General features: G+C 57.0%; 54 protein-coding genes (2 of these 54 cut by a window edge). 38 read left to right on the top strand and 16 right to left on the bottom strand.

Features of this window, described 5'->3' with window-relative positions:
• The 17 genes from HS103_03645 to HS103_03565 all read left to right on the top strand — a co-directional run.
• On the top strand, nucleotides 1–1,103 hold the 3' portion of the coding sequence (locus HS103_03645; protein MBE7511896.1) for a hypothetical protein. Its footprint begins 181 nt before the window's first position; the window shows 1,103 of its 1,284 coding nt (coding positions 182–1,284); the start codon falls outside the window, past its left edge; it ends in the stop codon at nucleotides 1,101–1,103.
• A 254-nt stretch (nucleotides 1,104–1,357) separates the two neighbouring features.
• Nucleotides 1,358–1,987: a hypothetical protein gene (locus HS103_03640; GenBank protein MBE7511895.1), complete on the top strand. Its 630-nt coding sequence runs from the start codon at nucleotides 1,358–1,360 to the stop codon at nucleotides 1,985–1,987.
• Nucleotides 1,988–2,111: 124 nt separating this feature from the next.
• A complete protein-coding gene (locus tag HS103_03635) occupies nucleotides 2,112–2,732 on the top strand; it encodes a heme-copper oxidase subunit III (GenBank protein ID MBE7511894.1) in 621 nt (206 codons plus the stop codon).
• Nucleotides 2,733–2,752: 20 nt separating this feature from the next.
• Complete coding sequence (locus tag HS103_03630; protein MBE7511893.1) at nucleotides 2,753–3,061, top strand: cytochrome C oxidase subunit IV family protein; 309 nt, start codon at nucleotides 2,753–2,755, stop codon at nucleotides 3,059–3,061.
• A gap of 3 nt (nucleotides 3,062–3,064) precedes the next feature.
• Nucleotides 3,065–3,946, top strand: a complete 882-nt coding sequence (locus HS103_03625; GenBank protein ID MBE7511892.1) for a metallophosphoesterase — start codon at nucleotides 3,065–3,067, stop codon at nucleotides 3,944–3,946.
• A 19-nt stretch (nucleotides 3,947–3,965) separates the two neighbouring features.
• Nucleotides 3,966–4,457 carry a ClbS/DfsB family four-helix bundle protein gene (locus HS103_03620; GenBank protein ID MBE7511891.1) on the top strand — a complete coding sequence of 164 codons (492 nt, stop codon included), beginning with the start codon at nucleotides 3,966–3,968 and terminating at the stop codon, nucleotides 4,455–4,457.
• Between the two features lie 287 nt (nucleotides 4,458–4,744).
• Nucleotides 4,745–6,115 (top strand): cell division protein FtsZ, encoded by a 1,371-nt coding sequence (ftsZ, locus tag HS103_03615; protein ID MBE7511890.1) that lies wholly within the window; start codon nucleotides 4,745–4,747, stop codon nucleotides 6,113–6,115.
• A 20-nt stretch (nucleotides 6,116–6,135) separates the two neighbouring features.
• Nucleotides 6,136–6,843, top strand: a complete 708-nt coding sequence (gene pgl, locus HS103_03610; GenBank protein MBE7511889.1) for a 6-phosphogluconolactonase — start codon at nucleotides 6,136–6,138, stop codon at nucleotides 6,841–6,843.
• Nucleotides 6,844–6,886: 43 nt separating this feature from the next.
• Nucleotides 6,887–7,240 (top strand): histidine triad nucleotide-binding protein, encoded by a 354-nt coding sequence (locus tag HS103_03605; GenBank protein ID MBE7511888.1) that lies wholly within the window; start codon nucleotides 6,887–6,889, stop codon nucleotides 7,238–7,240.
• A 135-nt stretch (nucleotides 7,241–7,375) separates the two neighbouring features.
• Complete coding sequence (locus tag HS103_03600; protein ID MBE7511887.1) at nucleotides 7,376–7,822, top strand: GatB/YqeY domain-containing protein; 447 nt, start codon at nucleotides 7,376–7,378, stop codon at nucleotides 7,820–7,822.
• 38 nt (nucleotides 7,823–7,860) lie between these two features.
• Complete coding sequence (locus HS103_03595) at nucleotides 7,861–9,996, top strand: HDIG domain-containing protein (GenBank protein MBE7511886.1); 2,136 nt, start codon at nucleotides 7,861–7,863, stop codon at nucleotides 9,994–9,996.
• On the top strand, nucleotides 9,993–10,529 hold the full coding sequence (gene ybeY / locus HS103_03590) for an rRNA maturation RNase YbeY (GenBank protein ID MBE7511885.1): 537 nt from the start codon (nucleotides 9,993–9,995) through the stop codon (nucleotides 10,527–10,529). The genes HS103_03595 and ybeY overlap by 4 nt, the downstream gene beginning before the upstream one ends.
• Nucleotides 10,530–10,593: 64 nt before the next feature.
• The gene (locus HS103_03585) at nucleotides 10,594–11,403 is read left to right on the top strand and encodes a DUF1295 domain-containing protein (protein ID MBE7511884.1); all 810 of its coding nucleotides are present in this window, start codon (nucleotides 10,594–10,596) and stop codon (nucleotides 11,401–11,403) included.
• 162 nt (nucleotides 11,404–11,565) lie between these two features.
• Nucleotides 11,566–13,140: a Ppx/GppA family phosphatase gene (locus HS103_03580; GenBank protein MBE7511883.1), complete on the top strand. Its 1,575-nt coding sequence runs from the start codon at nucleotides 11,566–11,568 to the stop codon at nucleotides 13,138–13,140.
• 5 nt (nucleotides 13,141–13,145) lie between these two features.
• Nucleotides 13,146–13,760, top strand: coding sequence for a class IV adenylate cyclase (locus tag HS103_03575; protein ID MBE7511882.1), 615 nt, complete (start codon nucleotides 13,146–13,148; stop codon nucleotides 13,758–13,760).
• A 20-nt stretch (nucleotides 13,761–13,780) separates the two neighbouring features.
• Nucleotides 13,781–15,457 carry a methylmalonyl-CoA mutase family protein gene (locus HS103_03570; GenBank protein ID MBE7511881.1) on the top strand — a complete coding sequence of 559 codons (1,677 nt, stop codon included), beginning with the start codon at nucleotides 13,781–13,783 and terminating at the stop codon, nucleotides 15,455–15,457.
• Nucleotides 15,444–15,914, top strand: a complete 471-nt coding sequence (locus HS103_03565; protein ID MBE7511880.1) for a class I SAM-dependent methyltransferase — start codon at nucleotides 15,444–15,446, stop codon at nucleotides 15,912–15,914. Before HS103_03570 ends, HS103_03565 begins: the two co-directional genes overlap by 14 nt.
• Before the next feature lie 49 nt (nucleotides 15,915–15,963).
• Here HS103_03565 and HS103_03560 read toward each other — a convergent pair whose 3' ends face one another.
• On the bottom strand, nucleotides 15,964–16,248 hold the full coding sequence (locus tag HS103_03560; protein MBE7511879.1) for a hypothetical protein: 285 nt from the start codon (nucleotides 16,246–16,248) through the stop codon (nucleotides 15,964–15,966).
• A gap of 504 nt (nucleotides 16,249–16,752) precedes the next feature.
• On the opposite strand from HS103_03560, the gene HS103_03555 reads away from it, so the two are divergent.
• From HS103_03555 to HS103_03545, 3 genes are all read left to right on the top strand, one after another.
• Nucleotides 16,753–17,733, top strand: coding sequence for a hypothetical protein (locus HS103_03555; GenBank protein ID MBE7511878.1), 981 nt, complete (start codon nucleotides 16,753–16,755; stop codon nucleotides 17,731–17,733).
• 117 nt (nucleotides 17,734–17,850) lie between these two features.
• Entirely contained in the window at nucleotides 17,851–19,368 is a 1,518-nt protein-coding gene (locus tag HS103_03550; protein ID MBE7511877.1) for an AAA family ATPase, read from the top strand.
• A 42-nt stretch (nucleotides 19,369–19,410) separates the two neighbouring features.
• Nucleotides 19,411–20,607, top strand: coding sequence for an SUMF1/EgtB/PvdO family nonheme iron enzyme (locus tag HS103_03545; GenBank protein MBE7511876.1), 1,197 nt, complete (start codon nucleotides 19,411–19,413; stop codon nucleotides 20,605–20,607).
• Between the two features lie 223 nt (nucleotides 20,608–20,830).
• Here the strand turns inward: HS103_03545 and HS103_03540 are convergent, their stop codons facing one another.
• Genes HS103_03540 through HS103_03530 form a run of 3 tightly spaced genes read right to left on the bottom strand, consistent with a single transcriptional unit; the run spans nucleotide 20,831 to nucleotide 22,043 of the window.
• Nucleotides 20,831–21,475, bottom strand: a complete 645-nt coding sequence (locus HS103_03540; protein MBE7511875.1) for a TetR family transcriptional regulator — start codon at nucleotides 21,473–21,475, stop codon at nucleotides 20,831–20,833.
• Complete coding sequence (locus tag HS103_03535; protein ID MBE7511874.1) at nucleotides 21,472–21,693, bottom strand: hypothetical protein; 222 nt, start codon at nucleotides 21,691–21,693, stop codon at nucleotides 21,472–21,474. Before HS103_03535 ends, HS103_03540 begins: the two co-directional genes overlap by 4 nt.
• Entirely contained in the window at nucleotides 21,690–22,043 is a 354-nt protein-coding gene (locus tag HS103_03530) for a hypothetical protein (protein MBE7511873.1), read from the bottom strand. Before HS103_03530 ends, HS103_03535 begins: the two co-directional genes overlap by 4 nt.
• A 430-nt stretch (nucleotides 22,044–22,473) precedes the next feature.
• Between HS103_03530 and HS103_03525 the strand changes: the two genes are divergently transcribed.
• The gene (locus HS103_03525) at nucleotides 22,474–23,652 is read left to right on the top strand and encodes a hypothetical protein (protein MBE7511872.1); all 1,179 of its coding nucleotides are present in this window, start codon (nucleotides 22,474–22,476) and stop codon (nucleotides 23,650–23,652) included.
• A 231-nt stretch (nucleotides 23,653–23,883) separates the two neighbouring features.
• Here the strand turns inward: HS103_03525 and HS103_03520 are convergent, their stop codons facing one another.
• The gene (locus HS103_03520; protein ID MBE7511871.1) at nucleotides 23,884–25,083 is read right to left on the bottom strand and encodes an amidohydrolase; all 1,200 of its coding nucleotides are present in this window, start codon (nucleotides 25,081–25,083) and stop codon (nucleotides 23,884–23,886) included.
• Between the two features lie 198 nt (nucleotides 25,084–25,281).
• Between HS103_03520 and HS103_03515 the strand changes: the two genes are divergently transcribed.
• Complete coding sequence (locus HS103_03515) at nucleotides 25,282–25,686, top strand: globin (GenBank protein MBE7511870.1); 405 nt, start codon at nucleotides 25,282–25,284, stop codon at nucleotides 25,684–25,686.
• Nucleotides 25,687–25,689: 3 nt separating this feature from the next.
• Complete coding sequence (locus HS103_03510) at nucleotides 25,690–26,157, top strand: hypothetical protein (protein ID MBE7511869.1); 468 nt, start codon at nucleotides 25,690–25,692, stop codon at nucleotides 26,155–26,157.
• 95 nt (nucleotides 26,158–26,252) lie between these two features.
• On the opposite strand, the gene HS103_03505 is transcribed toward HS103_03510, so the two are convergent.
• Genes HS103_03505 through HS103_03495 form a run of 3 tightly spaced genes read right to left on the bottom strand, consistent with a single transcriptional unit; the run spans nucleotide 26,253 to nucleotide 27,810 of the window.
• Nucleotides 26,253–26,525: a cyclic-di-AMP receptor gene (locus HS103_03505; protein MBE7511868.1), complete on the bottom strand. Its 273-nt coding sequence runs from the start codon at nucleotides 26,523–26,525 to the stop codon at nucleotides 26,253–26,255.
• Nucleotides 26,526–26,541: 16 nt separating this feature from the next.
• Complete coding sequence (locus HS103_03500; GenBank protein ID MBE7511867.1) at nucleotides 26,542–26,901, bottom strand: cyclic-di-AMP receptor; 360 nt, start codon at nucleotides 26,899–26,901, stop codon at nucleotides 26,542–26,544.
• A gap of 15 nt (nucleotides 26,902–26,916) precedes the next feature.
• A complete protein-coding gene (locus tag HS103_03495; GenBank protein MBE7511866.1) occupies nucleotides 26,917–27,810 on the bottom strand; it encodes a hypothetical protein in 894 nt (297 codons plus the stop codon).
• Nucleotides 27,811–27,924: 114 nt separating this feature from the next.
• Here HS103_03495 and HS103_03490 point away from each other — a divergent pair, with 114 nt between their 5' ends.
• Nucleotides 27,925–28,797, top strand: coding sequence for a 3-hydroxybutyryl-CoA dehydrogenase (locus tag HS103_03490; GenBank protein ID MBE7511865.1), 873 nt, complete (start codon nucleotides 27,925–27,927; stop codon nucleotides 28,795–28,797).
• A 20-nt stretch (nucleotides 28,798–28,817) separates the two neighbouring features.
• Here HS103_03490 and HS103_03485 read toward each other — a convergent pair whose 3' ends face one another.
• Both HS103_03485 and HS103_03480 read right to left on the bottom strand, forming a co-directional pair.
• A complete protein-coding gene (locus HS103_03485) occupies nucleotides 28,818–31,985 on the bottom strand; it encodes a tetratricopeptide repeat protein (GenBank protein MBE7511864.1) in 3,168 nt (1,055 codons plus the stop codon).
• Entirely contained in the window at nucleotides 31,982–34,468 is a 2,487-nt protein-coding gene (locus HS103_03480) for an ATP-dependent Clp protease ATP-binding subunit (protein ID MBE7511863.1), read from the bottom strand. Before HS103_03480 ends, HS103_03485 begins: the two co-directional genes overlap by 4 nt.
• 211 nt (nucleotides 34,469–34,679) lie before the next feature.
• Between HS103_03480 and HS103_03475 the strand changes: the two genes are divergently transcribed.
• Nucleotides 34,680–35,741 (top strand): hypothetical protein, encoded by a 1,062-nt coding sequence (locus HS103_03475; GenBank protein ID MBE7511862.1) that lies wholly within the window; start codon nucleotides 34,680–34,682, stop codon nucleotides 35,739–35,741.
• Here HS103_03475 and HS103_03470 read toward each other — a convergent pair.
• From HS103_03470 to HS103_03460, 3 genes are read right to left on the bottom strand one after another with little or no spacing between them, the layout of a single operon-like run.
• Nucleotides 35,738–36,979: a glycosyltransferase family 1 protein gene (locus HS103_03470; GenBank protein MBE7511861.1), complete on the bottom strand. Its 1,242-nt coding sequence runs from the start codon at nucleotides 36,977–36,979 to the stop codon at nucleotides 35,738–35,740. The two genes, HS103_03475 and HS103_03470, sit on opposite strands and share 4 nt — an antisense overlap.
• Nucleotides 36,976–37,578, bottom strand: a complete 603-nt coding sequence (locus HS103_03465) for a hypothetical protein (protein ID MBE7511860.1) — start codon at nucleotides 37,576–37,578, stop codon at nucleotides 36,976–36,978. The genes HS103_03470 and HS103_03465 overlap by 4 nt, the downstream gene beginning before the upstream one ends.
• Nucleotides 37,565–38,188, bottom strand: coding sequence for a hypothetical protein (locus tag HS103_03460; protein ID MBE7511859.1), 624 nt, complete (start codon nucleotides 38,186–38,188; stop codon nucleotides 37,565–37,567). The genes HS103_03465 and HS103_03460 overlap by 14 nt, the downstream gene beginning before the upstream one ends.
• Before the next feature lie 159 nt (nucleotides 38,189–38,347).
• Between HS103_03460 and HS103_03455 the strand changes: the two genes are divergently transcribed.
• On the top strand, nucleotides 38,348–40,561 hold the full coding sequence (locus tag HS103_03455; protein ID MBE7511858.1) for a GAF domain-containing protein: 2,214 nt from the start codon (nucleotides 38,348–38,350) through the stop codon (nucleotides 40,559–40,561).
• A gap of 19 nt (nucleotides 40,562–40,580) precedes the next feature.
• On the opposite strand, the gene HS103_03450 is transcribed toward HS103_03455, so the two are convergent.
• Nucleotides 40,581–40,925 (bottom strand): isochorismatase family protein, encoded by a 345-nt coding sequence (locus HS103_03450; GenBank protein MBE7511857.1) that lies wholly within the window; start codon nucleotides 40,923–40,925, stop codon nucleotides 40,581–40,583.
• A 240-nt stretch (nucleotides 40,926–41,165) separates the two neighbouring features.
• Between HS103_03450 and HS103_03445 the strand changes: the two genes are divergently transcribed.
• The 11 genes from HS103_03445 (at nucleotide 41,166) to HS103_03395 (ending at nucleotide 55,039) form a co-directional block, all read left to right on the top strand.
• Nucleotides 41,166–41,531 (top strand): NADH-quinone oxidoreductase subunit A, encoded by a 366-nt coding sequence (locus HS103_03445; protein MBE7511856.1) that lies wholly within the window; start codon nucleotides 41,166–41,168, stop codon nucleotides 41,529–41,531.
• A 51-nt stretch (nucleotides 41,532–41,582) separates the two neighbouring features.
• Nucleotides 41,583–42,851, top strand: coding sequence for an NADH-quinone oxidoreductase subunit NuoH (gene nuoH / locus HS103_03440; GenBank protein MBE7511855.1), 1,269 nt, complete (start codon nucleotides 41,583–41,585; stop codon nucleotides 42,849–42,851).
• A gap of 87 nt (nucleotides 42,852–42,938) precedes the next feature.
• A complete protein-coding gene (locus tag HS103_03435) occupies nucleotides 42,939–43,460 on the top strand; it encodes an NADH-quinone oxidoreductase subunit J (protein ID MBE7511854.1) in 522 nt (173 codons plus the stop codon).
• Between the two features lie 33 nt (nucleotides 43,461–43,493).
• Nucleotides 43,494–43,832: an NADH-quinone oxidoreductase subunit NuoK gene (gene nuoK, locus HS103_03430; GenBank protein MBE7511853.1), complete on the top strand. Its 339-nt coding sequence runs from the start codon at nucleotides 43,494–43,496 to the stop codon at nucleotides 43,830–43,832.
• A 39-nt stretch (nucleotides 43,833–43,871) separates the two neighbouring features.
• Complete coding sequence (locus HS103_03425) at nucleotides 43,872–46,328, top strand: NADH-quinone oxidoreductase subunit L (protein ID MBE7511852.1); 2,457 nt, start codon at nucleotides 43,872–43,874, stop codon at nucleotides 46,326–46,328.
• 8 nt (nucleotides 46,329–46,336) lie between these two features.
• Nucleotides 46,337–47,959, top strand: a complete 1,623-nt coding sequence (locus HS103_03420) for an NADH-quinone oxidoreductase subunit M (GenBank protein MBE7511851.1) — start codon at nucleotides 46,337–46,339, stop codon at nucleotides 47,957–47,959.
• Nucleotides 47,960–47,970: 11 nt separating this feature from the next.
• The gene (locus HS103_03415) at nucleotides 47,971–49,665 is read left to right on the top strand and encodes an NADH-quinone oxidoreductase subunit M (protein MBE7511850.1); all 1,695 of its coding nucleotides are present in this window, start codon (nucleotides 47,971–47,973) and stop codon (nucleotides 49,663–49,665) included.
• Nucleotides 49,666–49,671: 6 nt separating this feature from the next.
• Nucleotides 49,672–51,186: an NADH-quinone oxidoreductase subunit N gene (locus HS103_03410; GenBank protein ID MBE7511849.1), complete on the top strand. Its 1,515-nt coding sequence runs from the start codon at nucleotides 49,672–49,674 to the stop codon at nucleotides 51,184–51,186.
• A gap of 54 nt (nucleotides 51,187–51,240) precedes the next feature.
• Nucleotides 51,241–52,044 carry a hypothetical protein gene (locus tag HS103_03405; GenBank protein ID MBE7511848.1) on the top strand — a complete coding sequence of 268 codons (804 nt, stop codon included), beginning with the start codon at nucleotides 51,241–51,243 and terminating at the stop codon, nucleotides 52,042–52,044.
• Nucleotides 51,978–53,162: a glycosyltransferase family 4 protein gene (locus HS103_03400; protein MBE7511847.1), complete on the top strand. Its 1,185-nt coding sequence runs from the start codon at nucleotides 51,978–51,980 to the stop codon at nucleotides 53,160–53,162. The genes HS103_03405 and HS103_03400 overlap by 67 nt, the downstream gene beginning before the upstream one ends.
• A complete protein-coding gene (locus tag HS103_03395; protein MBE7511846.1) occupies nucleotides 53,159–55,039 on the top strand; it encodes a WecB/TagA/CpsF family glycosyltransferase in 1,881 nt (626 codons plus the stop codon). The genes HS103_03400 and HS103_03395 overlap by 4 nt, the downstream gene beginning before the upstream one ends.
• 3 nt (nucleotides 55,040–55,042) lie before the next feature.
• Here the strand turns inward: HS103_03395 and HS103_03390 are convergent, their stop codons facing one another.
• Nucleotides 55,043–56,068 carry an LLM class F420-dependent oxidoreductase gene (locus HS103_03390; GenBank protein ID MBE7511845.1) on the bottom strand — a complete coding sequence of 342 codons (1,026 nt, stop codon included), beginning with the start codon at nucleotides 56,066–56,068 and terminating at the stop codon, nucleotides 55,043–55,045.
• 176 nt (nucleotides 56,069–56,244) lie between these two features.
• Between HS103_03390 and HS103_03385 the strand changes: the two genes are divergently transcribed.
• The gene (locus HS103_03385; protein ID MBE7511844.1) at nucleotides 56,245–57,192 is read left to right on the top strand and encodes a hypothetical protein; all 948 of its coding nucleotides are present in this window, start codon (nucleotides 56,245–56,247) and stop codon (nucleotides 57,190–57,192) included.
• A 425-nt stretch (nucleotides 57,193–57,617) separates the two neighbouring features.
• Here the strand turns inward: HS103_03385 and HS103_03380 are convergent, their stop codons facing one another.
• Nucleotides 57,618–57,671 carry the final stretch of a (Fe-S)-binding protein gene (locus tag HS103_03380; GenBank protein MBE7511843.1) on the bottom strand. The gene runs 1,983 nt beyond the window's last position, so the window shows 54 of its 2,037 coding nt (coding positions 1,984–2,037); its start codon lies beyond the right edge, outside the window; it ends in the stop codon at nucleotides 57,618–57,620.

Below are 57,671 nucleotides of genomic sequence, written 5' to 3'. Positions count from 1 at the left end.
TCCTCACCGTGAACCCGGGTAACCAAAAAGCACGCAAAGGGATTGAGACACTCCAAGCCCAAAAAGCAGCAAAGAACCCCCCGCCAAAATCCCCCTCTGCCACCCCAACCAGTATGGATTGGGGCGGTGGCGGTATTCCAGCAGCGGGCAGCGGAAAGCACGTTCAGCAGCCGACGGATGCCGAATATGACGATTGGTTGGCAAGTTTGCCGATTGGCAGTGGGTCAGGCGGCGGGAACGTTTTTGCCAGCGATTACAGCAGCACAGCCGGACCATTTTCGGCAGCGCCCGCCGCTGAACCAAACGATCCCTACGGCGGCTATCAAGACTATGGGGCGACCACATCCCCAACGACAAGCAGCACAGGCAGCTACGATCCCTATAATTACGATTCCTACGATTACAGTCAATCGCCAACCCCTAGCAGCGACTATTCTCCCTATGGCGCAGGGACGGTAGAAACCTATGACTATAGTGCCAGCACGGGGTATGATGAGAGCTATCAGTCTGGAATTGGCAGCAATGCGCCCGCCGGATCGTCAGGGTATGCCTCGCCGCCGCCCTCTGCTGCACCAAACCCCTTTGATTCGTTTTCGATGAGTGGAAATTTCGATAGTGCGGCTGCACCGCCGCCAGCCGCCCCCTACGACGCTGGCTACCTAAGCAGCTACGAAACGCCAGTCCAGAGCTATGATTCCTCTGGAGGATACGATAGCGCCGGGAGCTATGCCACCTATGAAACCGAGGGCTACGATCAACCTGCCGCTGACCCTGAACCTGCTTATGGGATAGGGAATACGAACAATTTTGATTTCTCTGGGGGGTTGACCATGTTCGACCCTGATGATTTGGGCGATATTGCCCCTAGTTATGATCCTGTTCGCGCCGGCATTGTCAGTGGTGGGGCAACGATTACCAGCGGGGGAAACCCAAGTGCAGCGGCAAGCCTCTCCGCAACAACAGATCGGCGGTTTGCCATGATCCCTGAGGAAATCACTTTTGGGGGCGGAAAAACGGACATAAAGACACTGGGCATCGTTGGCGTCCTTGCCCTTCTAAATGTCATATCCCTACTTGTATTGCTCTCGAATGTGGGAAGCTAGGGTGTCTTGACCTTTGGGGGTTCAGAACCCCTGTCCCCGTAGGCAGGGAAAGGGGGAGAGAGTCTCTCTCCTTGTTTACGGGGTGGGGATTAGGGGTTCCAAGCCTCGCAGGGGTGACTACTCCTAGCCCGCTGCTTTAGCGGCGGGCGCTCACGGCGGCGATGGGCGCAGTGCCTTGCGCCCCTACGGGAATTATACTGTCAACACAACCTAGAAATCGCTTATCGCTTTAGTGTTTTAACAGGGGGCATACCGTGTTCTCAGGGGCATCAGCGAACAAATCTGTCACAGAAGCGAAATCCCTGATCGACCAAATTCAGGCGAAAATGCGCCGTATTGCCGATGAATTTGCGGCAGGCGACATCAACCGCGAACAGTTTTACAGCATTTATGAGCATTACCAAATGCAACTGAACCTTGCCAGCGCCATGTTGGAGGAGGTTGAAGCTGGCGGGTTGCCGAATGCCTCTAGTATGGAGACCATCGCCCTCCGCAAAAAATTGACGGGGATTGCCCAAGCCGCAGCGGTGTACCTCTACAACGATCCGCAGCCGTTGGAAACACTAGGCGAATACATCCTCAACCCGGAGTCTGTCCTCCCTGCCATTCGGGTTATGTTTGCTGCCTTAGAGAAGGGCGATTCGCCCGATTTTCAGATCAGACAAATGCCGACGGCGTGGGCGCTTATTGTGCCGGGGCGGTTGAGCGTTGTCGTTATGCTTTTCAGCCATGAGCCTGTTGTCAGGCAAATTGCCTTTGTTCAACATATGCACCGCGATTTTGAGACGGCAAACGAAGCAGCCTTGCGCAGTGGCGATGTAAAAGCAGCAAAACTTGTCTTTCCTTTTGCCAGTTTTGTCAAAAAAAGCGTCTCCCGCCGCTAGGCAAAGGAGGGCTGAGCGGGGCGCTCTTTCCTTGACAACAAGACTGTTTATGATTACTATCGCCTCAGTTTTTGACGTGTAAAATCTGTAAAATAACATAACGCGCAGCACACGAAGGATTACCATGCAGCAAGAGACGGCTCTCCCAGCAGCGGCGGCACACGCCGAGGCACACGCCCACGCCGATCATCATGAGGTTGCACCCTTTAGCAAAGATAACAGCAAGTTAGCCATGTGGCTGTTTCTTGCCTCAGAGGTCATGTTTTTCACCGTCTTGATCGCCACCTACGTTTGGGCGCGGGGGACACATCCCGAAGAACACGCGCTGTTGAATATCCCCCTAACCAGCCTGAACAGTTTTGTCCTCTTGGCTAGCAGCTATTTTGTGGCGCGGGCGCAAGGGGCGCTTCACAATGGGAACATTGTCAAGTTTCAGCGCAGCCTTGTCCTCAATTTGCTAGCGGGCATCGCCTTTTTCCTGATCATGATGGTCGAATATTCTCATCTGACCCATGAGGGCGTGACGCTCAACAGCGGACCGTTCGGCTTTGCCTTCTTCACCCTCACCGGCTTCCACGCCACCCACGTCTTGATCGGCTTGGGGTGGCTGTTCATCGTCTTGAACAAAGGGCTGAACGGCGTTTACACGAAGGATAACAGCTTCGGCGTCGAATACTACGGGCTGTACTGGCACTTTGTCGATGTCGTCTGGATTTTCATTTTCACCATAGTTTACTTGCTCTGAGGATCAGAGGATCACGCCACATGGAACACACCACGCAGTCTGATCACGCCGATCACACCCATAACGAACGGCACGCCAGCGAAGGGACGTATTTCGTCATCTTTGGGGCGTTGGCGGCGCTTACCATTGCCGAACTGCTCGTCATTTACCTGCCCGGTCTGCGCTATCCGCTCCTTATTGGGCTGATGTTCACAAAGGCATGGTTGGTCGTTGAATACTTCATGCACTTGCGTTACGACAACAAATTGTTTCGGATTGCCTTTCTCCTTCCCATTGTGGCGGGAGCGCTGATGACCATCCTCCTCACCCCACTGAGTATCCATCCCTAGCCAATGCGTAAACGATGCACCCTCACCCTCTTGTTGATCGTTGTTGCCTTTGCCCATCTCGGCACGGCATATCCGGCGCACGCTCAAGACGCTGTTCTTCTTGTGGCGGGCGATATTGCCGCCTGTGTCTATGAATCGGACGAAGCAACAGCAAAACTCATTGATAAGTCTGAGGGGTTGATCCTCACCCTCGGTGATAATGTCCAAACACGCGGCGCGATGACGGAATATATCAACTGCTTTGAGCCAACATGGGGACGCCACAAAGATCGTATTCGCCCTGTGCCGGGGAATCATGATTGGGTGCCTGATGGGGGCGCTGCCTATTTTGAATACTTTGGCGCCGCGGCGGGGGAAGCGGAGAAGGGCTGGTACAGTTTCAATTATGGGGCGTGGCACATCGTCGCCCTGAACAGCATGGTCGATGCCAGCAGCCGCTCGGAGCAGATGGAATGGCTGCGCAACGATCTTGCCGCCAACCCTGCGGAGTGCATCCTCGCCTACTTTCACCACCCTGTTTTCAGCAGCGGGGCGGGCGGTTTAACCTCACGGATGAAAACTGCCTTTCGCATCCTCTATACGGCAGGGGTGGATGTGATCCTGAGTGGGGATGCCCACCATTACGAACGCTTTGCCCCCATGGACTCGGCAAAGAACCTTGATCCCAAGCACGGGATACGCCAATTTGTGGTGGGGACAGGCGGCGGCTATCTAACACGCCTGAACACGAAATGGCGGGCGACAGAAGCACGCAGCAACGAAAATCACGGTATTCTGCGCCTCGTCCTCTCCCCGGGCAGCTATTCGTGGGAGTTTATCCCAGTGGAAGGCGGCAGTTTTACCGATTCCGGCAGCGCCTCGTGTGTTAGCCCCTATTCTGGGTGATGGAGAAAGCCATACGGCAATGAGTGACCTAGCCGACCACGAACACCTGATTCAGGGCTTAACGCACGCGCACCAAACGATCAAAATGCTTGTCGATGCCATTGCCCCCAAAGCGTCTATCCTTTACCCAGGGAGGTCGATCAAGGAATTTCTTGCCCATCTCACCGGATGGGATGAAGCAGGGATCGCCTGTATCCGCGCTTACCTCGATAAGCGTGTGGCAGGCGTCCCCGCCTACCGGGGCTTGAATTTCTACAATGCCCAATCCGTCACCGAACGGGAGGCGCTCTCTTATGAGCAGGTCTATCGGGAATGGGAATTGGCGCGGGAGCAGTTGAAAGCCACCCTTCAGACTGTCTCGAGCGAGAACCTGCACACCGCAATCCTTTCACCATGGGGATCGCAAACGACGATAGCCGCGATGATCCAAATCCTGATCGATCATGCCGATGAACATGAGGGCGATCTGAAGAAGATGATCTCGCCAACGTCTGACACCTCTACCTCCTAACGCACCTCTTGACGCCCTTCAGTGACGGCAGGGTTGCCAATCTCCCCTGATAACGCCCCTTTCTATCAAGAGGACATGCCCTCTTTGTTGGGTTGTATCTTGTTTGAATTCGGTAGGACTTTCGTACTAGTGTTGCAGAAATCGTTTCACTTTTCATTTTTCCGGCGTACAATACAAACCAACTCATGGGACTATTCGTCAAAGTCCTTATCTCGGACTGCGCCCTGCGGTGACGCGCCTAGAAAACACCACATCGGGGGGCGATGGCGTTGAAGGAGAACTCTCTTATGGACGGTCTGCCGCTGGAAAACAATTTTGCTGTGATTAAGGTCGTTGGGGTCGGTGGGGGGGGTAGTAACGCCGTAAATCGGATGATTGAAGAAGGCTTGGGCGGCGTCGATTTTATCGCCGTGAACACCGATAGCCAAGCGCTCAACCTTGCCCAAGCCCGCACGCGCATTCGTATTGGCGAAAAACTGACACGCGGTCTTGGCGCGGGTGGCAATCCAGAGATCGGGCGAAAAGCGGCGGAAGAATCCGCTGACGAACTCTACGAGGCGCTGCGTGGGGCGGATATGGTCTTTATCACCAGCGGGATGGGTGGGGGGACAGGGACGGGCGCTGCGCCCGTTGTGGCACAGGTTGCCAAAGAACTTGGCGCATTAACCATTGGCGTGGTCACCCGTCCGTTTACCTTTGAGGGCGCACGGCGCAATCAGTCTGCCGAATCTGGCATTGAAGACCTCAAAAGTATGGTCGATACGCTCATTGTGATCCCCAATGATCGTCTCCTGCAAATTATGGACAAGAAAACTCCGCTTAACGAGGCATTCCGCATTGCCGATGATGTCTTGCGGCAAGGGATTCAGGGCATTTCCGAGGTGATCACCGTCCCGGGCTTGATCAACCTTGACTTTGCCGATGTGCGCACAATCATGAGCGAAGGCGGGGCAGCACTCATGGCGGTTGGCACAGCCTCTGGCGATGACCGCGCCCGGAAAGCCGCTGAACTTGCGGTGAGCAGCAGCCTGCTTGATGTGACCATTGACGGCGCACGGGGTATTTTGTTCAATGTGACAGGCGGACCCGATATGAGCCTCTTTGAGGTGAACGAAGCCGCCGCGATCATCCGCGAAACAGCGCACCCCGATGTTCAATTGATCTTTGGGGCGGTGATTGACCCGAACATGCGTGATCACGTCCGTATCACCGTCATTGCGACGGGCTTTGAGCGGCAATCGCCCCTCAGCAGCCGCCCCGTCCAAAAGCCCGCCGCGACGGATTGGCGCGGGAATGCCTCCCTGCCTAGCCGTCAAGATGCTGCCAATGCGCCACGCTCTGCCGTGCCGGGAATTCGCCAGACGGGAACGCAGCCGCAGCCAGTGGAATACCAATACCGCGAACCGGCACGCATCGAACCCGCCCCCCGTGAAAGCTACCGCGAGCAACCCCCCCCCCCTGTTCGGGAGGGGCGCGAGACACGCGAAACACAGCGGGAGACACGCGAAATGCGTGAAGAACCAACCCGCGAAGCCCCCAAAGCACGCGAGACCCGCCCGCCCGCCCGTGAACGTGATAAAGATAGCGGGGCAAAAGACACTTACGCCGGCGATGATCTGGACATTCCCACCTTCTTGCGTAAGGATCGCCGGGGTTAACGCCCGTGAGCGCCCGCCACATCCAGATCACCCGTGATGCCGCAGACCTTGCATGGACGGCGGCATCGGAATTTATCCGCATTGGGCGAGAAGCAATCGCTGAGCGAGGCACGTTTCATGTCGCACTCTCTGGCGGTGGGACGCCCATCCCCATGTATGCCCTGCTTGCCCTCCCCGAATGGCGCACCCGCCTCGCTTGGGACAAAGTGCATATCTATTGGGGCGACGAGCGCTGCGTGCCACCAGATGCCTCCTCAAGCAACTATGGTACAGCGAAAAATGCCCTTCTAGAGCGCCTTGATCTTCCCGCCGCCAATATTCACCGCATTCACGGCGAACTTCCCCCAGAGGAAGGGGCGGAACACTATGTGCGGGTCGTTGGCGGGGTGATTTTCGATCTGATCCTCTTGGGGATGGGCGATGATGGGCATACCGCCTCGCTTTTTCCGGGGTCGCCGCTCCTCTTTGAAGCCGCACGCTTGGTTGCCCCCGTCTATGTCGAGCATCTAAACTCGTGGCGTGTCACCCTCACCCCTCCGGCGATTAATGCCGGAAAGGTGGTAATGTTCCTTGTCAGTGGGGTGGGAAAAGCGGAACGCCTCTATGAGGTACTCTATGGTGAGGACGCGCCGGAACGCCTTCCCGCACAACTTATCAAGGCGGGGCGCGTCATCTGGTTGGTGGATCAGGAAGCGGCGGGGAAGTTGCCAATCGAAAGCCCCCCATGACGTGATACAATTAGGCGTGTGAATGGTTTTGGCATGAGAAAGGATGCTCGGCGTGGACAACTGCATTTTCTGTAAAATCGTCCGGAGCGAGATGCCGGCGACCCTTCTCTATGAAGACTCTGAAATCATTGCTTTTCGGGATATTTATCCTGCTGCACCAACACACATCCAAGTGATTCCCCGCCAACACATCCAGAGTGCCGACGACGCCGACGAAACGAACGCCGCGCTCTTTGGAAAACTGATCGTTGTGGCGGCGAAAATTGCCAAAGAACAAGGCTTTGCTGGAGATGGCTATCGTCTTATAACGAATGTGGGGACGAACGGCGGACAGCATGTTCCCCACGTCCATATCCATATCTTGGCGGGTCGCCGCTTAAGCTGGCCTCCCGGATAACGGTCATTTCAATACCACCGTTTTCTTGCCTCGTTGTCCCTCGCTTTGTTAGTGAGGCAAACAGAGACGGCAAGGTTTTCCCCTTCACATGATGTGGAGTGAGGGATGGTAGATCTAAATCGATAGAAAGTAGTTATGCACCCGAAAGACAAACTGACCGAAGATTTGAAAGTAGCGATGAAAGCGGGCGATGTACCCCGCCGCGAAGCGCTGCGGATGCTCACCAGCGCGATTAAACAGATTGAGGTGGACACCCGAAAAACGCTGACCGAGGACGAACTGTATACGCTCCTTCAGAAGGAAGCCAAAAAACGCCGCGAGAGCGTTGCCGAAGCAGAAAAACTAGGGCGCAGCGATATTGCCGAAAAAGAGCAGTATGAAGTGACGCTTATTGAATCGTACTTGCCGCAGCAGCTAACGCGGGAGGAAATTGAGATCGAAGTGCGTAAGGCGGTTGCCGAAGCCGGCGTCACTGATGCGAAAGGCATGGGCAGTGTGATGAAAATCCTCAGCCCACGTCTTAAGGGGCGGGCTGATGGGAAACTGGTGAACGAGGTGGTCAAAGCCGTCTTGAACGGTTAAGGCTGCCCCGAACAGAACGATTGTAGAAAGCGTTACCCATGTTTGCCGACCAAACCGTCAGCTTACGGCGGATCAACACCGTGATTCTTGCCGCTGCTTTTTTGCTCAGCGCGGTGCTGATTGTCGCCTCCCCCGCCTTGATTCCAACAGCGGGGGCAGGGTCAGCCGCCGGACAGGTTGCCCCTAGCGATATTACCGCCCCTATCAGTCTGACCTACGAAAGCCAAGTTCTCACCGCGCTTGCCCGCAAAAATGCCGCAGATACGGTGGCGCGGGTCTACGATCCGCCTAACCCGGGCGTCCTGCGTGAGCAAGTCCAATATACGCGCAAACTTTTGGATGAGATCAATACGACTCGTCTCAGCAGTGATATTTCCCTTGATCTCGGTGTGATTCAACTTTTGAGGAACACCCTTGTCCCTCTTACCGAGACAGATTATCGGGCGCTGCTGGCGCTTTCCGATACGGCATGGACGGTTGTTGATGCCCAAGTGATGACGATCTTAGAGCGCGTCATGCGCAATGAGATTCGGGAAGATGGCGTCACGGCTGTGGTGAACAACCTTCCCAACTTGATCAGTTTTTCCGTCCCCCAAGAGCATACAGACCTCATTGTGAAGGTGGTTGCCGCGCTCATTCGTCCCAACACGTTCTACAACGAAGAACGTATGGCTGCGGCCAAAACGAAGGCAGCCGACGCCGTAAAGCCGGTCACGCGCAGCTTTGTCGCCGGGCAAATTGTCGTCCGGGCAGGGACCATTGTCAGCGAAGCCGATATGGAGGCGCTCACCCAGTTGGGCTTGCTGCGCCCCGATGATCAACGGGTGCGTATTTTTGGGGCGGCGATCCTCTCTGTCTTTTTGCTCTACATCCTGATGTTGAAATACATCAACATTTTTCACCAAGAATTGGTGAACGACCAACCCCGCATGGCACTGATCGGGATTCTATTCTTGATCTTTCTTGCCGGAGGACGGTTGTTTAATGGCGATGCGGGTATTTTAAACCATCTTTATCCGGCGGCAGCCTTCACCCTGATTGTTGCTGCGTTTGTCGAACTCCCCATTGCGGCGGCGCTGACGGCAGCGTTGGCGGCGATGATGGGTGTGATCAGCGGCGGATCGCTAGAGTACGCGGCATTGGTGGCGGGGGGCGGTGGGGCAGGGTTGTTGGCGCTGCGCCACAAAGAACACCTCAGCGCCTATTTTGGGGCAGGGGTGACCATTGCCGTTGTCAATGTGTCGCTGACCTTGCTCTTTGGGTTGTTAGGGCGCAATGCCGATGTCTCGCGGACCTTGGCGCTTCTTCCCGCCTCGCTGCTCAGCGGGGTTCTCTCTGCGGGCTTGGGTCTGGTGGGGCTGTATCTCGTCAGCAATATGCTTAACTTACCCACCGGCGTGAAGTTGATTGAACTGTCCCAACCAAACCAACCCTTGCTCCAGCGCCTTCTGCGTGAAGCGCCGGGGACATACCAACACAGCCTCCAAGTGGCAAACCTTGCCGAACTTGCCGCCGAACGCATTGAGGCAAATGCCCCCTTAGTGCGTATCGGAGCGCTTTATCATGACATTGGAAAACTGGTTGCCCCGCCCTTCTTTGTCGAAAATCAGGCGGAAGGGGCGGTGAACCCCCATGACCGCCTAAAACCAGAGGAAAGCGCCCGAATCATCATCAACCATGTCATTGACGGGGTCAAAATGGCGCGGAAACATCACCTTCCGCAAGCCATTGTCGATTTTATCGCCCAGCATCACGGAACGACCCAAGTGATCTACTTTTACAATAAGGCACTCCAAGAGATGGGCGGTGACGAAACAAAGGTGCGGGCGGAGCGTTTTTCCTATCCGGGCCCGCGCCCACAAACCCGCGAAGCTGCGATCATGATGCTTGCCGATGCCAGTGAGACCATTGTCCGTTCGCGCCGCTGTCACGACAAAGACGAGATCGAGCGCGTCATTGCCGATCTGATTCACACGCGCCTCACCTGTGGGCAGTTGGAAGATTCCGGCTTAACGGTGAAAGACTTGCGGATTATTCAGGAAGTGTTCGTCAGCAGCCTACAAGGGATGTTCCACCCCCGCATCATGTACCCCACCGTGACGAAAAACACAACCCAAGAGATGCGGGCAGTCCCCCTTCTCTCGGCGGCAGCAACAGACGAGGCAATGCCGTGAGCGACCTCAACAACGTTGGGCAGACGGCAGAGGGCTACATCATCGACATTCAAGATGAATTCGGCGCTTCCGATCTCCCGCTGGATAGGATGCAGGCGGCGATGATTGACGTTCTTACCCGTCACAACGCGCCTAAAGGAACGATGATCACGGTGATCGTTATGGGCGATGAGGGCGTGCGTGACCTGAACCGCCAATATCGGGATGTCGATGCGCCGACGGATGTTCTTTCTTTTCCTGCCGAACCGCTCCCCCAAGAATTGCAAACGGCTATCACGGAGGCGGGTGAGGACGACGCCCTTTACTTGGGCGATCTGATCCTTGCCTATCCCTACACGGCGTCACAAGCCGCCGCCGAAGGGCATGATCGTGCCGATGAGTTCGTCCTGTTGGTGATTCATGGGACGCTGCACCTGTTGGGATACGATCACGATAGCCGCGAACGCCAAACAGCCATGTGGGATCAACAGCGCCTCGCCTTGCGTGCGGCGGGGATCGCCTTTGATGTGTCAGAGTTTCCACTTGACGATTGACTGCCTCTAAGGATAGGGCAGCGAGGGGCGTTTTCCCTATAATTTCCTATAGGAGAAACGGACCATGACCTTCCTTGAACTCTACCTACTCACCTTCCCGATCCTCCTCATCTTCCTCAGCCTGATGTGGGTGATCAGTGTCTTTCTGAAAGATGTGAGCATCATCGATCTTGTTTGGGGGATGACCTTTGTGGTGGCGGCGTGGGCGCATTACGCCCTAACGCCCGGCGGCTATGGCGGGCGAAAGCTGCTGATCACGGCGATGTTCACCCTCTGGGGTTTCCGCCTCTCGTTTTACCTCACATGGCGCAAGATCGTCCAGCACAGGGGCGAAGACTACCGCTATGCCCGGATGCGCGAGGGCGTTGGCAAGCGCTATTGGTTGGTCAGCCTGTTCAGTGTTTTTTGGTCACAAGGGGTGGTAGCGGGCATCCTCTCTGGCGTCTCCGCTGCCGCGCAGTACAGCCCCCTACCCGCCGCAATCACCCTCTTTGACCTTGCCGGAGCGCTGTTATGGGGGGTTGGCTTCTATTTTGAGTCCGTCAGCGACCTTCAGCTTGCCCGTTTCAAGAACGACCCCGCCAATAAGGGAAAGGTGCTGAACAGCGGCTTATGGGGGCTTTCCCGCCACCCGAATTATTTCGGGAATTCAGCCATGTGGTGGGGCTATTGGTTGGTTGCCGTGAGTGTCCCCTTTGGGCTGCTCACCGTTTTTGCCCCCATCCTCATGACATGGCTTCTGCTGCGCGTCTCTGGGGTTGCCATGTTGGAGCGGGACATCAAAGACCGTCGTCCCGAATACGCCGACTATATCCGCACCGTTCCAGCTTTTGCGCCACGCCTGTTTAATCCCTTTGCTTGGCGAAAAGGCTGAGTCCAAGGGGAATACAAACGCATCCCTTGAAGGTCTTTGCGGGCGTCGTTATAATCGCTTTCTTCTTGTAGCCTAGTGAGCGAGGGTGGTTAGCCCGCACTTCTTATAAGGAGGCTGATTGTCCCGCAATCAGCAAGGGTACAGAAAGAAATAGGAACACCCATGCTCAAATCACTTGACCACCTTCGCCTCACCCCTGAGAGCCTCAACAACCCCAAAAAGGTCGCCATTATTGACGTGGGATCGAACAGCTTTCGGCTGATTGTGATCACCTACCAACCGCATCATTATTTCAAAGTGACCGATGAAGTGCGGGAAAACGTCCGTTTGGTGCATGGTTTGGGGGCAACGGGGAAACTTTCCGCTCCGGCGATGGATCATGCCGTAGAGGTGATGCAGTTATACCGTTCCTTCTGCGACTCCCAAAAAATTACGGATATCGTTGCCGCCGCCACCAGCGCCGTGCGTGATGCCGCCAACCAAGCGGAATTTTTACGGCGCGTGGAGGACGAGTCGGGCATCACCGTGCGCGTTCTCAGCGAGGCAGAGGAAGCCTACTATGGCTATGTTGCCGCTGAAAACAGCACCATTCTCGAAAACGGCTTTGTCATTGACCTCGGCGGGGGAAGTTTGGAAGTAACGCGGGTGGAAAATCGGCGCAGCGTGCGGGCGGTTTCGTTCCCGCTTGGGGCGGTGCGTATGACCGAAGATTGGCTGCCCAACGCCCCGCCGGGCAAAGAAGCTTTGAACACCTTGCGCAATCATGTGCGGAAACACCTCGATACGATCAGCGCGTGGTTTAAGCACGAAAAAGGCTTTCGCCTTGTTGGGCAGGGCGGCTCGCTGCGGAATGCCGGACGGCTTGTTCAGAAAATGAAGGGCTATCCCCTTGATGAACTGCACGGGTATATCGTCCAGCGCGATGATTTCCAGCGCATGGTGAAGAAGATGGAATCGCTGACGATCTCCGAACGGCGGGGCATACCCGGAATGAAGGCAGACCGCGCCGATATTGCCCTCGGTGGGGCGTTGGTTGTTGATGAATGTCTCCGTTTTTCCGACTCCCCGCAGATGATCGTATGCAGTCAGGGCGTCCGCGAAGGGCTGTTTTATGAACGCTTTTTGGAAGGTGAATCCCCATCCCTGTTCGAGAATGTTCGCCAAGCAAGCGTCATGAATATGGCGCATTTGTATGCTTTTCAAGCCGAGCATGGCGACCATGTGGCAGCGCTGGCGCTCTCCTTGTTCGACCAAGTGGCGCGGCTAACCGAAGACCCCCTCATGACAGCGGCGGAACGGGAACTGCTATGGGCAGCCTGTATGCTGCACGATATTGGGATGAACATTGATTACAACGATCATCATCGGCATAGTTACTACCTCATTCTGAATTCGGGCTTGCCCGGCTATTCCCATCGGGAACTTGCCCTCATCGCCCTCGCCACCCTTTACCACCGCAAGGGAAAACCAAGCACGGGCGAACTGAGCGGCGTTTTGGAAACAGACGATGATCGCCGTCTGCTGAAGATCACCGCCTGCCTGCGCCTTGCCGAGCAGTTGGATCGCAGCCGTGATGGGGCAGTACGTGAAGTGAAGCTGCGAATGCGTAATGACGCTGCCCATTTGGATATTTATGCCAACCACGATGTTGCTGTCTCTGTATGGGCGGCAGAACAGCACGCCGATGTCTTTGAAGCCGCCTTTGGCAGCCACCTCGAAATACGGCGGGGAGGGTGATCATCATGGATAAGCATACCGAAACCGAGGTAAAACTGCGCGTTCCTGACCTTGCGCTCATCGCCAAACGCTTAGAGGGAATCGGCGCAACCCTGAAAACACCCCGTGTCTACGAGCGCAATATCCACTACGATGATCCAGCCCAAACGCTGACCGGAAGTGGGCGTGTGCTGCGCCTGCGGCAAGATAACGCCGCCCGGCTAACATACAAAGAACCAGCCGCTCTCGGCGCTTACGGCAGCACCACCCGCACCGAAATTGAGATCGGCGTTGATGATTTTGAGGCGGCGGATATGCTCTTGCAGCGTATTGGATTCACTCCGACGTGGGTCTATGAAAAGTACCGCACCACCTACACCCTTGATGGCTGCGAAGTTGTTCTGGATGAGCTTCCCATTGGGACGTTCGTTGAGATCGAAGGTGAGCCAGAGGCGATTAGACGGTGCTTGGTAGCGTTGGGCTTGGATCGCCTCCCCACCATCAAAGAGAGCTACTCGGCACTCTTTCATAAGCTGAAACAGGATCATAATCTGCCGATCCGTGACCTGACCTTTGATAATTTCAGAGACATAGATAGTGAAAAAGGGTTATTTCCGTTCACGCCAGATGAAAAAGAATAGCATTCATAGGATTTACGATTATGACGACGAAAACGCCCCCAACCCTTCACGATGCGCGTGCCGAATGGGAAGGGAAAACGCTCCAACCGACCCTTGCCAAATCGCCTGAACGCGCCGAAGCGTTTGTCACCTCCTCTGGCATTCCTGTAGAGCGGCTCTACCTTCCCACCGCCGCAGACGACATGATCTACAACCAAAAATTAGGCTTCCCCGGTGAGTACCCCTATACACGAGGAATCCAACCGACGATGTACCGCTCGCGCTTTTGGACAATGCGCCAATATGCGGGGTACGCCACCGCCGAAGAATCAAACGCCCGCTATCGGTTTTTGCTGGCGCAGGGGCAAAGCGGGCTGTCGGTTGCCTTTGATCTCCCCACCCAGATTGGCTACGATGCTGATGATCCGATGGCGTTGGGGGAGGTGGGCAAGGTCGGGGTGAGCATCGCCACGATTCACGATATGGCGCAGCTTTTCGACCAAATCCCTCTCGATCAGGTCAGCACTTCCATGACGATCAACGCGCCAGCGACGATTCTGCTCGCCCTCTATATCGCCGTCGGGAAGCGGCAGGGCGTCCCCGCCAACAAACTACGGGGGACGGTGCAGAACGATATTTTGAAGGAATACATTGCACGGGGGACGTATATTTTCCCGCCTGCGCCCTCGATGCGCTTGATCACCGACTTGTTCGCCTATTGCAAAGATCATGTCCCCCATTGGAATACGATCAGCATCAGCGGCTACCATATTCGGGAGGCGGGCAGTACCGCCGCGCAGGAAGTTGCCTTCACCCTAGCGAACGCCATTGCCTACGTCCAAGCGGCGCTTGAGGCGGGGATGGCGGTGGATGATTTCGCTCCGCAGCTATCCTTCTTCTTCAACGCCCACAACCAATTTTTTGAGGAAGTCGCCAAGTTTCGGGCGGCACGGCGCTTGTGGGCGGGGATTATGCGCGAACGGTTTGGGGCGAAGAATCCAAAATCGTGGCAGCTTCGCTTCCATACCCAAACGGGCGGCAGCACACTGACCGCCCAACAGCCCGTGAACAATGTCGCCCGCGTCACGATTCAGGCGCTCTCGGCTGTTCTCGGCGGGACGCAAAGCCTGCACACGAACAGCCTTGACGAGGCGCTGGCGCTCCCCACCGAATCAGCCGTACAGGTGGCGCTGCGTACCCAACAAATCATCGCCTATGAAAGCGGCGCTGCCGACACCGTAGACCCGCTTGCTGGCAGCTACTATGTGGAATCGCTGACGGATGCCCTAGAAACCCGCGCCCGTGAGTACATCGCCCAGATTGATGCGATGGGCGGGGCGCTCAGGGCGATAGAGCGCGGCTTTGTGCAGAGGGAAATCCAAGATGCCGCCTATGCCTATCAACGGGCGGTGGAACACGGTGAACAGGTGATCGTTGGCGTGAACAAGTTTGCCCTCAACGAAGAAGCGCCGATTGCCACCCTTCATGTAGACCCAGGCATAGAGGCAAACCAGCGGGCGCGTTTGGCAGACCTCCGGGCGCGGCGGGATAACGGCAAGGTGAGCGAGATTCTAAGTCAGATTGAAACGGCGGCACGGGGACGGGAAGCCCTTATGCCGCTCTTTGTAGAGGCAGTGGAGCGCGAGGCAACACTAGGGGAAATATGCCGCGTGCTGCGCGATGTTTTCGGTGAATACCGCCCAGATGTCTCGGTTTAAGGCAGCCCTCAGCGCACTCCCCGCGCCGGCAACTGTTCTAGACGTGGGCTGCGGGGCGTGCCACACGAGGGATATTCTTCACGCTTTATGGCAAGATGCCACCCTGATTGGCGTCGATGCTGACCCCACCGAACTTCCTCGCCAGCCCTTGCTGCAAACGATGATTCTCTGTGCCGATGTGTGCGCTCTCCCCTTTTGTGATCCGTTTGATATGGTGCTTTGCCGTCACCCTGATCTGGATCGTCACAGAACGGTTTGGGCAGCTTTTTTTCAGAATGTAAGACGGTGGGCGCGGCAGACCGTTCTCGTCACAACCTACACCCTCCCCGAATTTGAGGCATTGTCTAAATGGGTGGGGAAGCCCCTTGCGGGTTGGCAAGAGGTGGGGATGGCGAATCTCCCTCCGGCGGGCATTGATGGGCGCGATGCGTGGGTTGGGGCGTGGGTGGTGGCGTAGCCCAGAAAGCCGAAAGGCGCACCAGGATACGCCACCAGCGTGTTTATCCCTATTTGGGAAAGGGTTCAACCACCCGTATCGGATGGATGAGGGAGTCTTCGGCAGCTGGCAGATCATCTCCAATAGGATCATCCTCGCTATCTACCACAGAGGGTAAATCGGGGTCGCTGATGGTCGTATTGCAGTTGGGGCAGCTCCACAGAATGATGATTTCTGGTAAGCCAAATTTGGCAGCGATCTCTGGTGGCCACTTTTGTTCACCAAGAAAGGTAAAATTGCCAAGATGCTGACAGGTTGGGCATACAGCATGTTTCACCTTGTTTTTTGCAGACACCCGCGCCCTCCCCATCTTTTTGTTTTGATTTGTGTGAAAAAGTTGGAAATGCATCACGAAAATTTCACAAACTTTTCACGAATTTTACACGATAAGTCAGTTAAGAAGTTGAAAAGATTTGTCAAGGAACGAAACGAATTGACTCCCCAAAGGGCTAGGGGGTGAGGTTGTGCGGGCGCATGTCAAAGCCCACATGCCGAAAATAGGCTTTCGTCCTCCCTGTTTTCAGTGGGCGCGGGGTTAAAACGCCCGCGCTAAGGCTGATCACCCCATTGGGGCTTAAAGACAAAATCTCCAACCCCCCATGCCAAAATCGATGGATTTTGTCTTTCCCTGTTTTCAGCCCCGCCCTTTAGGGTGGGGTGAGTTACCCATAACCCATCCCCTTTAGGGGCGGGCGATTCAACGCACTCCCTCCCAATGACCCCGAAACTTGTGATAGAATCATGAGTTAGGTATCGTGAACGTCTGACATATCGGTTCGATGACGTGTGAGGGTCGTGTATGTCCCTACCAGAAGTTCGTGCCTTTTTGCCCATCGATTTGCCGCTCATTCACCGCCTGACGCTGCGTGGGGTGAGTCTTGACTCGCAAACCGCCCTAACGCGAGGCGTCCAAACGATGGAAGGGGCGCTGCGGAGTGTGTTCTCTTTTAGCGATCTAGGAACACCAACGTTCGTCCTACGCGATGGCGACAGTGGTTATATCGCCCAATTTCGCCACCGCATCGGTGAGCCAAACGCCCATATCGTCTTTATTGCGCCGGGCGTTGATCAAACAGACATGCCGCATGGCGAGGAAGCCTGGGCGCGGTTGATTCAGGCGATGATTGTTGGCGCGGGGCGGCGTGGGGCGTTCACCCTCACCGCCGAAGTCAGCGAAGATAACGATGCCTGTATGCTCCTACGGCGGGCAGGCTTTGCCTCCTATGTGCGGCAGGTGATCTGGCAGCGGCTGCCACAGCCCATCCCTGATTCGCCGCGCTTGTTATGTCCGGCAACAGAATTGGACGCGGTGAGCATCAGCAGCCTGTATTACCAAAGTGTGCCGCATATCGTCCGGCAGGTAGAAGGTATGCCCGATCCTCGGCACGGGTGGGTCTTGGAACGAGATGGACGAATCATGGCGTATGTCACTAGCCAAAAAGGAAATTTTGGCGCGTATGTAACCCTTTTGATTCATCCAGAGGTGGGGATTGAACTTGCCGAAGATGTCATTGCCGCAGCGGTGGCGCTCATCCCCCGCGCCGATAAATTGCCAGTGTACTTGTGTCTAAGGCGCTACCAGGAATGGTTGTTCACCGCCGCTGAGCAGTGTGGCTTTACGCCCTATGCCGCCCAAGCAGTTATGGGCAAACATATTGCCCGCCGGATTGAAGATTGTGTCTCCCGTCCGGTGAAGCCGCTGGAGGTAGCGGGGCTGCGCCTACCGAAGATTGCCGAATTCGTCCCTATTCAGCGCGACTGGCGTCAGCGCGGGGCGTGAGGGTATTTCGCGCCCTCCACCCTCATCCAGCCCCCTATGGAGTCGCTCTGCATGGGGCGTTAGCGTACCGTAAAACGCCCATTTTCTAACCTTACACCGTTTAGGAGATTCCCCTTCTTGGAATATCGTATTACTGACGACTTGGAAAAGCTAAAGACCGTTCTCCCCACCTACCTTGTTGATGCGCTTGAACATCATGGGCATGAAGACGACCTGATTGAGGTGATCCTTGATCTGGGGCGTGTTCCGACGGCACGTTATGTGGATGGCGAGCGCCCCTTAGACAGCCGTGAAATTGCTGCCGATGATATTCACTACATCGTCACCAAGATTGGCGCGTTTGATGGCGATAACCGTGCTGGCATGGAGCGTACCCTTCATCGCATTTCGGCAATCCGCAACCGGCGCGGGGATATTGTTGGGCTAACCTGCCGGATTGGGCGGGCAGTCTATGGCACGATTGAGATTATTCAGGACATGATTGAGAGTGAGCAAAGCGTTCTCATGCTTGGCTCGCCCGGCGTGGGCAAAACAACCATGCTCCGCGAAGCGGCGCGTGTCCTTGCCGAGGCGCGGCGGGTGATCATTGTGGATACCAGCAATGAGATTGGCGGGGATGGCGATGTGCCACACCCGGCAGTAGGACGCGCCCGACGGATGCAAGTGCCACAGCCCTCCCTTCAGCATGAGGTCATGATCGAGGCGGTGGAAAACCACAACCCCGAAGTGATCATCATCGATGAGATCGGGCGGGCGCTGGAGGCGGATGCTGCCCGGACGATTGCCGAGCGCGGTGTTCAACTCATTGGCACGGCGCACGGGCAAACCCTTGATAACCTGATGAACAACCCCACGCTCTCCGACCTCATCGGTGGGATCAAAGCCGTCACCCTTTCCGATGAGGAAGCACGCCGTCGGGGGACACAAAAGACCGTCCTCGAACGCGCTGCGCCGCCCACCTTTGATGTCCTCATCGAACTACAAAACCGAGATCGCCTCGTCATTCATGAGGATGTGGCGGCGGCGGTGGATGGCTTGCTGCGTGGGCGTCCGCTGCCAACGGAAATACGCTACCGAAATGCTGAGGGCGAGGTTATTATCGAGCAGCACGCCCCCCCTCGCTATGACGCCAACCCCCGTGATAATGGGCGGCGAAGCGGGCAGGGCGACCCGCGTGATCCCCGCGAGGTGCGGGAAATTCCCCGCCGAAACGAACGTGGGGAGCGCCCTGAGCCAAAAACGCACAGCACCGAGGGTGAACACAAGCCGGGCGAACTTCAACCCGTGCGCGTCTATGCTTATGGCGTCGCCCGCAACCGCTTGGCGCAAGCTGCCCGTCGGATGCGCGTCCCCTTGATCATCGTGGAAGACCTGACCGACATAGGGGCGATTATCACTCTGAAAAACTACTACCGCCGCCGCCCCAAGCTGATTGTCGATGCCGAACGGCGCGGGGTGGGCATTTACGTGCTGCGGGCGAATACCGTCTCCCAGATGGAAGATTTCATCAGCGATCTCTTTCATCTCAACCTTGCTGAGTCGTCCGCCGGAAATGGGGAAAATGGCGAACCCTACCTGACCGATGAGGATGATCGGCGGCGGCGCGAAAACCGTCCCCCCTCACCCAAGCGTTAAAACGGTCACCGCTTTTGGAATCTTCACGAGCAAGGAACCATCATGCCTAAACGGATTCGGGTGAGTCGATTCCTCATGCTGACCATAGGAATCAGCGGGGTTGTGGGGATCATGGTCCTCGCTTATGGGGGGGCTACCATACCAATTGTGGCACAGGGAAACCCCACCCCCACCCCACTTTCAATGATCACTGAAAACGCCGCATGGACGCCTCTCGTCCGTACGGTAGATGGTGTGCCGATGGCGCTTGTCCCCCCCGGCTGTTTTATGATGGGCAGCGAAGGCGGTGAAGCGAACGAAAAACCTGCCCATCGGGTCTGTGTTGAACAGTCTTTCTGGATCGACCAGATGGAGGTGAGCAGCGCCCAGTTTCAGGCGGCGGGCGGGAACGCCACAGACACGACGCCAGCAAAAGGGGCGGATCATCCCCGCACAGGCGTGACATGGACTGAGGCGTTCACCTTTTGTACACTGCGAGGGGGACGCCTGCCCACCGAGGCAGAATGGGAATATGCCGCACGCGGCGTCGATGGTTGGCTTTACCCCTGGGGGAATGAATTCGAGCCAGCAAACGCCGCCTTTGGTCAGGGCGGAGAGGAACAAAGCGCCCCGATGGGCAGCCATCCCGGGGGAATCAGTTGGGTGGGGACGTATGATCAGAGCGGAAACGCCGCTGAATGGGTGAATACGATCTACAACCCAACGCGCTTTCCCTACCCCTATCGATACGATGATGGGCGGGAGCAGTACGACGCCGCCCCAAAAGAGGTGAAGCGCGTCGTTCGCGGTGGTTCGTATGCCGATGCCCCCAATCACCTCCGTGCCACCTACCGTGACGGGGTAAGCGAACGAGAGACTGCCCCCACGTTGGGCTTTCGCTGCGCCCGCGATGATGCCGAGAAAGCGAATAACCCTGCCACTGCCGCTAGGTATTTCTTTGACTATGCCTTCAAGGGGGATTCTAAGGCGCTTGATTATGTCTGTACACCCTATTTAGACGAGGGGCGGGCGCTGCTGGAAAACTTTGGTGCAGTCGGACGCATGGCGGATGCGTTTGACCTGAGCAAGCTGACCTTCACCATTACCGCCCAAACAGAAACCGCCGCCGATGTCGTTCTTGGGGGGACGCTGATCGTCACGGTGGCAAAAGAATCCTTTGAGCAAGATTTTTCCAACCAGCCACCCATCCCTTTGATTAAGGAAGGCGGGGTGTGGAAGGTGTGCAGCAAAAGGGAATAACAGTAGAGAGGGGGAGCGAGTCTCTCTCTGTTATGGGGTGGGGGTAGGGTTTCCAAGCCCCGAAGGGGTGGCTGCTTTCAGCCCGCTGCTTTAGCGGCAGGCGCTCACGCACGGCGATGGGCGCAAGCATGGCGCCCCTACAGGAATGACACTCTCAACAGACCCTAGTTACCGGACACGCCTTTTAGCGCCGGGATCACTGGCGTTATACTGTCAACACACCCTAGCGAGCGTCGTCTTCTAAAATCCCATAAAGAAACAGATCAAGCACGCCATCCAGCCACGCCCGCGCCGGAATCATCCGCATCGCCGTTCGCGCCAGGGCGGGCATAGCGCGTTCGGAGACAATATAACCCATCAGCAGCGCGGCAATCGCCCGCCCAATAACCATATCCGACACCGGACGCAGCCCCCCCGCCGTTTTCATCCGCTCTAAGAAGCCCCGCGCTTTAGCAAAGACACCGTTCGTTAGGGTGGTCAGAAACGCGCCGTTGGTGATCTGTACATCAATCAGGGCAAGATCGAGAAAATCCTCGCGGCGGCTGATGGCGGCGATAAGCTGATGAAAGGCGCTGCGCAGAAGTTCCTCGGCGCTCTCGCCAGTCGCCCGATCAAGGGCAGTAAGCAGATCCGCGAGGGGGCTGTGTGCCGTTAGCACGGCGCTCAACAGATGCTCCCTATCGCGAAAATGGCGGAGCAGAATATCTTCGGAAAGGGCGGCGCGAGCGGCAACATGGGGAAAGGTTGTCTCGGCATAGCCCATCTCACGGTAGAGCGCCCGTGCCGCCGTCAAAAGGGCGGCACGTTGGGAATCGTGATCAGGCGTCGCCCCCTTTCGAGGACGAGAAACGCGGCGGGGACGTGTCACTTTTTGCTGGCGAGTTCGGTCACCTGCCGCACCAATCCTAGCGCCGTCATTCCCACCCGAAAGGCATCTCCCGTAGAGACCCGTTTGGGGGTGCCGCCCGGAGTGGCTTCATCGGCAGCGCGGGTGTAGAGATAGGCGGTGAAAACGCCGATCAGCAAGCCGATTGCCCCCCCGACGAGATACATATTCGTTTTCCACTGGGTCGTTTCGTCGTTCATCGATCAATCCGATCTTTCTTTCGTTTTCCAAGTTGCCTTACAAATTCTTCCAGATAGACTGCCCGTGCTTGAAGGCGAATCAGCGGCGCAGTGAGGCGCTTGGAGAGTGCCGTTGATGCCGTATTTGCCCGATGGGTAAGGTGGTATGCCCGCCGCGTCAGGTGCGATGTGCCGCCGTAAAGCCGCGCCATGCCATAGCTCAGGGCAACCATCACCGCCAAGACGAGCGCCATAATGACCATCATCGGGACGAGCAAGCAGAGCAGCATAAAGGCGGAGACGCTGGTTTGTTTGATACCTTCTAGGGAGAGCATCACCAGCAGGGGGACGACTATGAGCGCCGCCCCCACCACCCCAAGCGGGAGCAGGATACGCCAGCGCAGCCCACGTTTGTGGGCAGCTTTGCCGCGCTCTTGGTGACGCTGATAGGCTTCTTCGGGTGTTATTATTGCAGTACCCTCACTGGTTGGGCGGCAACCAGCCTTCTTACAAGAAGGGCGGGCGTCGTTCGTTTACCCCTTGATCAGCAGCGCCTAGCCCATTGGTAAGTATATCGTGACAAGCGAGGCTGTCAATCACTAAGGGGTCAATCTTCTTGGAAAATGCTTTAGGTTACGTTTTAACCTGAGAACTTCATATGTTCTTGTTGACCATTTTAACATGATTGTGACAACATCCCCACGCTTTTTTGATGCTGTTGAAACGCCCCTTTTACGCGCACAAAGCTGTTTTCCAAGTATAGTCAGAGGATACGTCTAGTGAGTGGGAAGTTACATTCTGATGATACAACTACGCTTTATCCGTTATGGTGTGATTCTAGGGTTAGTGCTGGCGGTTGCCCTGACCACCTTAGGGTTTGGGTCCCCATCTACAGCCAACGCTCAAGGGGAGGATGTTTGCCCCAAGATTGTCTTGGATGCCTTCAAACAGACACAGGCACAGTGTGCCCGAACGGGTCTAAACAAAACCTGCTACGGGAACGTCTCTGCCCGTGCTGACCTGATCCCAGGCGTAACAGGGCGCTTTGAGAAACCCGGCGATGTCGTTGATGTCAGCGCCATTCGCTCCCTCGCCCTTGCCCCCATGAACACCGAAACAAAGACGTGGGGCGTTGCCCTCATGCGCCTGAAGGCAGAGACAGCCGATACAGCCGACTCCGAGGCGGTGACGATGATCGTCTTTGGCAGCGTCCGTCTGGTCGATGCGCGGACGATCCCAACGGCGAACATTCCGGGCAATTTCCAGCCTATGCACGCCTTTTACATCAAAAGCAGCGGGGGGACGCCCTGTAAAGGCGCACCCAAAGAGGGCGTTCTCATCCAAACCCCCAAAGGGCGGAAAAAGGTCGAATTTTGGGTGAATGGCTCAACACTCAAACTTGGCTCAACCACGTTCATCGAAACCCTGAAAGATGGCGAACTCAGCTTCAATATTTTGGAGGGAACGGGCGAGGTGACAGCGGGCGGCTCAACGACCTATGCCCTTCCCGGCGAACGGATTTGGGTGCCGATGTCGAACGGACTGACCCCCCGCGGTCCCGCCCGCGAACCGCAGCCCTATAACCCCGCCGCCGTCAACACGAATCTCCCCCTTGATCTGCTGCCGCGTCCGATTGAGATCGTCCCGCCCTTGCCCAACGTTCCGAGCGAGGGGCGGCAGTTCGAGATTGAAGATGGCTTACTGCTGGATGGGACGCTAGAGGCGATTACTCCCGGCAATCCGACCTCGATCACCATCGCCGGTGAGACCGTCGTTGTGCGTGATCCGCAGTTGTTGGCGGGGGTTGCGGTGGGGGAGCCTATCCGTGTTCTGGCGCAAACCGAGGATGGCGCTTATGTGGCGCGGGCAATCACCTCGCTGCTGCCAGCCGACCAACGAAAGAACAACCCAATCCGCCCCCAAGCCCCGCAGGAAATCATCCCGCCCTCGCCTGATCTCACCCGCATTAATCGGCGGTGATAGTCTGTCGGGCGCAAACGAACGCCCCAGGGGGCGCCCCTACGGGTGCGGGGTAAATGACACGGGCGACCACACAGCATCGTCCCTACGAAAACAGAAGGGTTCACCTTCCCCTGCTTTCAGCCCCGCCCTAAAAGGCGGGGTGGTCAACCTTAGCCCGATGGGTTACCGTCGGGCGTCTCTACAGAGGTGTGGACGGGGAGCGATATTGGGCTGAAACTGCCGTTCTGCTTAGCCTTCCTTTGGGATTGGGTTTTTCAGCAGCCGCACCGCTGTTTCGGCTAAGACTGCCGCGCCAATCGGGAGCGCCGATTCTGCAATATCAAAGATAGGGCTGTGGTGCGGACGATTCACCGCATCGAACTTTGCCCCCAACATGAACATCGCGCCGGGGGCTTTCTGCGCCATGTAGCTGAAGTCCTCTGCGCCCATGCCCGGTTCTTCGGGGAAGAACCCTTCCGTGCTGAAAAGATCATCCGTCACCGAACGGATCATCTCGGCAACGGCGGGCGTGTTATAGAGTGAGGGGTAGCCTTTGATGATCTGAAGTTCATAATCGCCACCAAGCGCCCGCGCCACACTGAATGCCCGTTCGAGTTCTGCCCAAAGCTGTTCCCGAATCGTCGGGCTATAACTGCGGATGGTGCCGATCATTTCGACCTCGGCGGGAATGACATTTTCAGCGTGTCCGGCGTGAATTGCCCCAATGGAGATCAGCGCCGGATGAACAGGATTAATCCGCCGGGCGCGAATCCCATGAACCGCGTTAATCACCTGAGCGCTCATATAGATCGGGTCAAAGCCTGTATGAGGGTAGGCTCCATGACAGCCCTCACCCTTCACTTTAGCAAAGAAGGTATCCACAGCGGCAGCCGCATAGCCATCGACAATTCCTACCTTGTTCGCTGGCTGGTCACTGCTGACATGGAGGGCGATCACGGCATCCAGATCATCAAGTGCGCCATCTTCGATCATACGCACCGCCCCACTTCTGCCATCGGCGCCAAAATTTTCTTCCGAGGGCTGAAAAAGCAGCCGAATCTCGCCTTTCGGACGATCTGGCATTTCGACCAGTAGTTTGGCGACGGTCAGCAGGATCGCAGTGTGGGCATCATGACCGCAGGCGTGCATAACCCCCGGACTCTGCGATTTATAGGGGACATCGTTTGCCTCTTGGATGGGCAGCGCGTCCATATCACCGCGAATGGCGATCACCGGTGAGCCTTCGCCAATGCGCCCAACAACTCCCGTCACCCCAACGCCTGTCTCTGTTTCAATGCCAAGTTTGTGCAGTTCTTCGGCAACGCGCTTTGCTGTGCGAAACTCTTGGAAGCTAAGTTCGGGATTCATGTGAAATTCGCGCCGAAGTTGAATCGTCATGGGGGCAAGGTCTTGCGCCCGCGCCAATAATGTTTGAGCCGAAGTGGACATAAAAAGTTTATCCTGTGCTGAGCTTATCTTGTGCGATGCAACCCGATCTATCTTACTACACCTGTGCCGAAGTTGGCATTTCCTCTGCTGCGCTGTCCACCTTTCAGACAACCCTTCTGGCATGTTTGGGCTTGCCTTTCCCGCCACGTTGTGCCACCATCTCCCCAAACCCTACCCTAAAAATAACAAGGACAGAGCATGAGCGACAGGCGAGCCGAGACAATCTACGATTTGATTGGCGAAGATGGTTTTACGCGCCTGCTTGCGGGCTTTTATCGGCGTGTGGCAGCCGATGCACTCTTGCGCCCGCTTTACCCAGAAGACGATCTCGCTCCAGCCGAGCGCCGCTTGCGGTTGTTCCTGATCCAATACTTTGGCGGAGCGCCAACCTACAGCGCCGAACGCGGCCACCCTCGCTTACGGATGCGGCATATGCCCTATGCGATTGGGATGGCGGAGCGCGATGCGTGGGTGCGGGCAATGTTGGCAGCGCTTGATGAGGCGGCAATCCCCGAACCGGCATACAGCGAAATGAAGCACTACTTTGAGGACGGGGCAACTTTCCTGATCAATGCCCCCTCGTATGGTGAAGGGGTGGGCTAGGGCATGGCAAAAGAATCGAAGCGCGACAACCAGCGTGGGTTTGGCGGGCGCTTGGCAAAACCACGCCCCCCACGCCCACCGTTTCCCCAGTGGGTTATTCAAGGACTGACGGTGTGGATCGCCCGACGCCGACGCCCCACCCGCATCGTCCTCGCGGCGGTGTTGGCGCTGGTCATGGGTTTTGCCGGAGCGGTGCTTGTCTTTGGGATTCTGTTTTCGATTGATGCGGAGCGTTTTGCGGGAATCGATCCTTATACTCTGAATACGGTGATCGTCTTGGGGATGATTGCCTTTGGCTTTTTTTGCTATTGGATTGGGTGGCGGGTGATGGTTGGCTTCGATTTTGAAGAAACGCCCCTTCAACCAACGCGCACGGCTGCCTTGTGGGTGCTGTTTGTGGCCGGTTTTGCCTTCGTCGTTGCGCTGTTGAGTCTGATCGCCGTCGCTGTTGCCTTCAGTCCGGTGCAGTGAGCGTATCTAAAGGGTATCTCTCCCCCTTTCCCTGTGTGTGGGGAAAGGGGGCAGGGGGGATAGGGGTTCTTCTCGAAATCATAGGGGTGAGGGAGTTACGTCTGGAAAAACTGCGAGGCGTTCATCACAAAAATGGTTGCCGCGTGTTCGTTCCCTTTGCTATAGGGTTGGCACGCCTGCCGGATGAGATCGAGCGCTTTTTCAACCTCTCCCTCATCAATACCAACGACCATCGTCGTGCTGCCTCGGCGTAAAAAGCCCCCCATGCTGCTAATTTGAGTAACGGCATAACGCGCCTCAATCAGCACTCGGTTAACGGCTTCTACGGCATCGCTATGAACAATAGCTAGAATTAATTTTTTCATCATCTTTCCCCCTCAGGCGTTACACCTGTTCAAAGTGATCGACAGTGAGAACAAAGATGGTTGCCCCGCCAACCTCAACCTCCACATAATTGTAAAGGGTCATCCCGTTGGGGGTCATTCCGGTTGCCATCGGCACATAGCGGTGACGGCGGTGGCTGGCGACATTCAGAAGGTTTACCACCTCGTTGATATACTCGGTGAGGACGCCCACAAGCAGCGTCGTATTGCCTTGCCGCAGAAAGCCGCCGGTTGTGCCAATGCGGGTGAAGCGGAAGCCTTTATCGGTGAGGGCGTTTCCGGCAGCCTCGACATCTTGATCTTGGATTGTCGCCACAACGAGGGACATGCCCCGTGTAACGCTGGTCACATCAATGCTCATGGGGACTCCTTCCGATCAGCCACGTGTCGCTAAGGGGGGCGGCGTCAGCGGGGGGCTGTTGTCGGGTGTCGGTTCGGGTGTGGGCAGAATCGGTGCGGGAGGGGCGTCCCGCGAGATGAGCGGCACTTGAAGCGCGACGCGATAGGACTTATCCCCTTCCAACCATTGGAGTTGGCTGAGCGTTTGGCGATTCTTAATCCACAATTCGCGGACAGCAACATCACTAGCCCAAATTGCCGTTTTTGTTGCCGCCACCTCAGCCAAGCTGAAAGGGGCAGCGGGCGACCAATAATCAAAGGCGCGATCCACCTCACGAGGGATTTCGTAGACAGTTACCCACGCCCCATCGGGGATGAAAAGGGCGGGTTGTTGGGCAAGCGTTCGGCAGTGTTCCAAAATGGTAACGTAGGCGTTGTTTTTCCAGCTTTTGTAGCTGCGAATGGTGCGCGTCTCGCCATTGATTACCACCGAGATAATTTCCATTGCCGAATCTTTTGCCGGAGGGAGTTCTTGGGCGGCATAATCGGGAATATCGTAGAACTGAACATCACGGATCAGAAATTCCAAAAAGGTGCGAAAGGTAACTTCCTCGATATACCCTTCAAGCAGTTCTTCCCCTTGTGGCGGAATCGTGTTCACCCACACAACACGCCCATCGCCAAAGAGGGTACAGGCTGGCAGACGATTCAACCGATCCAACTCGGATTCTTCCCCAATCAGGCGATCTAAACGGACAACCACCGCATTGGGCGCACGCTCCCAGGTAATGGCGGCGGGCGCTACGCTTGCCCCTGCGGGCGTTTCCGTTGGTATGGTGCTGCCACCTGTTGTGCCGCCGCCCGTCCCCCCGCTGTTGCAGGCAGCAACGGCAACGCAAAGCATAATCAAAAGCGCAATCGAACGTCGCATAATTCCCCTCGTAAAGACATTCCCCACACACTACAATTCGCAGCGCGTGGGGCGATTGTAGCCCTAACCGCGTATTCCGACAAAACCTTTCTCTGTTTGTGAGGATTTATGAACATGCCTGAGCAACTTACTTCAAGGATTCAAAAAATTGTCGTTGTAGGGGCGGGGGCAATGGGCAACGGGATTGCCCAAGTCTGCGCCACCAGCGGGTATCAGACAACGCTCATCGATATCAACCCAGAGGCGCTGACGCGGGCGAAAGCGACCATTGCCGCCAGCGTCGAAAAACTTTTTGGAAAGGGCAAGATTGACGCGGCGGGGCGAACGAACGCCCTCGAAACGATGAGCAGTGGAACGGACATGGCGCTTGCCGCCGACGCCGATCTGGTGATTGAGGCTGCCACTGAAAACCAGCCGCTCAAACTGAAACTTTTTGCTGATCTGGATCGGATTGCCAAACCCGGCGCGATCCTCGCTACAAATACCTCTTCCATCTCCATCACGACGATTGCCGCCGCTACAAAACGCCCAGAGGTGGTGGCGGGCGTCCACTTTATGAACCCTGTCCCGCTGATGACCCTTGTTGAGATTATCCGAGGCTATGACACCAGCCGAGAGACGTTGGAAACCGTCCTCGCCTTCACCCGCAGTTTGGGCAAGACACCCGTTGAGGCGGCGGACTTTCCGGGGTTCATCAGCAACCGGATTCTTTGCCCGATGATCAACGAGGCGATATTTTGCGTCATGGAAGGGGTAGGGACGCCGGAAGCGATTGATGAGGTGATGAAGTTGGGGATGAATCACCCCATGGGTCCGCTGACGCTGGCGGATTTTGTGGGGTTGGATGTTGTCCTTGCCGTCATGGACGTTCTGTATAAAGAACTGGGCGACCCGAAATACCGCGCCTGCCCACTGCTGCGGAAGATGGTCGCGGCGGGACATTATGGGCGCAAGACGGGGCGAGGGTTTTACACCTACAGCGGGTAAGGGTAGGGCGTTGGCGGCGGCTATGCCCCTTGCAGCCGCCGCCGCACCTCGTTCAGTTTCAAGGCGATCCGTTTGTCATCTGCCCTGAGCGCCGCTGCTTTGGTAAGCGCCCTCAGCGCTTCCTCGTAGCGCCCTAACTCAATGAGGATAACCCCCATCCGATACCACCCATACCCATCTGTCGGGGTTGTTTCTGTCGCCTGTTGAAAGCAATGGAGGGCGTCGTCTCGTTTGCCCAATTCCGCCAGCGCTGCGCCTTTGGCGTTCCACGCGGCGGCGTGGTGGGGATTCACCCTTAAGACATGCTCATAGACTTCAACCGCATCTTCATAGCGGCTTAGCGCTCGCAGCACTCGCCCTTTCAGCATCCACAAGCGCACTTGATGAGGAAGGGCGTCTGTCGCCTTCTCTGCCGCGTCAAGAGCATCGCGCCAACGATCCGAGGCAAATAGGCGCTCAATCCATGCCACCCAAAGAGGGACTTCTTCTGGGAAGGCGCGGGCGGCGGCTTCGGTGGTATGAAGGGCTTCGTCGTTACGTCCTAAGGCGATGAGGACGGCGATTTTTCCCTTGAGGGCGTTCATTCCTTTAGGGTTCAGGCTGAGTGCCAGTTCAAATGCCTCCAACGCCTCGGCATGGCGTCCCAAAGCGACCAACACCTCTCCTAAACGCGCCTGAATACGGTAATCATCGGGTTTCAGTCGGGCTGCCTCCATCGCCGGGTAGAGCGCCTCGGCGGGGTTGTTCAGGCTGAGGTATGCCGAACTGAGGTACGCCCATCCGCGTACATTGCGCGGGGCAAGACGAACGGCTTGGGTGAACATCGTCACCGATTCTGCGTGTCGCCCCATTGTCACCAACACTTGCCCTTTGGTGATCCACGCTTCGGACGCTCTGGGCATGGCACGAATTGCCCGATCTGCGGCATCCAGCGCTGCCGCATGTTCGCCCAACGCCGCCAACGCCCGCGCCCGTAAGCGGTGCGCCTCAGGATACTCCTGATCGGCATCTGAAATGCCAGCGAGGACTTGAATTGCCTCCTGAGGGCGGCGGCTCTTGATCAGCAGCCCAGCGAGATTGCCGGTGAACCATGCGTCCGGGGTTCTTTTCGCCGCTTGCGCTTCGCGGTAGGCGTCAATTGCCGCCTCATAACGGCGCAGGCGTTCCAGGGCAATCCCTTTCTGATTCCACGCCCAGGCGCGGACATCGGCACGGTCTTGGGAAGGAAGGGTTGTCGCTTGGTCAAAGGCGGCAAGGGCATCCTCATAGCGCCCTAAAATGCGCAGCGTCCGCCCCTTCCGCGCCCACACATGGGGATTCGTGGGCGTCTGCGCCAAGACTTGATCGTAGGCGTTAAGCGCCGCCTCGCCATAGCCCAGTTCGGTGAGGCTGTATGCCTTGTCCATAAGCTCATGGTGCGCCATGGTCAGGTCAGAGGGTGGCACATCGTCGGGGGGTGGCTCGCCCAAAAGATCGCCCCACACAAGGCGTAGATCATCGCGCAGTGCCGCCCATGTGGGAGGGCGCTCCTCCCGAGGCTTTGCCAAGCAGCGGAAAAGAATATCTCTCAGCGCTGCGGGAAGACGGGCGCTTTCATCAGCACGGAGCGTCGGCTTGCGGCGAACGTGCGCTTCTAACCACGCCTCTTGCGTCACGGCGTCAAAAAGATGCCGTCCGGTAAGCATTTCATAGAGAATCGCCCCGAAAGCATAAATATCGGAGCGCAGATCGAGTTCCTCGGCGCGACATTGTTCGGGGGATAGGTACAGGATTGTCCCCATAATTGCCCCCGCATGGGTGAGCCGAAGGTTTGCCGTATCGTCGGCATCGTTTACCTCAGGGAGGTGGGCTGCGCCGTCCTCTAGCGCTCGGACTAAGCCAAAATCGGTCACTTTTGCCACGCCGTCATAATTGACCAAGATGTTGGCGGGTTTTAGATCGCGGTGGACAAGATGCGGAAAGTGTCTCACGGCGTGCTGCATTCCGGCGGCAATTTGAGCAGCAAAGCGCACCGCGCCAAGAGTCGTAATCCGGTGGCGGTCTATCCAACTGGATAAATCAGAGTCAAGACCTTCTGCTGGGGCGATCAGTTCCATCAGCAGGTGCGGGCGGCGGTACTGCGCCTCCTCGCCTAGCGTCTCTACCTTTTGCGCCCGGACGATGTTGGGATGTTTTTCGAGGCTGATCCAGGTAAATGCCTCGCGGCGAAACCGTTCTTGCGCGGTGGGGCGGTCTAGATAGCGGCTTTGGTACGTCTTGATGGCAAGGGAATCGCCCAACTCGTGATCAAAGCAAAAGTAGACAACCCCCATCCCCCCGCGCTTGACACCGCGCACTTCGTAACGTTCGGCAATGCGATCTCCCGCCTCATATTCGCCGAGGATACGTTGGGTGGGCGTCATGCTGATGATGCGTGGAGGGGCGGGGTGCGCCGCTGGACTGGCTTCTCCCCGTGCCATACCCGCCGATCCCTCCGTCAGGGTGGGGAGATTGTCGGAACGCAGATCGGGGGCGCTTCCCAACGCACCACTCTGGAAAGGGGATGGATCGAGCGCGTTTTTGGGGGGGGCAGCGTCCATCGTCTGATTGGGCAGCCCCTGATCAGGGAGGGCGGGCGGAACGAACGTCGCGCTGCTGGTTGCCGTCCCTGTTCCAAGCTCAGGGGACGTTCCCGATAGTCCGCATGTCAGATACCCGGTAAAAAGATGAAGAAGGCGTGCAATAAGCGCCTGCGATTCGGGCAGGCGTTCGGGAGAGAGAATCGTCACAGCGTAAAGCGCCGCGCCGAGGTTGCGCGGGAGGGGATGCTGATCCGCGACGGCGATCACCCATTCAACAAAGTTAACGCCCGCCGAGGCTGCCAACGCCGCATCTGCGGCGATATGTGCATCACGGGCGATTCCGCCGGCGCGGGCGTAGGCATCCAGAGTTTTCAGCAGGTAGGGAAGGTTGAGTACCGTCCCCATGAGGGTGAGGCGGGCGCAAAGGTCACCGAGCGCGAAATAGTCCGCCGTTTCGCGGATGTCCCGCCGCAGCGCCAAACGCCCTAAGTGGCGGACGGCAGAATCGCCATCCGTTGCAAAATTATCCGTTGCGTCGGCAGGGTGCGCCTTCCGCAAGAGGCGCTCCGTTTGGCTATCCGAAAGAAGCGCCGCTTGTCGGTTTGTTTGTGGGGGAGGTGGAATCACGAACGCGCCCATTCAAATATCAGCCCGTCTGGGTCGGCGGGATTCTGATCCGCTAGAATTACCCCCCCGACGGGAGCAGACGTGCCAACCAGCCAACGCCCTAAGGGGCGGATCACCAGTCGTGCCAGCGCCCGCCGTAAGGGGCGTGCGCCATTGACGGCATCTGTGCCTTGCGCCAAGATTAAATCGCGTCCGGTGGGTGTGAGGGCAAACGATACGCCCTGATCGCTGAGGCGGGCGCGAACTTCGGCAAGCTGAAGATCGAGGATGGTTTCCAATGCCTCCCGTCCGAGGGGGCGGAAGATGATCACCTCATCAAGGCGGTTCAGAAATTCGGGACGGAAAAACTTTTTGAGCGCGGCGCGGTAGGTATGTTCCTCTGGGGTGGTCGCATCGCTGGCTCCGAATCCCATCCCGCCTTTGCTTGCCAGTGCCGTCCCCACATTACTGGTCATGATCCAAACCGCTTGGCGGGCGTCTACCGTTGCCCCGCGTGAGTCTGTCAGCCGCCCGTCATCAAAAATTTGGAGGAAAATATCAAAGACGGCGGGGGACGCCTTCTCTACCTCGTCCAACAAGACAACGGCATAGGGGTGGCGGCGAAGCGCCTCGGTAAGCTGCCCGCCTTTTTGCGAATCTTTGTAGCCGGGTGGTGAGCCAATGAGTCGGGCAACGGTATGCTCGTCGTGAAATTCGGACATATCCAGGCGGATCAGTGCGTCATCCGCGCCAAACATAAAGGCGGCTAACGCCTTCGCCAGTTCCGTCTTTCCCACGCCGCTGGGTCCCAAAAAGAGGAATGCCCCAATCGGGCGGCGTGGATCGGATAAGCCCGCACGGTTTGACTTGATCGCATCGGCAACGGTGGCAACCGCATGATCCTGACCCACGACGCGGCTTTTCAAGACCTTTTCCATATGGTGAAAGCGCTGCCGTTCGTCGGTGGTAATTTGGGTGACGGGGATGCCCGTCCACTCTGCCAAGACCTCGGCAATCGTTTCCGCCGTCACCTGGCGGGCATTTTGGTTCGGCTGCCCAACACTGAGCGCCCCGGTCTGAATGACGATCCGTGCGCAGGCTTCGTCCATGAGGTCAAGCGCCTTATCGGGCTGGCGGCGGTTTTGCATATAGCGTGTGGAGAGACGGGCAGCAGCCTCCAGCGCGTCGGCGGTAATGATCACCTTATGGTGCGTCTCAAAGCCGTTTTTGGCATGACCGAGAATGGTGATTGTCTCATCAAGGGTTGGTTCGCCAATGTCGATCATCCGAAAGCGACGATCCAGCGCGGAGTCTTGGGCAATGGCGCGGCGGTATTCCTCGTGGGTTGTCGCCCCAATGCACATGATCTCCCCCCGCGAGAGGGCGGGCTTCAGGATGTTTGCGGCATCAAGGTTGCTGTCAATGGTATCCCCCGCCCCAACGATGGTGTGAATCTCGTCAATGAACAGGATCACATTGCCAGCATGTTTTACCTCATCCAGAATCCCGACAAGGCGTTCCTCAAACTGACCGCGCAGACTTGTGCCGGCAAGAAGAGTCCCGATCTCAATCTGGATAATGCGCCGATTCAACAGTGGTCCCGGCGCTTTTCCCTCGGCAATGGCGTGGGCAAGCCCTTCGACAACAGCCGTTTTTCCCACACCAGCATCGCCCACCAAGAGCGGATTATTTTTCTTGCTGCGGGTGAGCGTTCGGGCTAAGGCACGAATCTCTTTTTCCCGCCCAACAACGGGCGTCAGCTTGCTTTCTGTCGCTAGTTTCGTCAGATCGCGCCCATAACGATCCAACAGGGGTGTACCAAGCGCACCCGTCCCACTGGGGCGTTCGCGGGTGTCGGGGTCATTGCGTGGTGTAAAAGGAGAATTGAAGGGTGACCCAAAAGGGCGAAAGGACGATGACAAACGAAAGGGAGACTCCTTTTCGCGCCCGCTTTCTTTGGGCGGCAAGGAAAAGGGGTTGTTGCCACGTGGTGGCGGCGGGACTTCCTCCTCAAGGGTCAGGTATTCATCGGAATCATCAAGGGCATCTTCGGGTAAGAGTGCATCCTCAACGACATCTTTCCAGGCTTCTAGATCGACGCCCATTGTCGCCATTTTGCGCATAGGGACACCCTCTACCCCGGCGGTGAGCAGCGCCAGCATCAGATGCGCATCACCGACATCATCATCGCGTTCGTCGGCAAGGCGCACAGCATGGGCAAGAACGCGGTGGGAACGTGGGGTGAGGGTTTGCTCTTTAGTCAAGATTGCCTCAGTGGGATCGTTTGCCCCAGATTCGCGGCGAATCTCGTTGCGCACGGTACGGGGGTCTAGCCCAGAGGAAATCAGCAAGCGGTGAGCAATACCTCCCTCCCATTGGGTAAGGGCAATGTATAAATGCTCTGTACCTATGTAATCATGACGCAGGCGCGATGCTTCCTCGGCGGCTGCGCTCAAGAGATAACTGCACCGTTCACGTATTTCTTGATCGGAAATATCCGGCATAGCAATCCGCTCTGTGTCCCTATCACACAATCTGCTCATAATGGTAAATGAAGTGAGGGTTTTGCGCCATTCCGATAGTGATCGAATTTCTTCTGCGGCGGTTTGTGGCTTACTAAGGTGAAATCGGCTGCTCATTGGGTTACCCTTCACGGATGACCTCCTTTCCTCTAAAATAAATCCCCCTCCCGACACCAATTAGGAGAGACACCGCATGTTGGACAAAAACGACGCCCAGTGGTGGATTGCAGAGGTGGAACAGCGTCCTTTCTCTGCGCCCGCCCTAATTCGGATGCTGGCGGATCGCCTTGCTTTTTTGGATAAACAGAATGAGGACTTGCGGGCAGAAGTCATTCGCCTGCGTCGTCAAGCGATCAGCGGCACACCGTCTGACGACATCAACTCCCTTCGCCAGCGCGTTCAAGCCCTAGAACGGATGGTCAGCGGGGAGCATGGGCAGCGACTCCTTGCCTATGGACGGGATCGCATTGAGATAAACGCCTCTCTTGCCTCGCTGTTGGATGAAGAACGAGTGATTGGTCTAGACACCCATTTTCTGATTACCTCGTCTGGCGCTGCCCTTTATGGGATCACGGCGGAATCTCGCGCTTATGCCTTCCGTCTTGATGATCTCCCTATACCAGAGGCAGGCAGTGGGGCAATTCCCCTTGGGCAGCCAAACACCCTTGTCACCATCTTGGATCGCGCCCGTGTGGAGGAACGCCGCTTTTTGCTGCTGCGAACGGCAAATGGCTATCTGTATCACCTACTTACCGGGGTTGTGGCAACTCACGCGGCTAAGGGCGAAAAACTTCTGCGGGGCTTGCTTCCCGGTGATTCAGTGGTGGAGGCGATTCCAGCGGGGAACGGCGATGCCTTCGCCCTCAGCCGTCAGGGGCGCTGGTCACGCTTTCCAGAGCGAACAATCCCCGGCGCCGGGGCGTTGGCAATGACCCTTCCCAAAGGGGACTCATTGGTGGGCGTTCTCTCCCTGATGAGAACAGGTAACATCGTCGTCCTTACTGAGGATGGACGTATCGTCGCGCTCTCCCCAGAGGCGTACCCGGCACGGAAAGCGCCCGGCGCATCGGCGGGTCAACTGCGGAGTGCAGTGCCTGTCTTAGGGCTTGGGCAAGGGGCAACCCTGCGCATCCTCACGCGGCGCGGGCGGGTGATCGAGGTTGATCTGAAGGGCTACCAAGGGGCGGACGGTTCCCCAACGGCAATTCGTGAACTTCCACCCAATGAGACGATTCTTGCCTGGGCATTCAACTAGGACAGGGATGGCATATAACGACGATGGAGCGCCATGACTTCCCCATAATGGCGCTCTAATTCGCCCATAATTAGCGCCCAAGAGCGCTCCAAAGCATAGCGCCGTCCGGCGTCCGCCATGCCTCCCCGCAAGGTAGGGTTGGCTTGTAAGCGACGGGCATGGGCAGCAAAGGCGGCACTATCACCCTCGGCACAAAGATAACCCGTTATTCCATCGGTGATGATGCCAGCGGGTCCGCCAGCATTGATCGCGATGACAGGCAGCCCAGATGCCAACGCCTCTAAAATGACCTGACCAAAGGTTTCTTTGGCGCCGGGAAAGACGAACACATCCGCCGCTGCATAAGCATAAGCCAAATCATCCCCATGCAGTTCGCCCATAAAGTGCGCCCTTCGCCCATTGCTGTTCAAAAGGCGGGCAATCTCCCTTTCGTAACTCCCTCCCCCAACAAGGGTGAGCGCAATATCTTTTTCGGCGGCAAGGTCGCGCAGCACATCGAGCGATTTTTCCCGTGCCAAACGCCCGACGTAAAGGCATAGTAGTGATTCTGGCGAACGCCCCCCCAAGAGGCGCTCTCGCCACATCGGATCACGATGGGCGGGGTCGAAACGAACGCTATCCACCCCTCGCCCCCACACATGCACCCGCCGCAGCCCCCACTGGCGAACCGTTTCCGCCACCCCCAACGTTGGGGCAAGGGTACGTGTGCAGCCGTTGTGCAGCCAACGGATTGCCCCGATAAAGGTCTGGCGGAGCGCGGGGAAGCCATAGCTGGCGGTGTAGGCGGGGAGATCGGTTTGATAATTGGCGATCACGGGCAGACGAAGGATGCCACCGGCAAGCATCCCTGCCGTGCCTAAACTGAAGGGGCTAAAAAGGTGAATGATATCTGGGCGAAAGCGCCGCAGCAGCGCGACGATGGGCAAAAAAGGCAGCGCGATGCGCGTTTCGGGAAAGGTGGGGAGGGGAAGGGCGGGAAGGGTAATGACGGGTGTTGTGCCAATATGCGTTGGGGCGGGGGACGGGGCAAAAATAATGACCTCCCTCCCTGTGTTTTGGAGGTGGCGAACGGTTAACAAAGCGCTCCGTGTGACGCCATCCACTTTGGGAAGAAATGCCTCGCTGAGGATCGCCACGCGCTGCACAGAGGGCGCTACGGCGGGGGCGGTCATTCCCGCTGGGGGGATTAATGCCCGTGACTCCGCCTCAATAAAGGCGCTGAGGGCGGCGGTGTTCACCCGCTCTCTCGAATGTGTTCGGCAAGTGCTGTGGTGGTTGGATCAGGCAGCACCTTTAATTTGTGCGCTAAGCGGTCCGCCAACATTTTGTAGATGTTCATGGCTTCTGCGCTTCGCCCTAGCTGGGCGTGAATGGTCATAAGTCCACGAATGGCGTCTTCCCGCAAGGGGTGAAGATAGTTCGCCCGTTGGTAAAACCCAAGTGCTTGCAGTTTCTCGTCGTCTCGCTCACAAATTCGTGCTAAAGCAATGAGTGCATCAATATAGAGACTAGTTAGTTCCTCACGGCGTGTTTGCGCCCAGGCAGCCTGAATGGGGGCAAGGAACACGCCATGATAAAGCTCCAAAGCATTATATAACAATTCTGCTGCCTCGTTGTCAGGGGCGACTCCCGCCCTTTGGACATACTCACGGAACAATGCCGTATCATAGCGAAGATCAATCTTTGGAGAGAGTATATAAAATCCCCCCTGATAGGTGGTGAGGTCAAAGCCTAAAAGTTCTTTAATTTTTCGCTTCGTCACATGAAACACGTTTGTGGCTTCTTTGGTTGTTAGGTTTTGCCAAAATTCCCTGAAAATCTCATCACGGGTGATCATCCCGCGATCCACAAGAAATACGTGGCAGATCACCATCCCACGAGGAAATCTCACGTCCATTGACAAAAACACGTCCCCGTCCATTCGCCCGCACTTCCAGCACATGACGCCCATCGCCTTCCACCCCATAATTGATCATCAGCCGACCCTCATTGAGGGGATAAAGCGTGGTATGAGGGCGTAAGGCAGCAGAAGTGAGCAACGGTAAGGGGAGATGACGCCCTTCGAGGATAATCTGACAGCCCTCTGAGATATAGGGGATCAGGGTGTGCATCAGACTCTGGGCAGAGTCACTATCCGTCCGATCATAGGAATCAATGATAACCATATATGGTTTAAGGGCAGCTAGGCGCTCGGCAAGAATCTTTGCTGCCGCCAAATCCTCAGCGGGGCGGGGAGGAAGGGTAATATTATACCAGTCCTGAAGGGCTATCCCAATTGCCCGCCAAAGTGCCTCGGCATCAATGCCATCAGCAGTGAGCGTCACAGGAATCAGCGTATGACCATCCCGTTGAAGAAGGTGCGCGATCAGTCTACGGCTCTGCCGTTGGTGTGGATGGAGGACGACCAACGAGGCTTGACTAGGATATGTGTGATCTAGGGTGTTCATAAATTAGAACTTTTGATACATGGCTGCTGCTGTTCTGTTTGTTAGTATAAGATAAGTCTGACGATAATTCAAACCCAAGACATAAAGGCAACTTTATAGCAGAGGCTGCTATTGAGTGGGGTACACTCCCCCTGGTAAAGACATGCTGAAAAATCGCTTATGGACGCCGCTGGATTTACAAACACAATCTTTCTGCTCTTAAACAGCCTGACAATTGTCTTGGCGCTTGTCATGCTGCTTCAAATCCTTTGGCAGGATGCCCGCAGCGCGACGAATCTTGCTTTTGCCCTCTTTGCCTTTATGGGGATGCTGTGGTCAAGCGGGGCGCTTCTTAGTCGGGCGTTGGCATTTGTCGGCGGGCTGCCAGAGCTAACCACGCTTGGTATACGCCTCATGGAGGTGGGGTTTACAGGCGCGTGTGCGGGACTCTACCTTTTCACCCTCGCGTTAACGGGCGGCGCAGGGCGGCGCTTCAACTGGATTGCCCTTACGATGGTGACGGTTTTGATCACCTCCCAAGCTATCCTTGCCTTCAGCAGTACGACCCCACCCTATACAATCCGCCCCAATGGAACACTTCTTTATACCTTCACCCCCGCTACCACACTCTTTTATCTGTCTTTTGCTGCGGTGGCGATGCTTTTAGGGTGGGAGCGGCGGACAAAGATCAAGAGCCGTTGGCAAACCTATGGCATTTATGCCTACGGCATTGGGATCATGTTGGAGTTGATCAGTCCCGAACTGCGCGCGCGAGCAATCAGCCTGAACCTTTGCGCTGTCGCCCTCCTCATTATTAGTTACTCTCTGTTGCGAGCGCAGATTATTGAGCCGCTGGCAGGGCGTGCCGCTCAGCTTCAGGCGGTGCGCGATGTCGGCTTGGCGATCACCAGCCGCGTCCGCTTGGAGGAAGTTCTCAGCACGGTTGCCGGACAAGCGGCAGGCATTTTGGGGGCAAACGGCGCGGCGATCTTTTTAAATACCGAGGATGGGCTGACCCTTGCCGCCGTCCACAACATGCCCGACGGTTTTTTGGGCGGGCGGTTGGCATTGGGAGAGGGCTTGGCAGGTGAAGTTGCGCTCAACCGGCAGTCCACGCGCATTGAGGATTACCACCGCGATTGGGTAGGTGTTCCCGATATGCCCTATGCGGAGGAATCATTTGGTGGGGTGATTGCCGCGCCGCTGATCTTCGCCGGAGATGTCATGGGCGTTCTGATGGTTATTGAGGGGGTGATGGGGAAACGCTTTGATAAAGATGATGTACGGCTGCTTGATCTGCTTAGCCCACAGGCAGCAGTGGCGATCACCAACAGCCGCCTTTTTGAACGGCAGCGCGGGTTGGCAGAGGAATTGGAGACGGCGAAAAACCAATTGGAGGCAGTTCTCGTCAGCACACAAAACCCAGTCATGGCGCTTGATCACACCATGCAGATCATCTTTGCCAACCCTGCGGCGGATGCCCTTTTTGAGGACGGACGCGCCTCTGGAAAGCCGTTTTTGGCGGTTGCTCCCTTTGATCCCCTTTTACAAGTGATTCACGACAGCCGCAGCGAAACGCCCTTTGAACTCGTCGTGAATGGGAAAACCTATCTCTGCACGTTAGGAAGGCTGCGGCGGCTGATGGGTTATGTTGCTGTGTTGAACGACATTACCGACCTGAAAGAACTGGATCGGCAAAAGACACAGATGATCCAACTGACGAGCCATAATCTGAAAAACCCGCTCTTTGCTGCCATGTCTTGTTTTGAACTCCTCCAAGAAGATGGTGAAGCCCTTTTTACACCAGACATGCGTAAAGACATGAACCAGCTTGGCGAGGCGCTGACGCGGATGGATAAGATCATTCACACCATCCTCAATTTAGAGCGTTTACAGATTGGGGGAATTGGCTACGAGGAAACGCCTGTCGAAACCTTGTTGGAGGACGCAGCCGATGCGTATTTGGCGCAAGCCGAGCGGGGCGGCGTGGCGTTGACGATTGCCCTTGCCCCCGATCTCCCGCTCATCCATTGCAACCGCCATTATCTGACACAAGCGCTGACGAACCTGATCGAAAACGCGCTCAAATTCACGCGGCGGGGGGGGCGGATTACGGTTGGGGCGCAAAGCGTTGCCGAAGGGGTGGTCATCACTGTTGCCGATACAGGGGTGGGGATTCCGACAGAGGCGCTCTCGCGGGTTTTCGAGCGCTTCTATCGGGCGCGGCAAGCCGGCGCAGAAGATGTGAGCGGCTCTGGGTTAGGCTTAAGTTTGGTGAAGGCGGTCATCGACGCCCACGCCGGACGTATCTGGGTAGAAAGCGAACCCGGCATGGGGACAACCTTTTCCGTTGCGCTGCCCGTGAAACAAACCGTCGGTGTGCGGGAAGGGTAGCCCGCTCTGCAAGTACGACTCAGCGGGCAAAATAGGCTAAGACCTCCGCCCGCGTGACAACATCGCCGTACTTCGCGCCAATATCGAATAAGTTTGCCTCGTGGGGGGCAGCGTGGCGGTCTGCGACACACTCACGCGGGACAATGACCCGAAAGCCGTACTGCATCCCATCCACTGCCGTCGCCCGAATGCAGCCGCTGGTAGAGCAGCCCGTAAGGATGACGGTATCGACTTTGAGCGCCGTCAGCATCGCCGCCAACGAGGTGCCGAAAAAAGCGCTGGCGTACTGCTTCGTGACGATCACATTCTCTGGCGTGGGGGGCAGTTCAGGGACAATCTCCGCCAACGGATCACCTTCGACCATCTGCCGCAAGACAGGGACTTTCCGCACGAATAAGCCCCTCCCCTAACCCCTTTAGGCGTAAGCAGAAAGAGGCTATGTGTTTTTGAAAAAACGTCTTGTCTGTGGCAAGAGGATTAGCGCGAAACTTCTGTATGGCAAACCGCACAGGGCGCGTTACAATAGGTGACGCTTATCACAATCCAAGAAAATCATGCGCCAGTAGCCTCAAAAATCTCGGCAGCAATTCCGAGGGGGAAAGACATGCAGCAGCAAGAGTGGATTTTCATCGCCATGTTCTTCGTCATCGCCCCGATACTCCCGGCGGTACCGGTTCTCGCGCCGCAGTTGCTGCGCCTTGCACCGCGCCGCTCCAATCCATTAAAGATGGAGACATATGAGTGCGGGATCGAAACGATGGGAGATGCATGGGTTCAGTTTAAGGTGCAATATTACCTATATGCCCTGATCTTCTTGATCTTCGACATCGAGATGATCTTCCTGTTCCCTTGGGCGGTGGCCTATAACCAACTGCCGCTGTTCGCCATTGTCGTCATGATCGCCTTCATCGCCATTTTGGGCGTGGGGCTGGTCTACGCATGGCGCAAAGGGGCATTGGAATGGCAATAACAACGTTCGTGACCTTCGCAACACGATTTCGTCCGGTAAGAGGGGCGCATTATGGTACAGACATTAATTGATTTGGGCTGGAACAAGGATGCCGCCTTTTTTGTGGCGTCCTTGCTCGGCGTGATCGTCTGCGCCAGCTTCGGCTTGGTGTGGATTTTGTTCTCAATTTGGCTAGAGCGGAAGGTTGCCGGGCGCATTCAGGATCGGGTCGGTCCGAATCGGACGGGTCCTTATGGGTTGTTTCAATCCTTTGCCGACCTCGGCAAGCTGATCACAAAGGAAGACATCACGCCCGCCAACGCAGATCGCCACGTGTATAACATTGCCCCCTTGTTGGCGGTGGCATCGGTGATCATGATCTTTGCCGTCGTCCCCTTCAGCGCCAGTTGGATTGGGGCAGATTTGAACATTGGCGTGTTGTACTTTATCGCCGTCGCCTCCTTAGGAACGCTGGCAATTATGCTGGCGGGGTGGGGGAGCAACAACAAATACTCGCTGCTCGGTGCCTTTCGCGTCATTGCGGCGCTGATCAGCTATGAAGTGCCAACGATCTTGGCGCTGGTTGTCCCAGTCATGCTGGCGGGGACGATGAGTATGCAGGGCATCGTCCATGGGCAGACGATTGCCTATATCTTCGTGGCGCCAGTGAGTGCCTTCATCTTCTTCGTCTCGCAGTTGGCAGAGGCGGGACGCTCGCCCTTCGATTTGATGGAGGCGGAGTCGGAAATCATCGCTGGCTACAACATTGAGTACACCGGGATGAAGTTTGGGATGTTCATGGCGTCGGAATTCATTCACGGCTTCGTGATTTGCGTTCTGACGGTCATTTTGTTCATGGGTGGTTGGCAGTTCCTCGGCACGGGGCAGCCCGGTAGCGAGGTCTTTGGGTTTATGGTCATGATGGGGAAATCGGTGTTGGTATACTTCCTCGTCATGCTCATTCGCGCCACAATGCCGCGTTTCCGCATTGACCACATGATGGCATTCAACTGGAAGTTCCTCGTCCCGCTGGCATTGGCGAACATCATCATCATCGCCCTGTTGGGAAAACTCTTTGTGCCGGATTACGCTGCGGCACGGGCAGCCGTGGAAGCAGGCGGCTTGGCGGGGATACTTGGTGGGGTTTTGGGGGCGGGTTTCCTTGCCGAACTTCCCCGTGCGGTGGTTTGCCTGATCGGAAACATCGCCTTGTGGATAGTGGCAAGCAATGCCCTAAAGAATTACGCCACGACGGAACAAACCCATATTCGGAGTTTGATTGCCGAACGGAAATTGGATCGGAAACCCTCAACGGCGGTTGAACCGGCGGCGGGGGATTAATCATTTCCCCTCTCCGCTCTGTTGAGGGCGAGGGGGGGTGGACGACGAACAGCAAGAACGCTGTACTGTGAAGGAGAAGACACCATTATGAACTTGGTCGAGTGGGGCTTTTTCGGTATCCTCACCGTTCTGACCATCGGCGGCGCACTGGCGGTGGTGATCAACCGCAACCTGTTTCATTCTGCGCTGTGGTTGATCATTAGCTTGTTTGGGGCGGCGGGCTTGTTTGTCATGCTTTCAGCGCCATTTTTGGCGGCGGTACAAGTTCTCGTCTATATTGGGGCAATCGTGATCCTGATCATCTTTGCCATCATGCTCACCCGCCGGATGATGGGTATTCAAGAACTCCCCAACAGCCAATGGTCGCTTGGGTTGGCGGGTGCGGCGCTCACCTTTCTTGTCCTGGCGTTCACTATTGTCATGGCATCCAGCGGCACAAACCCGCTGTTCCCGCGTGAACCCGTTGGGGCAATTAGCGGAGACAGCCTGCGCGATATGGGGATTGCCTTCGTCGATTTGAATCAGTACGTGTTGCCCTTCCTGCTTGCCTCTGTCCTTCTTGAGGCAGCCATGGTTGGATCGATTGTGCTGGCGCGTGGCGAAGAATAGAACACCGCAGAAACCACAAGGGGATCACTCGTCATGGTACCGTTGACAGCTTACTTACTTGTCGCGGCGCTCTTGTTCTGCATCGGCATCTATGCGGTGCTGGCAAGGCGAAACGCGATTGCCATTCTCATGGGCATTGAACTCATGTTGACCGCCACGAATATCAACCTCGTGGCGTTTTGGCGTTTCTTGACGCCCACAACAACGGCGACGGGGAGCGGCTTACAGGCGGGCGTGGCGGGGCAGACCTTCGCCATTTTCGTCTTTGTAGTCGCCGCCGCCGAAGCCGCAGTCGGTCTGGCGCTGATTTTGAGCGTCTTCCGCAATAAGAAGACCATCATCGCAGAAAATGTGGACTCGCTCCGGCTATAAGCCAAGTGAGGGGCAGAGCGGCTTCTAAAGGAAACATCTATGAATTGGTTTGACGCAAATAATCTTCCGTGGTTGATTCCCGTGCCGCCGTTGGTCGCCTTTATGGTGATCTTGCTCTTTGCGGGGCGCAACCGCCTTCTGACGCACATCACGGCAATTGGGGCAATGGGTCTCTCGTTAGTGATGAGCTTGTCTGTCGTCCTGCGGGCGGTGCAATTTCCGACGCTGGGCAAAGAGCGTATTTTCGGCAGCGGGATTGACTGGCTGGCAAACAGCGTGGGCGGGGCAGGATCGGGGGCGCTGAGCATGGGCGTTGCCGTTGACCCGCTAACGGTGGCGCTGTTGTTTATGGTGCCAATTGCCTGTTTGATGATCTTCATCTACTCTCTCGGCTACATGGCACATGATAAGCGCAACCCGCGCTTTTTTGCCTATCTCTCCCTCTTTGCGGGCGCTATGTTGACGCTCGTCGTTGCCGATAACCTGCTGATGCTGTTTGTCGGTTGGGAAGTGATGGGCTTGTGTTCGTACCTGCTCATTGGCTTTTGGTATGACCGCGCCCCACAGGACGAAGTGGACGGGGTAGCCCCCTATCAGGCGGCGATCAAAGCCTTCATGACCACCCGCGTCGCTGACGTGATCTTCATGATTGGCATTGCCTACCTGTGGGCAACGACAGGGACGCTCAATTTCCGCACGATCTTCTTCAGCGAAGAAACAATGAGCGGCTTAGCCGCAACACCAGCCGTTGGCGGCTTCCTCGGTCTAAGCGCCGCCGGACTGATCGGAATTTGCGTCTTCATTGGCACGGTGGGGAAATCGGCGCAGTTCCCGCTTCATGTGTGGCTGCCCGACGCCATGAAGGGCCCAACGCCCGTCAGCGCGATGATTCATGCGGCGGCGATGGTTTCCGCTGGTATTTACCTGCTCTTGCGGATGTACCCCATTCTTTCGGTGGGCAGCCATGTTGAAGATGGCATCCTCTCCTCACCGATGGTTGCTATGGCAGTCATTGGGGCAATCACGGCGGTCTTTGCGGCAACCATAGCCGTTGCCCAAAACGACATCAAAAAGGTGCTGGCATACTCAACGATCAGCCAGTTAGGGTTCATGGTTGCTGCGCTTGGCGTGGGCGGTTATGCCGCCGCCGCCTTCCACCTGATCACCCATGCCTTCTTCAAGGCACTTTTGTTTATGGGGTCGGGGTCGGTCATTCATGCCATGGAACATGGTCATCATGTGGCGCATGGGGCGCACGGGCATGGCGACGATCACAGCGAGGATCACCAGGCAACAGCCCATGCCGATCACGGGCATGGCGAGGGTGAACACGCCGCACATGGGCATGGGGATTCGCACGAGGAACACGCCGCGCATGGCGAGGTATTCGACCCGCAAGACATGCGTAACATGGGCGGGCTGCTGCGCAACATGCCCGTGACGGGGATCACCTTTGTAATCGGTGGCGCGGCGTTGGCGGGTTTCCCGCTGGTTACTGCTGGCTTCTGGTCGAAGGATGAAATCCTTGCGGAGGCGTGGGCGGCGATGAGCCACACCCCAATTGGGTTATTTGTCCTCGTCTGTCTGGCGGCGGCAGCAATCTTGACGGCGTTCTACACGATGCGCCAGATTGCCATGACCTTCTTAGGATCGCCGCGCACCGAGGCGGCAATCCATGCCAAGCATTACGACCCCGCACGCGGTGACGGTCCGACGGAACGGGGGGTCAGTGTCACGATGACCTTCCCCTTGATCATCCTCGCCGGGTTTGCCTTGATCGCTGGCTTTGTGGGGGTCAACCCTAGTTTCCCCATTGTTGGGCCTGTGTTGTCGGGGTTTGGGATTGAAAAGCCGTTTATCAAGTACATCGGCTATACCTTGCCCGAAGCACCGCACTTGCCAGATTTTAACATCTTGCCCGTGCTGCTCTCGTTCACCGTCTTTGGCTTGGGCGCCTATGCGGGCTATGCCCTCTATATTCGGCGTCCCGTCGTTTTGGGTGAGCCTGATCCGGTGGAAGGCATCGTTGGCGAGGGGACGTACCGCCTGCTGAAGAACAAGTACTTCATTGACGAGTTCTATCAGGCATATTTCATCAAGCCGGTGCGCTGGTTTTCCGATAAGGTGGCAGCGACGATCTTGGATCAGGGCGTGATCGACGGCGTGATCCACTTCTTTGCCCGCCTTGCCGGGCGTATCGGGGATGTGTTCAAAGAATTCAACCGCGTGGTGATCGACGGTGTGGGAGATGGTATTCCCGAAGCAATTGCCGACGCAGCAAAGGGCTTGCGCCCGCTCCAAACGGGGCGCGTGCAGCAATACCTCTTGTTCGCCCTGATTGCAGCGCTGATCGTCGGCTTGAATTTGGCGGTTGCCTCCGTTGCGCCAAACGCGATTCCGATCTTCATCATCATTCAAGGGGCGATTGCCATTGCCATTGTGATGATTTTCGGAAACACAGGGGATAAGACACAGCCAAGCGACAGCGGGGATTAGGAGTCATCATGAATCTCGACTTACTCAGCCTGATCACGTTCCTGCCGATGCTCGGCGCGGGCGTGGTCATCGTCTTACCCCGCAGCCAAAAGAACCTTGCCCGCCTTGTGGCGTTGGGGTTCAGCCTTGCTGTGTTGGGCTTGGCGATCTTCCTGTTTTACAGCTATGCCGGGGGGAACTGCCCGCCGGGGAATGTCCCCACCGAAATGGCGGCGGCAAGTGCGGGGTCGCCTTATGGCTTCGCGTGCCAGAACGTGGCGCCATTTTTTGACCTACTTGGTTCGCATTGGCATGTGGGGGTCGATGGTCTGAGCGTTGCCATGATCCTTTTGGCGGCAATTTTGACCCCCCTTGCTATTTTGATCAGCTACGAAGTGACGGATCGCGTCCATGAGATCATGGCGCTGTTCCTCTTTATGGAAATGGGCGTCTTGGGCGTGTTTGTCTCGCTTGATCTGCTCATTTTCTTCATCTTCTGGGAAGTCGGGCTTGTGCCGATGTACTTCCTGATCAACTACTGGGGCGGGGCAAAGCGTCAATATGCCTCGTTCAAGTTTTTCTTGTACACGATGGCGGGGTCGCTTGGTCTGCTGCTTGCCATTCAGGTGATCACCGTGATCACGGGGACGATGGACATCCCAACACTGTTGGCGAATTTCCCCAAAGACCTAACGGCAACTGGGGCGGCGATCAGCTTGCCCTTCAGTGGTAATCTGAATGTGGTGAAGGGGTTCTTGTTCATCGCCTTCTTCCTCGCCTTTGCCGTGAAAGTGCCGGTCTACCCCTTCCACACATGGCTGCCCGATGCGCACACCGAAGCACCAACGGGTGGTTCGATGCTGCTGGCAGGGATTTTGCTCAAGCTCGGCGCGTATGGCTTTTTGCGCTTGGTTGTGCCGCTTTTTCCGGCGCAATCGGCAAGTTTCGCGCCGGTCATTGCTACGCTCGCTGTGTTGGGGATCATCCTCGGCGCATTGGCGGCATGGGGTCAGAACGACTTCAAACGGCTGGTCGCTTATAGTTCTGTGAACCATATGGGCTTCGTCGTCTTGGGAATCGCCGCGTTCGCAGCCGTTTACAATAATCTCTACACCGGTGCGGTGATCGAAAACCGTGAGATCGTTGTCCGCTCGGTGACCATGGCGACAAACGGCGCAGTGTTGCAGATGTTCACACACGGACTTAGTTCAGCGGGGATGTTCTTGCTGGTGGGGGCGCTCTATCATAAGGCGCACACACGACAGCTTACCGATTTTGGCGGGTTGTGGAACATCGCCCCCATGTATGGCGGGTTACTCGTCTTTGTCAGTATGGGCAGCCTCGGTTTGCCTGGGCTGGCGGGCTTTGTCAGCGAATACCAAGTGATTGCCGGAGCGTGGTGGATTTACCCCGCGTTCGTCTTTATTGCCATGTTCGGCTTGCTGATGACCGGCGCGTATATCCTGAAGGGTATTCGGGCGGTCTTGGCGGGTCCGGTGAATGAACACTGGCGAGGGCATCATCTCGAAATTGAATTCCGTGAAATGGTGGCGCTTGCGCCGCTCATGGTGCTGATGCTGGTGACGGGCATCTACCCGAACTGGATCATGCCCGTGATCAACCAGACGGTCACGCGCCTGTTCGGGGGCTAAAGGATACACGCATGTTACTGACAGCAATTCTGATCATACCGACATTGGCGGCGTTCTTCATTCTGTTTTTACTAAAAGACGAACAGAAAACGGAAACCCGCCTCATTGCAGCTTTTGCCACGGCAACCTGCCTTGTCCTCTCGGCGCTCGTCTACATCGAGATGATGCAGCCGACGAACATTGCGGCGGCGAACACCGCTGCCTTGAAGGGCTTATCCTTCTTCGTTCAAGAGGTGAACATCCCCTGGCTGCCTGCGCTTGGCATCAGCTACCACGTTGGGGCGGATGGTATCAGCGCCCCGATGGTACTGCTGACCGGGTTAGCGGCGTTCGGTGGCGTCCTCATCTCGTGGAAGATCGAACACCGTCTGCGGGAATTCATGGCGTTCTTTCTCCTCTTGGTGGTCGGCGTCTATGGGGTGTTCGTTTCGCTGGATGTGTTCCTCCTGTTTTTCTGGTACGAATTCGCCATCTTCCCGATGTACTTCCTCATCGCCGGGTGGGGTTGGAAACCAACCCGCGAATACGCGGCGATGAAACTGACCCTCTACATCCTGATTGGGTCGTTCTTCGCCTTGATTGGGCTGCTGGTGATGTATTTTTCGGCAGGGAGTTTCTTCAGCGGCAACGAGGCGGCGTTAGCCACCCTGCGCACGACGCTTGGCGACCCCAACCATCCGGCGTACAGCTTCAGCTTTCAACATTTCGAGGTCGCCTCGCGCTGGCAGCAGATTGCTGGGGCGGTGGGTCCCTTTGATGTGGCAGGATCAAGCGGGGTCAGCGTCGCCCGCTTCTGGTTTCCGATGGTCTTTATCGGCTTTGGTGTGTTGGCGGGCATGTTCCCCTTCCACAACTGGAGTCCTGATGGTCACGTTGCCGCCCCTACAGCGGTCTCGATGATCCACGCTGGCGTGCTGATGAAACTGGGTGCCTATGCTGCCCTGCGGATCGGTGTGCAGCTTCTGCCCGAAGGGGCGAAAGTCCATTTACCATGGATCATCTTGCTGACGGCGGTAAATGTCGTTTATGGGGCGTTCATTGCCTATCGCCAGCGCGACTTCAAGTATGTCATTGGCTTTTCCTCGGTCAGCCATATGGGGCTGGTTATGCTAGGGATCAGCACGATGAACTTGACCGGGCTGACCGGCGCAGGCTTGCAGATGTTCAGCCATGGGGTCATGACGGCGATGTTCTTCTCTTGCGTGGGGATGGTCTATGACCGTGCGCACACGCGGGATATTCCCTCGCTAGGGGGTTTTGGGAAGGTGATGCCCTTTGTGGCGTTCGCCTTCATCTTGGGCGGGTTGGTTTCGATGGGAATGCCTGGGTTCAGCGGCTTCATTGCCGAGTTCCCCATCTTCACAGGGTTGTGGCATGGCCCTGTCTTTGCGCAAGGGGGGGCAATCTTGAATCCCGCCTTCCAAACGACCTACTTCCCCAACTTTACCTACTACACAATCATTGCTATCGTCTGCGTAGTCGGGATCATCCTGACCGCTGGTTATGTCCTGCGTGTTGTGCAGCTTGTCTTTTTTGGGGAGTTCAACAAAGCCCGCTACCCCGATGTTGGGGATGTGACCATCATCGACAAATCGGCGTTGGTCTTGCTCGGTGTGTGGCTGGTGATTTTGGGCGTCTATCCGCAAATTATGACGGGCATGTTGCAAGCGGGCATGTCACCCATCGTTAAGGCGCTTGGAGGCTAAACCGCAATGCAAAACGTCGTTGTGAATTCCGATGGAGCAATGAACCTGCTCGCCATGCTCCCGGCGCTGTTACTCACGGTGCTAGGCATGACGGTGGGCTTGCTCGATGCTTTTTGGAAGGCAAGCCGCCGCCGCGAGATTGGGCTGATCACGGCGGTCAGTTTGTTTGGGATCGCCCTTGTGTCGTTCCTCATCCAACCCCCCGCAGCAGAGGCGCAGCTTCTTTTGGGGGGGATGTACCGTTACGATGTGCTGACCCAGTTTTTCGTCACGGCAATCTTGGTGGGGGCGGGAATCACCTGCTTGATCAGCTTGGACAGCCCCACCATTGGACGAATGGGGGAGTTCTACGCCATCCTCGTTGTGGCAACGCTCGGCGGCTGCCTGATGGCGGGGGCAGCGGATTTGATCATGGCGTTCATCGCCCTTGAGACGCTCTCGGTCAGCCTGTACATCCTCGCTGGCTTCCTCACAAACAGCGCCCGCAGCGCCGAGGCGGGGATCAAATACTTCCTCTTTGGGGCGTTCACCTCAGCGGTGATGCTCTACGGCTTCAGCTTGCTCTACGGCTTTACGGGCAGCACAAACTTTTACGCCATAGGAGGGCAGATCGCGGCGATCTTCAGCCGCGCCTCCGATCCGGCAGCCACCCTTCCGCTGATCTTGGCAATGATCATGATCCTCGTTGGGTTTGGCTTCAAGATCAGCGCCGTACCATTTCACTTCTGGACGCCCGATGTTTATGAGGGAGCGCCAACGCCCGTCACTGCCTACATCAGCGTCGCCAGTAAAGCGGCCAGCTTCGCCCTGATGGCACGCTTTTTCATCATCGTCTTTCAGGGGAATGATCCCACCCGCTTCTGGGTGCAGATCATCGCTATTCTCGCCGTTGTGACGATGACAGTGGGGAACCTGTTTGCCCTTGTCCAGAAGAACATCAAACGGCTAATCGCCTATTCCTCGATTGCCCAAGCCGGTTACGCGCTGATCGGTGTGGCGGCAGTTGCCGGACAACCGGGGAGCGCCCCGGGTGCTGGTATCGCCGCGCTTGGCTTCTATATGGCGATGTATATCCTGACCAATCTCGCCGCCTTCGGCGTGATCATCGTCGTTTCAAAAGTGAAGGACAGCGAGATGATTGCCGATTTCGCTGGACTTTCACGGCGTAATTTGGGCTTGGCGCTGGTCTTGACTATCGCCTTGCTCTCGTTGGCAGGCATTCCGCCAGCGGCGGGCTTCTTCGGAAAGTTCTTCCTATTCAAAGCCGCCGTCGATTCTAACCTGACATGGTTGGCGGTGGTGGGCATCTTGAACGCGATGATCGCCCTTTACTACTACATCATCGTGATCAAAGTTCTCTTTGTGGACGCTGGCGTGGATGAGGACAAGCCAATTACCGTCAGCCCACCTTACGTCTGGGCGTTGAGCATCGCCACCATCTTGGTGATCTTGCTTGGCACCTTCTTGGCAACGCCCATCTTTGACTTTGCACGTCGGGCGGCAGAGGGGTTATTCTCCTAGCCTTAGCCATTGGGCGCACCACCGTGTGCGCCCCTAAACAAACAAGAATCCGCTATGACTGATGAATCCTTCCCCCCTATACCTGATGCGCCGGAACTACCCGATAGGGATCGTTTCGCGCCGCTTGAAACTGCTGACACTGTAGACTCTTTCGAGGGGAGCGCCGATACGCTCACCACCGCCGATACACCGCTTGATGAAGAAAATGCCCCCGGACGCATTTATGTCATGGCTGGTGGGGAAGAAGGGCTCCGCAGCACCCCTGTGGCTGATCTTCCTCGCCCTTCCGATGCTGATGCGGTAGGTGATCTCGCCCGTGCGCCACGCGCCACCGCATACCGAGCGCAGCGCCGTACCCAGATCAGCATGATCCCAACAGCGCTCACCTTGCTGGTTGTCGGCATTTTGGGTGTCATTGATGCCTTTGAACCGGGGCGCATTGGAGGGACATTCATCGCGAGTGTGGCAGCGGGGGGAACAGGGTTAGCACTGGTGGGGCGTTTCCTTCTCAATGGGCGGCGCGAGAGCGGGCTGAGCGTCTTGGGGTTAAGTCTGCTGGCATGGGTTGCCTTTCTTGCCCTTCTTGCTAATGGGACACTCTCGGTTTCGGGGGTATTTGCCTACAGCTTGATGGCAATTGGGGGGGCAATCGGGATCACCTTCCTTTTAGGGCGCACCAACGAACGGGGATTGATCCTTCCGGCGTTAGGGTTTATCGTCGCTGGCGCTGCTGCCTTGCCCATCCTCAGCGGGTTAATCCCGACGGAACTGCTCACCGTGTTGAGTACCTATTGGTCCTTGTTTTTGTTGGGGGCGGCGCTCTTGCTGCTTCCATTGGCAATCCGCCCCCGTCCGTGAGCCGCCCGCTCTCCATTGCCATTGATGCCAGCCGGACGACCATTCGCCGCCGGACGGGAACAGAGCAGTACGCCTATCACTTGCTCCAAGCCTTGCTGCGTCTTGAAACAGAGCATCGTTTCACTCTCTATTTTCGGGACGATCCGGGCGATTTGTTCCCGCCTTTTCCTCATGTTCGCCACTGTGTGATTCCCTTTCGGCGGGCGTGGACGCACCTCCGTTTTGCCGCCGCCTTGCGAAAAGATCGCCCCGATGTCACCTTTGTCCCCGCCCACACCCTCCCCTTCGTTTTCCCCGGTCGGGCGGTGTTCACGGCTCACGATCTGGGCTATCTCTATTTTCCGCAAGCGCACCCCCGTCGAGAGCGGCTCTACCTTGACCTGACAACGCGCTACAGCGCTAACCGTGCAGCGCGGGTGATCGCTGTCAGTGGGGCAACGCGGGACGATTTGGTTCGGCATTACGAAACCCCTTCGGATAAGATCGATGTGATCCACCTCGGCGTGGAGGGCGTCAGCCGCGCTCCTGATGATGAGATTGCCGCTGTACGGCTGAAATACACCCTTCCTGAACGCTATTTTCTCTTTTTAGGGACGATCCAACCGCGCAAAAATGTCCCCCGTTTGACGCAAGCCTATTCACTCTGGCTACAGGCGAGTGGGAATTCCGAGATCGGCTTGGTGGTGGCGGGGAAAGCCGGGTGGATTTTGGATGTCCAGCGCGATGTGATTGCCCCCCTGCCTGAATCGATTCAAAAACGGGTGATCCTCCCCGGTTACGTCCCAGCGGAAGATGCTCCGGCGCTGATCAGTGGGGCGTTGGCGCTCGTGTTCCCTTCGCTGTACGAGGGATTCGGGCTGCCCGTGATTGAGGCGATGCGTTGTGGGACGCCGGTGATCACGGCGATCACCTCCTCCCTTCCCGAATTGGCGGGAACAGCGGCACTCTACGTTGACCCGCTGAGCGTGGAGGAAATTGCCGGGGCAATGGCACACATGGCGGGCAGCGCCGATGTTCGACAGGGGTTAATCGCACGGGGGATGGTACAAGCAGCAGAGTTCACCTGGAAAACGGCAGCCATCCAGACGATGAAAACATTGGAAGGGGCAGCCCAATGACCCCCGATACAAGGATTGCCCCCCCTATCCCACAGCGTCTCCTTGCCGTGAAGATCGGTGACATTGGCGATCTGATCTGTGTGACGCCGGCACTACGGGCGCTGCGCGAAACCTTCCCTACTGCCCAAATTGACATCCTGACAACACCCCACGCCGCGCCGATCTTGGCGCACACCGGGTTGGTCGATACGATCATCCCCTTCACCGTGCGCGGGTGGGAAGCAGCACGTGATTTGCTCAAACCCTCTTCACAGCGGGCGTTGTGGACGCTGGCGGGCGATCTTCGCCGCCGCCGTTACGACACAACAATCACCTTTCACCAACTCTCCACTCGTTTTGGGGCGCTAAAACACGCCTTCATTCAACGCGCCGTCGGAGCGCGAGTCCGTGTGGGGCTGGATAACGGACGCGGGTGGTTTTTCAGCCACAGGGTAACCGATGGTGGCTTTGGGGCGCGGCATCAGGTGGGTTATTGGCTTGCCCTTGCCGAGGTCTTGGGAGCGCACACGGCGAATCATCACCTGACCGTCGGCATCAGCGCCCTTGAGCGGGCGTGGGCAGAGGAAACCCTTCCAGCGGGCAAGACCTATGCCGCGATTCACCCAGGCAGCGGAGGATTGAATCCGGCGCGGCGTTGGGATGCGGCGAAATTTGCCGAGGTTGCCGATTATTTGCACCGCCAACGCGGGCATACGGTCATGGTGGTGGGCGGCAAAGGGGACGATGCCGAGTCCGTTCTTGAGGGGATGGAAACACGGGACATTGCCGTAAACCTTGTCGGCAGAACAACACTAAACCAATTGGCGGCGCTTTTGGAGCGCTGCACGCTCTTTGTGGGGGGTGATTCCGGCGTGATGCACCTTGCCGCTGCCATACCGGGCTTGCAAGTGATTAGTCCCTTTGGGGCGACAAACGCCGAGGCATGGCGGGCATGGTCGGAATCGGCGGTGATCTTGCGCAGCCCTTCGCTGTGCAGTCCGTGTGGGTATGTTCACCACACGGCGGGTTTGCGGACGGGCTGCGCGGCACGGACATGCATGAAGGCGATTCCCACAGCAGCGGTGATCGCGGCAATGGAGGGGAACGCTCCCCCACGCCAGACTGCCCCGCCAGAAGTGGGGGCGGCGAATCGCTTCCGTGTCTTGGGGATTCCGCTCGATCCGATCACCTTTGAGGAACTGTTCAGCCGCATTGGGACATGGATTGGCGATGGACTTCCGCGCCCCCGAATGATCGCCACTGCCAACCCCGAACTGGTGATGATTGCCCAACGGGACAGTTTATTTTTCGATATTTTGAATCGCGCCGATCTGGTGACGGCGGATGGGGTCGGGCTGCTTTGGGCGGGGCGGCGGTTGGGAACGGCGCTGCCGGAGCGTGTCACTGGCTCGGATGGGCTGCCGTTGATCAGCGAACGGGCGGCGCGAGAGGGCTGGCGGCTCTACCTGTTGGGGGCGGCGCCGGGGGTTGCCGAGAAGGTAGCGACGGTTTTTCAGGATCGCTATCCGGGTCTACAGATTGTGGGGACGCACAGCGGGACGCCAAGCGCTGAGGATGAAGATACCCTTGTGGCGGGCATCAACGCGGCGGGGGCAGACATCCTCTTTCTTGCCTATGGGTCACCCGCACAAGAAAAATGGATCGCACGGAATTTGCCTCGTTTGGAGGTGCGCGTTGTGATTGGCGTCGGCGGGGCGTTTGACTTTGCCGCGGGCGTGGCAAAACGCGCCCCTCGTTGGGCGCAGCGGGCGGGTATGGAGTGGCTGCACCGCTTGGTGATGCAGCCCTGGCGTTGGCGGCGGATGCTGCGTTTGCCGCGTTTTGCGTTGGCGGTGCTGCGTCGGGGATCACGCCCGCCCTTTGGTTTCCACGACTAACAACTAAAGGACGAGTTCCGCCATCGTCCGCACGGCTGCCATATCCGCCATGCTCAGGTTCAGCGTCGTGATCGGGCTTTCCCGCCATGCCGTTAGACGATCCCGAATCCGCTCCCGCGTCCCGACGAGGGCGATCTCATCAACAAGGGCGTCGGGTACGGCAAGCGCTGCCTCGAACTTTTTCCCTTCCATAAAGAGGGTTTGGACGGTCACCGCTTCGCCTTCGTAGCCATAGCGACAAGCAAGATCAAAATAGAAATTTTTGTCTTTCGCCCCCATCCCGCCGATGTAAAGGGCGAGAAAGGGCTTCACCGCGAGGCGACAGGCTTCTAAATCTGTTCCCATAACAACAGGAACACTCGGCGCAATGTCGAACTGGGCAATCGTCTTTCCCGCCGCCGCCAAACCAGCGTCAATCTGCGCTTGAAAGGATTCGGCATAGCGCTCTGGGGAAAAGAAAATCGGTAGCCAGCCATCGGCAATCGCCGCCGCCTGCTGGACATTTTTCGGTCCGACAGCGGCAAGGTAAATGGGAAGATCGGGGCGACCATGCAAAATCGACTTGAGGGGTTTTCCCAGTCCGGTTGCGCCTTCCCCCGTGTAGGGAATCTGATATTCCTCACCCTCATAAACAAGCGGTTTTTCGCGTCGCAGAATAGCGCGGATAATGCTGATGTATTCGCGTGTCCGCACGAGAGGTTTCCCGTAGCGCTGCCCGTGCCACCCCTCAACAACTTGCGGACCGGACAAGCCCAGCCCTAATAAAAACCGCCCCCCGGAAAGCTGGTCAAGTGTGATGGCGGTCATGGCGGTATTCGCCGGAGTGCGGGCGGGCATTTGCATGATTGCCGTGCCGAGGTGGATTGTTTTTGTCAACGCGCCAAGCCACGCCAGTGGCGTCACCGCATCTGATCCATAAGCCTCCGCCGTCCACAGGGCGTAATAACCGAGGCGATCCGCCTCTTGAGCCAGATCGATGGGAAGATCAATCGTTGACCCAGAATAACCGAGCATAAGTCCTAAACGCATAAAACACCTATTGAATCTCTTTTGAGCCTAACTTTCCCTGATGATGATACCCCGATACCCGCGTTCATGATTCACTCATCGTCTTTCGCAGACCTGCACACCGTCTTCATATCTTCTTCATGCCGAAGGCATAGACTGAAAGTACGTTCAGAACATATCAGGAAGGAAAACACACCATGAAAACGATGAAGTACCGTAAGTTGGTTGCCTCTGCTTTTGCTGCCGTTGTGATCGGTGGGGGGGCGGTTGGCTTGGCAAGTCCGGCGGCTGCGCAAGGCGGCGGGGCAGGCTTTATCATGAATTACGCGGCGTGCAGCACGATAGATACTACCGAGGTTGCCGCCAAAGTCCTGACGATGACTGCTGCCGAACTCCGCGCCGCGTTGGTGGGCGGAAAAACGCTCTCCGATGTGGCGAAGGCAAAGGGCGTCACCGTTGAGGCACTCCAAGCGGCGTTGACCGAAGCCCGTAACGCCGAGATTGATCAGGCGGTTGCCGATGGGTTGCTGACCCAAGAGCAAGCCGACGCCCTGAAGAACAACACCCCAATTGGGCGGATGGGACGCACCATCGGGCAGCCTCCAGCAAACAGCGAAGCGACTCCCGCCGCGCCAGAGACGGGCAGCCAACCCGTGCAGCCCGGTGAAGTGGGGCGTGTGGAAATCATGGTTGTGAGTATGGGGGGCGGGCATATGGGTGGGCAAATCAGCCCCCGGAACACGGTGAAGCCCGCAGTAGTAGCCGCCGCCGCACTGGGCGTCTCCTGTGCCGATCTGGTCAAGGCGCTCGATAACAACACCTCCATTGCCACCTACGCGCAGTCAAAGGGTGTGGCGCTCCAGACGGTGATTGATGCGCTGGTGAAGGCGTACACAGAGGCGATTGATAAGGATGTTGCCGAGGGGTTGATCGCCCCTGCCTCTGTAGAGGGTGAGAAAAGCCGCATCTTGGATCGCGTGTTGAATTTGCTTGCTCGTTCAGGCGGTGGGTTTGAAGGCGACCACGACCGGCGCGAGATTCGTATGGAAGGCATGGGCGGCGGGGGGATGCCCGGTATGCCGGGGATGCCCGGACGTGATGGGCAGGGTGGGCAGCCCGGTCAGCCCGGACGCAAGAACAACTAAGTCCCTCGCCACCGTAATTTCTAAACGAACCCCTACCCCCTCCCCCTTTCCCCATAAACAGGGAAAGGGGGAGACATGCTGCGGGCGAGGGGGTGAGGGGGAAGTCCCCTCAAAGACGTGATTCCCCCTTCTCCCATACGGAGAGCGGGTACATGGTGAAGGCGGGTTGCAGGGGGATGAGGGTGGTCTCATTCTATGCTTACCCTCTTGATGGACTCCTAGGGTCTGTTGACAGCTTTGCGCCCATCACCGCCCGTCAGCCTCCGCCGCTAAAGCAGCGGACTGAAAGCAGCCACCCCTTCGGGACTTGAAAACCCTAATCTCCACCCCGTAAACACAGAGAGAATCCCTCCCCCTTTCCCTGTGTACGGAGAAAGGGGGTAGGGGGGGATAGGGGTTCTTTAGAAATTATTGTGGTAAGGTACTTAATTCTTCGGGGCGCCAGGTTCCAGGCGTTCCCAAATCAGTTCAACAACATC

The sequence above is a fragment of the Anaerolineales bacterium genome (assembly GCA_015075625.1).
GTDB lineage: Bacteria > Chloroflexota > Anaerolineae > Aggregatilineales > UBA2796 > UBA2796.
The sequence above is the reverse complement of the archived record's forward strand: the minus strand, read 5'-3'. Positions and strand labels throughout refer to the sequence as shown.

Coding starts and splice junctions, on each gene's coding strand:
- HS103_03525 (MBE7511872.1), top strand. CDS start 22,474: ATGATACAACTACGCTTTATCCGTTATGGTGTGATTCTAGGGTTAGTG.
- HS103_03625 (MBE7511892.1), top strand. CDS start 3,065: ATGCGTAAACGATGCACCCTCACCCTCTTGTTGATCGTTGTTGCCTTT.
- HS103_03395 (MBE7511846.1), top strand. CDS start 53,159: ATGACCCCCGATACAAGGATTGCCCCCCCTATCCCACAGCGTCTCCTT.
- HS103_03630 (MBE7511893.1), top strand. CDS start 2,753: ATGGAACACACCACGCAGTCTGATCACGCCGATCACACCCATAACGAA.
- HS103_03580 (MBE7511883.1), top strand. CDS start 11,566: ATGCTCAAATCACTTGACCACCTTCGCCTCACCCCTGAGAGCCTCAAC.
- HS103_03575 (MBE7511882.1), top strand. CDS start 13,146: ATGGATAAGCATACCGAAACCGAGGTAAAACTGCGCGTTCCTGACCTT.
- HS103_03535 (MBE7511874.1), bottom strand. CDS start 21,693: ATGAACGACGAAACGACCCAGTGGAAAACGAATATGTATCTCGTCGGG.
- HS103_03460 (MBE7511859.1), bottom strand. CDS start 38,188: ATGAACACCCTAGATCACACATATCCTAGTCAAGCCTCGTTGGTCGTC.
- HS103_03435 (MBE7511854.1), top strand. CDS start 42,939: ATGAACTTGGTCGAGTGGGGCTTTTTCGGTATCCTCACCGTTCTGACC.
- HS103_03515 (MBE7511870.1), top strand. CDS start 25,282: ATGAGCGACAGGCGAGCCGAGACAATCTACGATTTGATTGGCGAAGAT.
- HS103_03480 (MBE7511863.1), bottom strand. CDS start 34,468: ATGCCGGATATTTCCGATCAAGAAATACGTGAACGGTGCAGTTATCTC.
- HS103_03475 (MBE7511862.1), top strand. CDS start 34,680: ATGTTGGACAAAAACGACGCCCAGTGGTGGATTGCAGAGGTGGAACAG.
- HS103_03635 (MBE7511894.1), top strand. CDS start 2,112: ATGCAGCAAGAGACGGCTCTCCCAGCAGCGGCGGCACACGCCGAGGCA.
- HS103_03605 (MBE7511888.1), top strand. CDS start 6,887: ATGCTCGGCGTGGACAACTGCATTTTCTGTAAAATCGTCCGGAGCGAG.
- HS103_03425 (MBE7511852.1), top strand. CDS start 43,872: ATGAATTGGTTTGACGCAAATAATCTTCCGTGGTTGATTCCCGTGCCG.
- HS103_03595 (MBE7511886.1), top strand. CDS start 7,861: ATGTTTGCCGACCAAACCGTCAGCTTACGGCGGATCAACACCGTGATT.
- HS103_03455 (MBE7511858.1), top strand. CDS start 38,348: ATGGACGCCGCTGGATTTACAAACACAATCTTTCTGCTCTTAAACAGC.
- HS103_03565 (MBE7511880.1), top strand. CDS start 15,444: ATGTCTCGGTTTAAGGCAGCCCTCAGCGCACTCCCCGCGCCGGCAACT.
- HS103_03510 (MBE7511869.1), top strand. CDS start 25,690: ATGGCAAAAGAATCGAAGCGCGACAACCAGCGTGGGTTTGGCGGGCGC.
- HS103_03385 (MBE7511844.1), top strand. CDS start 56,245: ATGAAAACGATGAAGTACCGTAAGTTGGTTGCCTCTGCTTTTGCTGCC.
- HS103_03465 (MBE7511860.1), bottom strand. CDS start 37,578: ATGATCACCCGTGATGAGATTTTCAGGGAATTTTGGCAAAACCTAACA.
- HS103_03570 (MBE7511881.1), top strand. CDS start 13,781: ATGACGACGAAAACGCCCCCAACCCTTCACGATGCGCGTGCCGAATGG.
- HS103_03495 (MBE7511866.1), bottom strand. CDS start 27,810: ATGCGACGTTCGATTGCGCTTTTGATTATGCTTTGCGTTGCCGTTGCT.
- HS103_03420 (MBE7511851.1), top strand. CDS start 46,337: ATGAATCTCGACTTACTCAGCCTGATCACGTTCCTGCCGATGCTCGGC.
- HS103_03505 (MBE7511868.1), bottom strand. CDS start 26,525: ATGATGAAAAAATTAATTCTAGCTATTGTTCATAGCGATGCCGTAGAA.
- HS103_03410 (MBE7511849.1), top strand. CDS start 49,672: ATGCAAAACGTCGTTGTGAATTCCGATGGAGCAATGAACCTGCTCGCC.
- HS103_03520 (MBE7511871.1), bottom strand. CDS start 25,083: ATGTCCACTTCGGCTCAAACATTATTGGCGCGGGCGCAAGACCTTGCC.
- HS103_03415 (MBE7511850.1), top strand. CDS start 47,971: ATGTTACTGACAGCAATTCTGATCATACCGACATTGGCGGCGTTCTTC.
- HS103_03555 (MBE7511878.1), top strand. CDS start 16,753: ATGTCCCTACCAGAAGTTCGTGCCTTTTTGCCCATCGATTTGCCGCTC.
- HS103_03620 (MBE7511891.1), top strand. CDS start 3,966: ATGAGTGACCTAGCCGACCACGAACACCTGATTCAGGGCTTAACGCAC.
- HS103_03600 (MBE7511887.1), top strand. CDS start 7,376: ATGCACCCGAAAGACAAACTGACCGAAGATTTGAAAGTAGCGATGAAA.
- HS103_03390 (MBE7511845.1), bottom strand. CDS start 56,068: ATGCGTTTAGGACTTATGCTCGGTTATTCTGGGTCAACGATTGATCTT.
- HS103_03500 (MBE7511867.1), bottom strand. CDS start 26,901: ATGAGCATTGATGTGACCAGCGTTACACGGGGCATGTCCCTCGTTGTG.
- ftsZ (MBE7511890.1), top strand. CDS start 4,745: ATGGACGGTCTGCCGCTGGAAAACAATTTTGCTGTGATTAAGGTCGTT.
- nuoK (MBE7511853.1), top strand. CDS start 43,494: ATGGTACCGTTGACAGCTTACTTACTTGTCGCGGCGCTCTTGTTCTGC.
- nuoH (MBE7511855.1), top strand. CDS start 41,583: ATGGTACAGACATTAATTGATTTGGGCTGGAACAAGGATGCCGCCTTT.
- HS103_03545 (MBE7511876.1), top strand. CDS start 19,411: ATGCCTAAACGGATTCGGGTGAGTCGATTCCTCATGCTGACCATAGGA.
- HS103_03450 (MBE7511857.1), bottom strand. CDS start 40,925: ATGGTCGAAGGTGATCCGTTGGCGGAGATTGTCCCTGAACTGCCCCCC.
- HS103_03405 (MBE7511848.1), top strand. CDS start 51,241: ATGACTGATGAATCCTTCCCCCCTATACCTGATGCGCCGGAACTACCC.
- HS103_03585 (MBE7511884.1), top strand. CDS start 10,594: ATGACCTTCCTTGAACTCTACCTACTCACCTTCCCGATCCTCCTCATC.
- HS103_03490 (MBE7511865.1), top strand. CDS start 27,925: ATGCCTGAGCAACTTACTTCAAGGATTCAAAAAATTGTCGTTGTAGGG.
- HS103_03445 (MBE7511856.1), top strand. CDS start 41,166: ATGCAGCAGCAAGAGTGGATTTTCATCGCCATGTTCTTCGTCATCGCC.